This is a genomic window from Seonamhaeicola aphaedonensis (genome assembly GCF_003386195.1).
GTDB classification, from domain to species: domain Bacteria; phylum Bacteroidota; class Bacteroidia; order Flavobacteriales; family Flavobacteriaceae; genus Seonamhaeicola; species Seonamhaeicola aphaedonensis.
The window spans coordinates 807400-864023 of the sequence record NZ_QRDX01000001.1 but is presented as its reverse complement, the minus strand read 5'-3'; the positions used below and the strand labels follow the sequence as shown (position 1 = coordinate 864023).

General features: G+C 34.2%; 49 protein-coding genes and 1 tRNA gene (1 of these 50 running past the window's edge). 24 read left to right on the top strand and 26 right to left on the bottom strand.

Annotation, left to right across the window (positions count from 1 at the left end; translation table 11 throughout):
- Positions 1-302 precede the first annotated feature (302 nt).
- From DFQ02_RS03790 to DFQ02_RS03770, 5 genes are all read right to left on the bottom strand, one after another.
- Positions 303-809 carry a hypothetical protein gene (locus DFQ02_RS03790; RefSeq protein WP_147297727.1) on the bottom strand — a complete coding sequence of 169 codons (507 nt, stop codon included), beginning with the start codon at positions 807-809 and terminating at the stop codon, positions 303-305.
- Between the two features lie 209 nt (positions 810-1018).
- Entirely contained in the window at positions 1019-2194 is a 1176-nt protein-coding gene (locus DFQ02_RS03785; protein ID WP_116039634.1) for a tyrosine-type recombinase/integrase, read from the bottom strand.
- A 65-nt stretch (positions 2195-2259) separates the two neighbouring features.
- The gene (locus DFQ02_RS03780; RefSeq protein WP_116039633.1) at positions 2260-4116 is read right to left on the bottom strand and encodes a M1 family metallopeptidase; all 1857 of its coding nucleotides are present in this window, start codon (positions 4114-4116) and stop codon (positions 2260-2262) included.
- A gap of 172 nt (positions 4117-4288) precedes the next feature.
- Entirely contained in the window at positions 4289-5899 is a 1611-nt protein-coding gene (locus DFQ02_RS03775) for a S8 family peptidase (protein WP_116039632.1), read from the bottom strand.
- Positions 5900-5911: 12 nt separating this feature from the next.
- A complete protein-coding gene (locus tag DFQ02_RS03770) occupies positions 5912-6775 on the bottom strand; it encodes an MBL fold metallo-hydrolase (protein ID WP_116039631.1) in 864 nt (287 codons plus the stop codon).
- 390 nt (positions 6776-7165) lie between these two features.
- Here DFQ02_RS03770 and DFQ02_RS03765 point away from each other — a divergent pair, with 390 nt between their 5' ends.
- Positions 7166-8989: a cation:proton antiporter gene (locus DFQ02_RS03765; protein WP_116039630.1), complete on the top strand. Its 1824-nt coding sequence runs from the start codon at positions 7166-7168 to the stop codon at positions 8987-8989.
- Between the two features lie 16 nt (positions 8990-9005).
- Here DFQ02_RS03765 and DFQ02_RS03760 read toward each other — a convergent pair whose 3' ends face one another.
- From DFQ02_RS03760 to lepA, 7 genes are all read right to left on the bottom strand, one after another.
- A complete protein-coding gene (locus DFQ02_RS03760) occupies positions 9006-11405 on the bottom strand; it encodes a glycoside hydrolase family 31 protein (RefSeq protein ID WP_116039629.1) in 2400 nt (799 codons plus the stop codon).
- A 142-nt stretch (positions 11406-11547) separates the two neighbouring features.
- Positions 11548-13455, bottom strand: a complete 1908-nt coding sequence (glgB, locus tag DFQ02_RS03755) for a 1,4-alpha-glucan branching protein GlgB (RefSeq protein ID WP_116039628.1) — start codon at positions 13453-13455, stop codon at positions 11548-11550.
- 13 nt (positions 13456-13468) lie between these two features.
- Positions 13469-15097, bottom strand: a complete 1629-nt coding sequence (locus DFQ02_RS03750; protein WP_116039627.1) for a phosphotransferase — start codon at positions 15095-15097, stop codon at positions 13469-13471.
- 3 nt (positions 15098-15100) lie between these two features.
- Positions 15101-17038, bottom strand: coding sequence for an alpha-1,4-glucan--maltose-1-phosphate maltosyltransferase (locus tag DFQ02_RS03745; RefSeq protein WP_116039626.1), 1938 nt, complete (start codon positions 17036-17038; stop codon positions 15101-15103).
- Between the two features lie 115 nt (positions 17039-17153).
- Positions 17154-18416, bottom strand: coding sequence for a glucose-1-phosphate adenylyltransferase (locus DFQ02_RS03740; protein ID WP_116039625.1), 1263 nt, complete (start codon positions 18414-18416; stop codon positions 17154-17156).
- 40 nt (positions 18417-18456) lie between these two features.
- The gene (glgA, locus tag DFQ02_RS03735; RefSeq protein WP_116039624.1) at positions 18457-19659 is read right to left on the bottom strand and encodes a glycogen synthase; all 1203 of its coding nucleotides are present in this window, start codon (positions 19657-19659) and stop codon (positions 18457-18459) included.
- Positions 19660-20200: 541 nt separating this feature from the next.
- Positions 20201-21997, bottom strand: a complete 1797-nt coding sequence (gene lepA, locus DFQ02_RS03730) for a translation elongation factor 4 (RefSeq protein WP_116039623.1) — start codon at positions 21995-21997, stop codon at positions 20201-20203.
- A 121-nt stretch (positions 21998-22118) separates the two neighbouring features.
- On the opposite strand from lepA, the gene DFQ02_RS03725 reads away from it, so the two are divergent.
- Complete coding sequence (locus DFQ02_RS03725; RefSeq protein WP_116039622.1) at positions 22119-22499, top strand: DUF4345 domain-containing protein; 381 nt, start codon at positions 22119-22121, stop codon at positions 22497-22499.
- A gap of 22 nt (positions 22500-22521) precedes the next feature.
- On the top strand, positions 22522-23517 hold the full coding sequence (gene dusB / locus DFQ02_RS03720) for a tRNA dihydrouridine synthase DusB (protein WP_116039683.1): 996 nt from the start codon (positions 22522-22524) through the stop codon (positions 23515-23517).
- Positions 23518-23705: 188 nt separating this feature from the next.
- Here the strand turns inward: dusB and DFQ02_RS03715 are convergent, their stop codons facing one another.
- Both DFQ02_RS03715 and rbfA read right to left on the bottom strand, forming a co-directional pair.
- Complete coding sequence (locus tag DFQ02_RS03715; RefSeq protein ID WP_116039621.1) at positions 23706-24920, bottom strand: ABC transporter permease; 1215 nt, start codon at positions 24918-24920, stop codon at positions 23706-23708.
- Positions 24921-25316 (bottom strand): 30S ribosome-binding factor RbfA, encoded by a 396-nt coding sequence (gene rbfA, locus DFQ02_RS03710; protein ID WP_116039620.1) that lies wholly within the window; start codon positions 25314-25316, stop codon positions 24921-24923.
- 194 nt (positions 25317-25510) lie between these two features.
- On the opposite strand from rbfA, the gene mce reads away from it, so the two are divergent.
- Together mce and DFQ02_RS03700 are read left to right on the top strand one after the other, a co-directional pair.
- Complete coding sequence (gene mce, locus DFQ02_RS03705; RefSeq protein ID WP_116039619.1) at positions 25511-25915, top strand: methylmalonyl-CoA epimerase; 405 nt, start codon at positions 25511-25513, stop codon at positions 25913-25915.
- 76 nt (positions 25916-25991) lie between these two features.
- Positions 25992-26065, top strand: a tRNA-Ile gene (locus DFQ02_RS03700).
- A 51-nt stretch (positions 26066-26116) separates the two neighbouring features.
- Here DFQ02_RS03700 and DFQ02_RS03695 read toward each other — a convergent pair.
- Complete coding sequence (locus DFQ02_RS03695; protein ID WP_147297726.1) at positions 26117-26425, bottom strand: hypothetical protein; 309 nt, start codon at positions 26423-26425, stop codon at positions 26117-26119.
- 214 nt (positions 26426-26639) lie between these two features.
- Between DFQ02_RS03695 and DFQ02_RS03690 the strand changes: the two genes are divergently transcribed.
- Together DFQ02_RS03690 and DFQ02_RS03685 are read left to right on the top strand one after the other, a co-directional pair.
- The gene (locus DFQ02_RS03690) at positions 26640-29582 is read left to right on the top strand and encodes an FAD-binding and (Fe-S)-binding domain-containing protein (protein WP_116039617.1); all 2943 of its coding nucleotides are present in this window, start codon (positions 26640-26642) and stop codon (positions 29580-29582) included.
- Positions 29583-29943: 361 nt separating this feature from the next.
- Entirely contained in the window at positions 29944-30159 is a 216-nt protein-coding gene (locus DFQ02_RS03685) for a hypothetical protein (RefSeq protein ID WP_116039616.1), read from the top strand.
- On the opposite strand, the gene DFQ02_RS03680 is transcribed toward DFQ02_RS03685, so the two are convergent.
- Positions 30156-30746, bottom strand: a complete 591-nt coding sequence (locus tag DFQ02_RS03680; protein ID WP_116039615.1) for a riboflavin synthase — start codon at positions 30744-30746, stop codon at positions 30156-30158. The two genes, DFQ02_RS03685 and DFQ02_RS03680, sit on opposite strands and share 4 nt — an antisense overlap.
- A gap of 196 nt (positions 30747-30942) precedes the next feature.
- Here DFQ02_RS03680 and pdxA point away from each other — a divergent pair, with 196 nt between their 5' ends.
- From pdxA to DFQ02_RS03640, 8 genes are all read left to right on the top strand, one after another.
- Complete coding sequence (gene pdxA / locus DFQ02_RS03675) at positions 30943-31983, top strand: 4-hydroxythreonine-4-phosphate dehydrogenase PdxA (protein WP_116039614.1); 1041 nt, start codon at positions 30943-30945, stop codon at positions 31981-31983.
- A gap of 80 nt (positions 31984-32063) precedes the next feature.
- On the top strand, positions 32064-32606 hold the full coding sequence (locus DFQ02_RS03670; RefSeq protein WP_116039613.1) for a YceD family protein: 543 nt from the start codon (positions 32064-32066) through the stop codon (positions 32604-32606).
- A gap of 8 nt (positions 32607-32614) precedes the next feature.
- Positions 32615-32815 carry a 50S ribosomal protein L32 gene (gene rpmF, locus DFQ02_RS03665; RefSeq protein ID WP_116039612.1) on the top strand — a complete coding sequence of 67 codons (201 nt, stop codon included), beginning with the start codon at positions 32615-32617 and terminating at the stop codon, positions 32813-32815.
- Positions 32816-32995: 180 nt separating this feature from the next.
- The gene (locus tag DFQ02_RS03660; RefSeq protein ID WP_116039611.1) at positions 32996-33997 is read left to right on the top strand and encodes a beta-ketoacyl-ACP synthase III; all 1002 of its coding nucleotides are present in this window, start codon (positions 32996-32998) and stop codon (positions 33995-33997) included.
- A gap of 21 nt (positions 33998-34018) precedes the next feature.
- On the top strand, positions 34019-34507 hold the full coding sequence (gene accB / locus DFQ02_RS03655; RefSeq protein ID WP_116039610.1) for an acetyl-CoA carboxylase biotin carboxyl carrier protein: 489 nt from the start codon (positions 34019-34021) through the stop codon (positions 34505-34507).
- 76 nt (positions 34508-34583) lie between these two features.
- Positions 34584-35939, top strand: a complete 1356-nt coding sequence (accC, locus tag DFQ02_RS03650; RefSeq protein WP_116039609.1) for an acetyl-CoA carboxylase biotin carboxylase subunit — start codon at positions 34584-34586, stop codon at positions 35937-35939.
- Positions 35940-36107: 168 nt separating this feature from the next.
- Positions 36108-37217 carry an NAD(P)/FAD-dependent oxidoreductase gene (locus DFQ02_RS03645; protein ID WP_116039608.1) on the top strand — a complete coding sequence of 370 codons (1110 nt, stop codon included), beginning with the start codon at positions 36108-36110 and terminating at the stop codon, positions 37215-37217.
- A 39-nt stretch (positions 37218-37256) separates the two neighbouring features.
- Positions 37257-37706 (top strand): GreA/GreB family elongation factor, encoded by a 450-nt coding sequence (locus DFQ02_RS03640; protein WP_116039607.1) that lies wholly within the window; start codon positions 37257-37259, stop codon positions 37704-37706.
- Here the strand turns inward: DFQ02_RS03640 and DFQ02_RS03635 are convergent, their stop codons facing one another.
- From DFQ02_RS03635 to DFQ02_RS03610, 6 genes are all read right to left on the bottom strand, one after another.
- Entirely contained in the window at positions 37707-38621 is a 915-nt protein-coding gene (locus tag DFQ02_RS03635) for an ABC transporter ATP-binding protein (protein ID WP_116039606.1), read from the bottom strand.
- A gap of 63 nt (positions 38622-38684) precedes the next feature.
- On the bottom strand, positions 38685-40841 hold the full coding sequence (locus DFQ02_RS03630) for a prolyl oligopeptidase family serine peptidase (RefSeq protein ID WP_116039682.1): 2157 nt from the start codon (positions 40839-40841) through the stop codon (positions 38685-38687).
- Between the two features lie 72 nt (positions 40842-40913).
- Complete coding sequence (locus DFQ02_RS03625) at positions 40914-41903, bottom strand: aspartate-semialdehyde dehydrogenase (RefSeq protein ID WP_116039605.1); 990 nt, start codon at positions 41901-41903, stop codon at positions 40914-40916.
- A 134-nt stretch (positions 41904-42037) separates the two neighbouring features.
- Entirely contained in the window at positions 42038-42445 is a 408-nt protein-coding gene (gene mscL / locus DFQ02_RS03620; protein WP_116039604.1) for a large-conductance mechanosensitive channel protein MscL, read from the bottom strand.
- Between the two features lie 64 nt (positions 42446-42509).
- Positions 42510-43616 carry an alanine racemase gene (alr, locus tag DFQ02_RS03615; RefSeq protein ID WP_116039603.1) on the bottom strand — a complete coding sequence of 369 codons (1107 nt, stop codon included), beginning with the start codon at positions 43614-43616 and terminating at the stop codon, positions 42510-42512.
- Positions 43609-44256 carry a thymidine kinase gene (locus DFQ02_RS03610; RefSeq protein ID WP_116039602.1) on the bottom strand — a complete coding sequence of 216 codons (648 nt, stop codon included), beginning with the start codon at positions 44254-44256 and terminating at the stop codon, positions 43609-43611. The genes alr and DFQ02_RS03610 overlap by 8 nt, the downstream gene beginning before the upstream one ends.
- A 110-nt stretch (positions 44257-44366) precedes the next feature.
- Here DFQ02_RS03610 and DFQ02_RS03605 point away from each other — a divergent pair, with 110 nt between their 5' ends.
- The 8 genes from DFQ02_RS03605 (at position 44367) to DFQ02_RS03570 (ending at position 50018) form a co-directional block, all read left to right on the top strand.
- Positions 44367-45110 (top strand): hypothetical protein, encoded by a 744-nt coding sequence (locus DFQ02_RS03605; protein ID WP_116039681.1) that lies wholly within the window; start codon positions 44367-44369, stop codon positions 45108-45110.
- Between the two features lie 100 nt (positions 45111-45210).
- Positions 45211-45885, top strand: a complete 675-nt coding sequence (gene rsmI, locus DFQ02_RS03600) for a 16S rRNA (cytidine(1402)-2'-O)-methyltransferase (protein WP_116039601.1) — start codon at positions 45211-45213, stop codon at positions 45883-45885.
- Position 45886: 1 nt separating this feature from the next.
- On the top strand, positions 45887-46231 hold the full coding sequence (locus tag DFQ02_RS03595; RefSeq protein WP_116039600.1) for a HopJ type III effector protein: 345 nt from the start codon (positions 45887-45889) through the stop codon (positions 46229-46231).
- A gap of 65 nt (positions 46232-46296) precedes the next feature.
- Entirely contained in the window at positions 46297-47232 is a 936-nt protein-coding gene (locus tag DFQ02_RS03590) for a 2-hydroxyacid dehydrogenase (protein WP_116039599.1), read from the top strand.
- A 55-nt stretch (positions 47233-47287) separates the two neighbouring features.
- Positions 47288-47746 (top strand): DUF1801 domain-containing protein, encoded by a 459-nt coding sequence (locus DFQ02_RS03585; protein ID WP_116039598.1) that lies wholly within the window; start codon positions 47288-47290, stop codon positions 47744-47746.
- A gap of 99 nt (positions 47747-47845) precedes the next feature.
- The gene (locus DFQ02_RS03580) at positions 47846-48610 is read left to right on the top strand and encodes a sulfite exporter TauE/SafE family protein (RefSeq protein ID WP_116039597.1); all 765 of its coding nucleotides are present in this window, start codon (positions 47846-47848) and stop codon (positions 48608-48610) included.
- Positions 48611-48699: 89 nt separating this feature from the next.
- The gene (locus DFQ02_RS03575; RefSeq protein WP_116039596.1) at positions 48700-49119 is read left to right on the top strand and encodes an NINE protein; all 420 of its coding nucleotides are present in this window, start codon (positions 48700-48702) and stop codon (positions 49117-49119) included.
- Positions 49120-49394: 275 nt separating this feature from the next.
- Entirely contained in the window at positions 49395-50018 is a 624-nt protein-coding gene (locus DFQ02_RS03570) for an arsenate-mycothiol transferase ArsC (RefSeq protein ID WP_116039595.1), read from the top strand.
- A 5-nt stretch (positions 50019-50023) separates the two neighbouring features.
- Here the strand turns inward: DFQ02_RS03570 and DFQ02_RS03565 are convergent, their stop codons facing one another.
- The 3 genes from DFQ02_RS03565 to DFQ02_RS03555 all read right to left on the bottom strand — a co-directional run bounded on the left by DFQ02_RS03565 (position 50024) and on the right by DFQ02_RS03555 (position 53744).
- On the bottom strand, positions 50024-51862 hold the full coding sequence (locus DFQ02_RS03565; protein WP_116039594.1) for a GNAT family N-acyltransferase: 1839 nt from the start codon (positions 51860-51862) through the stop codon (positions 50024-50026).
- Between the two features lie 135 nt (positions 51863-51997).
- Entirely contained in the window at positions 51998-53263 is a 1266-nt protein-coding gene (locus DFQ02_RS03560) for an aspartate kinase (RefSeq protein WP_116039593.1), read from the bottom strand.
- Positions 53250-53744: a GNAT family N-acetyltransferase gene (locus DFQ02_RS03555; protein WP_116039592.1), complete on the bottom strand. Its 495-nt coding sequence runs from the start codon at positions 53742-53744 to the stop codon at positions 53250-53252. The genes DFQ02_RS03560 and DFQ02_RS03555 overlap by 14 nt, the downstream gene beginning before the upstream one ends.
- 125 nt (positions 53745-53869) lie before the next feature.
- Here DFQ02_RS03555 and fbp point away from each other — a divergent pair, with 125 nt between their 5' ends.
- Complete coding sequence (fbp, locus tag DFQ02_RS03550; protein ID WP_116039591.1) at positions 53870-54880, top strand: class 1 fructose-bisphosphatase; 1011 nt, start codon at positions 53870-53872, stop codon at positions 54878-54880.
- A 13-nt stretch (positions 54881-54893) separates the two neighbouring features.
- Here fbp and DFQ02_RS03545 read toward each other — a convergent pair whose 3' ends face one another.
- Positions 54894-56624 carry the 3' end of a T9SS type A sorting domain-containing protein gene (locus DFQ02_RS03545; protein ID WP_116039590.1) on the bottom strand. The gene runs 1758 nt beyond the window's last position, so only the last 1731 of its 3489 coding nucleotides appear in the window; its start codon lies beyond the right edge, outside the window — the gene reads right to left on this strand; the stop codon is at positions 54894-54896.

Sequence of the window (56624 nt, the reverse complement as noted above, 5' to 3'; positions counted from 1 at the left end):
ACTTTTAACCAACGATGGCTCACGTTAGGGCTCGATGCCTGTCGATGGTGATTACTTAGTTAAGGGATTGTTAGTAATTTGGTTTAACCCTGAGATGGAACACATTTACTTTAAGATGCATTGTCTGCGAAGCAGCGTAGATTAAAGTTCGCCATCGGCGAATGTGTTCCATCGGTTTTGTATAAGATTAGTTGCGTGTTTTAAGCAACTAATTTAGCAAATACAAGCCGAATAGAAAATCCGTGAGGATTTTCGTAAGTATGCTTGCACTAGCAATTAATTTTATACGGTGTTGGCAATAGTTATTTTATTTTTTTTCCGTTTCGATATTCTTTTTTTGTTTCAATTCCTTTTTCGTTTAGGCAATATTCTGTTCCGTTTTTCTTTCCGTTTATAAATTCACAACGATAAGTCAATTTCTCGCCTTTTTCTCCATATCCCAATTCAAGTCCGTGTTTCTTTTTTCCTAAATATTGACAACTGTAAGTCAGTTTTCCATTTTTAAATTGTTCGACAAGGATTTTTACTCCGTCATCATTATAAGTCGTTGTTTCAAAAATTTCGCTTTCCAGATTGTATTTATATTCTTTTGAGAGAACTAATGGTTTATTCGGATTGTAAATTGTCTTATTAGAAATTCTCTTTTCTTTTCCATTATAATATAAATTACTCGAGAGTATAATTCCGTTTTTATATTCCTCTTCATAAACTAAATGTCCATTTTTACGTTTACTTTGAGCAATTCCAGTAAAGAGTTCATCCGTTGTGTTTTTATAAACCAAATTATTCTCAATATATACTTCTTTCATTTCGATTATTTCTTGTGAAATCAATTCGTTGAAAGTCAATAATATTAGTAAAATCAATAAGTTTCTAAATTTGGTCATAATTATTGCCAACGTGTTATATCCAAACTAAAGTTTTGTTTATTGAGTGCTAAGTTCCGGTATAAACAAACTTTCATATTGGTTTTATAAGTTAAAAGTATAAATTTATTTTCGCTTTTGTCGTAAAAAGTTTACAGATTTCTACTTTTCAACAAAGGAGAACTATTATTACTAAGTTTTAAGCTTTTAACAGCAATATCTAAAGGGCTTTTAATATCTAATAAATCTTTTTTGGTTACATGCGTATATACCATGGTGGTTTCTGGTCTTGAATGACCTAGAAGCACCTGAATATACCTAATATCTATACCATTTTCTAATAAGTGTGTGGCATAACTATGCCTTAAGGTATGCGGTGTAACACGTTTTTTTATGCGGGCCACTTTGCAACTACGCTTTAAAAACGAGCGAATACTTTCAGCGCTGTATTTATTTTTTCCTTGACCTTCAAATAAATAAAAAGATGGCGCGTAAGTGTTTAAATAATTACTTAATAAAGGCAAAAAAGAATCGGCAAGAATTACATAACGGTCTTTTCGGCCCTTTGCTTTTTTAATAAATAACTGCTTTCTATCAATATCAATATGGTTGAGCTCTAAGTTAATCAATTCGCCTATACGCAGTCCGCAGGCGTAAAGCAAAGCAATAATACAACGGTGTTTTAGGTTGGCCGTAGTTCTAATTAAATCTATAACCTCTTCTTTTGAGAGTACCGTAGGCAATAACTTGTCTTTTTTAGGAAGCTCCAATTTTAACTCATCAATCTGGCATTCGGGGTAGAAAGCTTTAAAGTGCCTTAGTGAACTTATAAATTGCCTATGTGTGCTAATGGCATACTGCTTAGGTACCATAACCTGTTCTATAAATACCTCTACACTGCGGTTGTTTATATCTTTTATATCAACTTCATTATAAAACTCAATAAGATCTGCTGTTAACGTTAAATAGGTTTTTACAGTACTATCACTGTAGCGTTTGCCTTTTAAATATTGCCTGTATCCTAATAAAATTTTTCTAGAGGCCGCATTAAGAACACGCTTGCGTTTTTGGTGTCTACTACTATTTAGCTGTGTAAAAACAACACAGTCTTTTACCAAAGCTACAGGCTGCAAAGCAGTTTTTAAATTATTGAGATTTTTTGTTGAAAGTGGGATATACCAACTTTTTAACTGGGTGCTCCACAAGGCACCAGGTATGCTTTTAACAATGGCTTTAATTGATTCATTATAAGCAAACTTAATTAATATTTGCTCAGCATTTCTATGAAACTTGTTTTCAAGAACTACAATAGGCTTGTTATTATACATACTTTAAATATAGGTAAAATAACACAAAAAACAAGGGTTGAGCTTTTAAGTTTTACAAAATATGCCTACTTTTTATTATTGCTTTTGTTTACATCGGCCATCATGCCTTTGGGGTCAATGGTAATACTTTGAACCGCTTTTGATGTTTTAAAGGAATACGTTGGGTAAGCCCAAGCCCAATCAGGAATAATGGTGGCTTTAGTTGGCTTTTCACCACGCATCATTTGTAACGGAATATAAAAATCTTGGGTACTCCCATCGGTATAAGTAACAGTTAAATCAATAGGCATGGGCATAAGGCCAATACGCTCTAGGGTAATGGTATTCCCTTCCACCAATTTTACACCATAATCTATGGTGTTTATGGTTCGGGTCCAATCATTTAAATACCAATCTAGTTCTAAACCAGAAACTTTCTCTGCTATTCTAATAAAATCGTTTGGAGTTGGGTGTTTAAAAGCCCATTCATTGAAGTAAGATTTTATAGTTTTTTCAAAATTTTCATGACCAATCACGTAATCTAACTGATTTAAAAACACATAGCCCTTATAATAGGCCGAAATAGCCGAAGATTGATTGAAATTAAACCTATCGGCATGGGTGGTTTGCGGTTGTTCGTTTCCAGAACTTACGTAGTAGTAATAAATATCATAAACCCGTTGGGTAGGTTTTTCAAACGGTTTATTAAAAATGTGGCATTCGGCCAGTTCTCCAAAATACTCGGTAAACCCTTCGTCCATCCAGTAGTTTGTAAGTTCATTGGTAGCCAATAAAAACTGAAACCACGAATGCGCCATTTCATGGGCGGTAACACCAAATAAGCCACTAAATTCGCCTTCACCAGCAATGAGTGTACACATACCATATTCCATACCGCCATCACCTCCTTGAATTACAGAATACTGCTTATAAGGATAAGGGCCAATATGCTTGCTGTAAAATTGCATGAGTTCTACCGCTTTGGGTTGTAGCTTTTTCCAGTTGTTCAATTTTGCTGATGGCATTGTTTTTTTATAGAAAAAATGCAGCAATGGCCCACCGGGAACCTGTTTGGTGTCATGAATATAATCTGGGTCTGCCGCCCAAGTAAAATCGTGTACGTTGGGTGCTACAAAGTGCCATGTTAATTTGTTCTTGTTGCTGAGTTTAACCGTAGTTGTTTCATAACCATGACCAACCTCATTAGGGTTTTGTAAATACCCCGTACCACCAACCACATAGTTTTTGTCGATAGAGAGTTTTACATCAAAATTACCCCAAACACTATGAAACTCGCGCCCAATGTAAGGGTCGGCATGCCAGCCTTCAAAATCATATTCGGCTAATTTGGGATACCATTGCGCCATAGATAAAGCCACTCCTTCACTGTTATTACGCCCAGAACGACGAATTTGAACGGGTACCTGCGCTTCAAAAACCATATTAAAAGTGACTTTTTCTCCTGGTTGAATTGGTTTTGCTAAATCAACTTCTAAAATAGTGCCTACTGTTTCATAGGTTAAATCAGTACCGTTTTGATTTAATGAAAGCACGTTTATATAACCAATTTCATCTGGGTTTAACTTGCTAATGCGGTCTTTAACCCTACCATCAGGATCTGCAATGGTACGCGAACGCACATCCATTTCGCTCCCTGGTTGAAAGGCATTAAAGTACAAATGATAAAATACTTTATTTAAAACATCGGGTGAATTATTGGTGTACACCAAAGTTTGTGTGCCTTTATATTGATAGGTGTTTACATCCATATCAATAATCATTGTATAATCAACATGTTGTTGCCAATAGGTATTAGCCAATTTAGATGTTGAAGGGGTTTGAGGCGGGGTAGGTATTATTGGAGCAGTTCCAGCCATTTCTTTAGAACTACTACAAGACCACATTAAAAAAACAACAAACAAGGCAAAAAGAAAACGATACATTTGTAAATACTTTTTTATATGTCATACTGAACTTGATTCAGCATCTCACTCATAAATTATGAGACCCAGAAACAACACTTTAACGAGTTTCACTAGCTACTTTCAAACAAAATATATGTTGTTTTCAGTAATACCTAGTGTAACAGTTTAGTTTAGGGAGACTAAATTAATTTTAATTAGCTTGTGAAACCTTTGATGCCATAATTAAGGCATTGTAAGCATTGGCAATTTTACCAGACTTTACAACCTCTGAAAAAGGTCTGATGTCATCGCTATTACCACCAACAATAACCCTAGTATTTATAGTTAAGCCAGAATCCATAATAATTTGTTTCACCTGAGCAGCACTTAAATTAGGATAATACGAACGAATTAAAGCCGCAATACCTGCTACTGCAGGAGCCGCCATAGAGGTACCACCTTTAGTCATATATTCGTTTTCTGGAGTGGTAGAATAAACCGAAGCTCCTGGGGCAAATATATCAACATTCTGCTTACCGTAGTTTGAGAAACTTGCCAACATATTAGAACCGTATTTGGGCGCTAAAGCACCTACTCTAATATAGGTGTTTGAAACTTCAACATAATCTACATTGTCATCAGGAAAATTAGGCTCGGTATCAACATCTTTACTATCATTTCCCGCAGCATGTACAAATACCACATCATTATCACTAGCATAGGCAATGGCTTCTCTCACGTATGCACTGTGAGGCGAAAAACTTTTACCAAAACTTCCGTTAATTACTTTGGCACCATTATCTACAGCATAACGTATGGATAAAGCTACATCTTTATCGTACTCGTCACCGTTGGGAACCGTTCTAACACACATAATTTCTACATTGTTGGCAACTCCATTGGCTCCTAAACCATTGTTGCGTTCTGCAGCAATAATACCCGCTACGTGGGTACCATGACTTTCATCTTTTTTTACGGGTTTTACATTGCCATTACCGTAGTATTTGGTTGTAAAATCATTAGGGTTGTCACCATTTACGCGTCCGTTAAATTCTTTGTTTAAATTATAATTTAGGCGGTCATTAATACCTACCAAACCATCTTCTAGCTCTTTAACAGCTTCTTCTAATGATTCTAAATCATTGCTATACATATATTTTGCTAATTGTACCGACTGTTGTAAGCCTTTGTCTTCGGTTTCAATAGCATTCACTTCTTCTTTGGTGTAGTCTTTTTTTCCAAAATGATTGGTAAGCGTTTCATGGGCACTTTTAACTTGGGTAAGTATTTGCTCGTAGCGCATTTTACGTTCTGTCCACTTGGGGTATTCTTTATTGTATTCTGCTTGAGCTCTGTCATAATCTGGGTGACTGGTATCACCACTAGCCAAAATTCTAACAAATTCTAATTGTTCATCATAGCCATCGCCTAAAAAATTCCAACCATGAATATCATCAATGTATCCGTTTTTGTCATCATCAATACCGTTACCAGGTTTTTCATCTTTGTTAACCCAAATAACATCGTCTAAATCTTCATGGTCTATATCAATACCAGAATCTATGACCGCTACAATAACTTTTTTTCCTTTTCTTTTTTTGATTATTTCGGCGTAAGCCTTATCAACACTCATACCGGGTATAGTGTCTTTTATTAAATCTAAATGACCCCAATTTTCTTTTTCGGCTTTGGTTAATTCCGAAACTTTTAATGGGTTTTTATCAACGTTCTCAATAGGTGTTGAAATAATATCGGCCGAACCACAGCTTAAAATAATACTGGCAAATAACGCCGAAATGCTTAACACTTTTAATGTTCTCATAGTGTGCTTTGTTTAATTTTGAAATAGATCTAGGGTACTAAAAACTTCGTTAAGTCTTACTCCTTTTTCTGTTTGTTTTACGGTTATAATTTGGTGGTGTGCATCATGTTCTAAAAACAGGTAATACTCCCTGTTTGCCGCTTCATTTAAGAATTTTTCTTTTTCGTTTAACGTTAATAGAGGTCTGGTGTCATAGCTCATTACGTAAGGCAGCGGTAAGTGCCCCACTGTTGGTAATAAATCTGCCATAAATACAATAGTTTTTCCTTGGTATTGAATCATGGGCAACATTTGCTTATCGGTATGCCCATCAACAAAAAGAATATCAAACCCTAATGTAGAGTTTTTTAGTGTATCTCCATCAGGAATTGCTGTGAATTTAAGCTGACCACTAGCTTCCATTGGCAGAATGTTTTCCTTTAAAAACGAGGCTTTTTCTCTTCGGTTTGGTTGGGTAGCCCATTGCCAATGGTCTTTATTACTCCAGAAATGAGCGTTTTTAAAAGCGGGCTCATAGCCTGTTTGGTCTTTATTCCATTGTATACTGCCTCCGCAGTGATCAAAATGAAGGTGGGTCATAAATACATCGGTAACATCATCTCTATGGAAACCGTATTTCTTTAAAGACCCATCTAGAGAATCATTTCCCCATAGGTGGTAATACCCATAAAACTTTTCTGATTGTTTGTTACCCATGCCATTGTCAATTAAAATAAGCCTATCGCCGTCTTCAATTAGTAAACAACGTGCTGCAATATCAATCATGTTATTAGCATCTGCTGGATTTGTTTTGTGCCATAACGATTTAGGAACTACACCAAACATGGCACCACCATCTAGTTTAAAGTTTCCAGCATTGATTGGGTAAAGCGTCATAGTAATTTTTTTAAGTGAAAAGTAGTTCTAGATAATTGGCTAGTAGGTTGTTTTTAATATGGAAACAAACCACGAAGCATCAAACTTTCACTTAGCGAGTAAAATTAAGAAATCTTAAACAATTCCTAAGAAAAGTTAAGAATTTATTAAGAAATTTTAAAGTAAAATCAGGTGGTCTATAGTTAATGAGTGTGTTCATTTTATGGTTTATGAAAATCAATAACTTTTTATGTCACTGGGTATATTTATTATGGGTGTCAAAAGTTATTTTTCCTGAGATAAACAAATCAGTTCCTATGGATTCAAAATGAAAAAAAGGATTACTTTCAAAAAAGGGTTAAATTAATTGGTTTTACTTAAATTAGTGATTTTATAATAAGGAACAGTTATATGTTAGAACTTGCCGGAATCATCATTCTTGGAATTTTAGCGCAGTGGTTTGCATGGAAATTTAAAATACCTGCCATTCTACCTTTAATTTTAATAGGATTATTAGTTGGCCCCATTGCTGCAGAATTTTTAAGTGATGATGGACAAAAATGGATTGAACCTATTTGGAATGGAAAGAAAGGTTTATTTCCCGGTGAAGGTTTATATTACTTTGTTTCCTTGGCTATTAGCGTTATTCTTTTTGAAGGTGGTTTAACCCTAAAACGAGCAGAAATTAAAAGTTTAGGACCCGTAATCACCAAATTAATTACAGTGGGTTCTGCCATTACGTTTTTTGGTGCTGGTGTATTAGCACACTTTGTTTTCAACCTAAGTTGGGAGCTATCATTTCTTTTTTCAGCATTAGTTATTGTTACAGGGCCAACGGTTATTACACCTATTTTAAGAAATATTCCGCTTAAAAAAGATATTTCTACAGTACTAAAATGGGAAGGTATTTTAATTGACCCCATTGGGGCTTTGGTAGCCGTATTGGTATTTGAATTTATTAGTGTTGGTGGTGAAGCTGGTTTTACCAAAACGGCACTTATAGAGTTTGGTAAAATTTTGCTCTTTGGTACTACCTTTGGGTTTACCTTTGCCCATGCTCTTGCTTTTGTTGTAAACAAACAATTAATTCCGCATTACTTGTTAAATGTGGTGTCTTTATCTACCGTGCTGCTGGTTTTTGTTGAGTCTGAAATATTTGCTCATGAGTCTGGTTTATTGGCTGTTGTAGTTATGGGTATGGTTTTAGGTAATGGTAAACTAGAGAACATAAAGGAAATTCTTTATTTCAAAGAATCGCTTAGTGTTTTACTTATTTCCATCCTATTTATTTTATTGGCAGCTAATATTAACATAGAAGATTTACTGCTGCTTTACAACTGGAACACCGCCATACTTTTTGCAGCAGTTGTATTTATAATTAGACCCTTGGCAGTTTTTATCTGTACTATACAATCTACATTAAAAATAAACGATAAGTTGTTCATTAGTTGGGTAGGGCCTCGGGGTATTGTTGCTGCAGGTATAGCCTCCTTGTTTGGAGGTAAACTTGTAAAGCAAGGCGTTCCCGGAGCAGAATATATTACACCACTTGTTTTTATGGTAGTGTTAGGAACGGTGCTCTTAAACGCTACCACGGCGCGCTACTTTGCTAAATGGATTGGGGTATTTTTAAAGCATTCCTATGGGGTTTTAATTGTGGGAGCTTCGCCAGTAGCTAGACTTATTGCAAAATATTTAGTTGATAACAATAGGCATGTAGTACTTATTGATAGTAACCAATACAATGTAAAAGAAGCTAAAGATATGGGGCTGGAAGCTATTAATACCGATATCTATTCTGTAAAACTTGAAGATAATATTGAGTTGAATGATGTTGGATTTTTAATGGCGCTTACTGGAAGTGCCGATATAAATAATTATGCTATTAATAAATTTAGCGATCAGTTTGGAGAAAATGGGTCATTTAGATTGTTAACAGCCGATGAAATGAGTAAACCAGAGAGTACCCCTAAAGAAGGACTCTTTTCTCACACCGATGATTTTAATTCATTAACTGAGGTGGCGCTTAAGTACCCTACAATACATGAAATAGAACTTAAAGATAGAAAACATTACGAAGAATTGATTGAGATTACCAATAATGATGATGATATGATTCCTTTATTAGTAAAAGATAACAGGGGTGTTCTTGAAATTATATCCTCATATAGCAAATCAATGAAAATAGAAAAAGGCTTTCAACTAGTATACCTAGGAAAGCCTTTTGATAAGTAAAATGATGTTTTTATTACTAGTCTGCTTTCAACTGTAAATTTGTAAACAGTTTTGTAACCACTAACGAGTTATTTTTAAACTTAACCTCTTTTAAATCTACATATTCGTTATCTACTTTAATAGATTTTACCTTAAATGGTAAGCCGTGAATATTTATTTTAAAGGTATCATAAGAGGTATTGAATAGGCCGCGTTTATGAATTCTAATAATCATTTTATCGCCGTTACCAGCAAAATTAAATTTCTTTAAGCTATAGCGCCCTTTAGTGTAATCGTAACCATCATTGGCATCTTCATATAATTCAGAATCTTCTTTACCATCTTTATAATACACGTCTAGTGTTAACTGGGTAATTTCCTTTTCCCCAACATACTGTTGTACCGGGAATTTAGGAATGATAGCCCCAGCCTTAACAAATAAAGGCATAGTGTCTAAATCAGCATCTACCCACGTTTCTTTACCTCCGGTAATTACTTCCTTAGTCCAGTAATTGTACCACTCGCCTCTTGGAATATACATGCGTCTTCCCTTGGAGTTAGGTTCATTAATTGGGCATACTAAAATTTGGTTACCACATATAAACTCGTCAGTTCTGTAATGGGTTTGAGTATCTTCTTGATCAAATAACACCAATGATTTTAGCATAGGTACATTATCATGGTAGTATTGATAGAAGGTGGTATATAAATACGGCAATAATTCATATCTAATTTCAATGAATTTTCTAACAATATCGGTAATCTCATCATCAAAAGCCCAAGGTTCTTGGTCGCCATGGTCACCTGAAGAATGTGTTCTACAAAAAGGATGGAAGACACCCAATTGAATCCATCTGGCATACAACTCACCATTAGGCTGCTCTGCAAATCCGCCAATATCAGATCCAGCAAATGAGAATCCTGATAATGCTAAACGTTGTGCCTGGATATTAGCTATTTGTAAGTGTTCCCAAGTAGCTACGTTATCTCCCATCCAAGTTGAGGTATAGCGCTGCGTACCAGAATAAGCAGAACGTGTAATTACAAACGGACGCTTAGGATAGTTAAATCGTTTTAAACCATGGTAGGTAGCTCTGGCCATTTGCATACCATAAATGTTATGCGCCTTTTGATGTGAACATGGGTTGCCATCATAATCATGACGCACATCTGGAGGGAATGATTTGCCGGGAACATCCATAACGGCGGGCTCGTTCATGTCATTCCAAACCCCTTTAACACCAATGTCTTCAATTAATTCTTTAAATAAACCTGCCCACCATTCGCGTACTTTAGGTCTTGTAAAATCAGGAAAATAACATTCCCCTGGCCATACTTTACCTTTCATGTAAGGGCCATCAGCGCGCTTACAGAAATAATCTTTTTCTAAACCTTCGCGGAATACATCGTATTCCATATCAATTTTTATACCTGGGTCTATAATTACTACGGTTTTAAACCCATCATCGGCTAATTCTTTAACCATACGTTTGGGCTCTGGAAAATATTCTTTACTCCAAGTAAAGCATCGAAACCCTTCCATATAATCAATATCTAAATAGATAGCATCACATGGAATTTTTAAATCTCTAAATTTTTTGGTTATTTCTTTTACCTTAGATTCTGGATAGTAACTCCATTTACACTGGTGGTAGCCTAGAGCCCACAAGGGTGGTAGCTCGGGTGTCCCCGTTAAATCGGTATAACTCACCACAACATCTTCCATTTTTGGCCCATAGAAGAAATAGTAATTCATTTCACCACCAGCAGCCCAAAAACTGGTTACATTACGACGTTCTTGACAGAAATCAAAATAAGTTCTGAAGCTATTATCAAAGAAAATACCATAAGATTTTCCGTTGTGAAGCCCCGTATAAAAAGGAATGGCTTTGTAAATAGGGTCGGTGTTTTTACCATAGGCATAAGAATCTGTTGCCCAATTTTCAAAACGACGCCCTTTTAAGTTGATATGCTCTGGCTTATCGCCTAAACCATAATAACTTTCTCCATTTTGAGCCACTTTACTCATTTTTACAATGTCGCCACCTAATTCATAGCTTTCTTCCCAATGAAAACCTAGTTCATCTTGACAAATAATGGTTTTATCTATAGCATCAAGTATAGATATTCTTAAATCTACTTTATAAATATGACAAATTAACTTAGCTGTAGTAACAATATATTTTTCCTCATCATCCGAGATTTCTAAATGGTTGTATCCTCTGCTGGCGTTTTTATCAATGGCATAAGAAAAGTCTTTATTAAACTTACCTACTGTTGAGTATCTAAATCTTAAAACACTGTCTCTTAATACTGTAAGTTGCAGTTTTACATTATTTGCAGTCGTAAAATGTAATACATCAACATCTTTTTTGTATTCAATTATGCTAGAAGGGAATAAATCGCCTTTGTACTCTAATTCCGTGTTTAAAATCATAATTCTGAGAGTCAATTATTTAAGCGACCAAAATACTAAAATTGAAAAATAATTTAGGCGACTATTTATTAAAAATAATGCCCGTTCATTGAGTAAAATGCAATGTGCGGGCACTAATTGTTTTAAATTTATAAAAAGAATATTATTTAATCTGGTAAACTGTAACCGATAATGGCGGGAGTGTTATTTCTGCTGAATAATCTTTACCATTCCAAGGGTCTTTGTTGGCTGTTATTTGCCTTGGATTTCCAACACCGCTGCCTCCAAATTTTTTAGCATCGCTATTAAATATTTCTTTAATTTTTGATTTTGTTGGAACACCAATCTTATAATTTTCTCTAATGGTTGGTGTTAAATTACAAACCACAATAACGTTGTTTTCTTCTTGGTAGCCTTTTCTTATGTATGAAATCACACAATTTTCATGATCATCAAAACTAATCCACTCAAAGCCTTCACTACTAAAGCCTTTTTCGTATAATGCTGGCGTGTTTTTATAAAGCGTATTGAGTTCTTTAAAGTAGGTTTGTGTGTCTTTGTGAGGTTTGAATTCTAACAAATTCCAATCTAAACTTTCTTGAAAATTCCATTCGTTATACTGTCCAAATTCACCACCCATAAACAACAATTTGGTTCCCGGGTGTGTGAACATATAACCATATAACAACCTTAGGTTAGCAAAACGTTGCCATTCATCACCAGGCATTCTTCCTAGTATGGAGTTTTTACCATACACCACTTCATCATGAGATAATGGCAGCATAAAGTTTTCGGTAAAGGCATAAGCTAAACTAAATGTGATATCATTCTGGTGATATTTTCTATAGATAGGATCTTTACTAAAATATTCTAAGGTATCATGCATCCAGCCCATCATCCATTTCATTCCAAAGCCTAAACCACCAAGGAAAGTTGGCTTAGAGACCATAGGAAAAGCTGTAGACTCTTCGGCAATGGTTTGAACATCAGGGAATGATTTATAGACTTCTTCATTTAGTTCTTTCAAGAAACTAATAACTGATAAATTCTCTCTGCCACCATAGATGTTCGGTTCCCATTCGCCATCTTCACGAGAGTAATCTAAGAATAACATAGAGGCCACGGCATCAACACGTAATCCATCGGCATGATACTGTTCTAACCAAAACAAGGCGTTGCTTATAAGAAACGATCGCACCTCATTTCTTTCATAATTAAAGATTAAACTTTTCCAATCTGGATGATAGCCCTTGCGTCTATCGGGGTGTTCATATAAATTTGAGCCATCAAAAAAACCTAAACCATGGGCATCTTCAGGAAAATGTGATGGCACCCAATCTAGAATAATACCAATATCGTTTTGGTGTAATTTATCTACTAAATACTTAAATTCTTCGGGGTATCCAAAACGTGATGTAGGAGCAAAATAACCGGTTAATTGATAGCCCCAAGAAGGGTCAAAAGGATATTCCATGATAGGCATCAACTCAACATGGGTAAAGTTCATGTCTTTAACATAGTTTACTAAATCATCAGCCAACTCATAATATGACATGAACCGGTCTTCTTCAACATGCTTTTTCCAAGATCCTAAATGCACTTCATAAACCGAATAAGGCGCATCAATCGCATTGTTTTTTTTGCGCTTTTTCATCCAGTCTTTATCTTTCCACTTATAGTTATCATCCCAAACAATGGAAGCGGTACTTGGTGGATGCTCACAGCGTCTAGCATATGGATCTGCCTTTTCAGTTTTTACATCGTTATTATGGCTCTGAATTTTGTATTTATAAAGATTTCCTTTTCCAACCATGGGAATAAAGCCTTCCCAAATACCACTGGAATCCCATCGTACATTTAATTGGTGTTCACCTTCAATCCAGTAGTTAAAATCGCCTACCACAGAAACAGCTTTGGCACTTGGTGCCCAAACGGCAAAATAGGTGCCATCTATACCGTCAACGGTAACAATATGCGACCCAAACTTTTCGTATAGGCGATAGTGTTTCCCGCTTTTAAATAAGTCAATATCGAAATCTGTAAATAAACTATAAGGTTTTACGTGTGCCATAGTTAGTTGTCAGTTAATGGTTTATAATGTTTGAAATGCCCTTTAAAGGGATAACAGCCCATTGTGGGCGCGAATTGAGTTCATAACCCAATTCATAAACTGCTTTTTCTAGTAAGCAGTATTTTAAAATAAATATGCGTTCTTGGTTATATCCTAAGTTTAAATTAGCCTCTTGTATTTCTGTGATATAAGTGTCTAAAAATAAACTTGTTAAATAGCGATAAAATAGCTCTCCAGCGTTGAATAAATCGTTTTGAGAGATATTATACGCCTTAAAATTATTAAAAATAGTTCCGTAAATAGCATAATGAAATGACCTAAATAAACCTGCAACATCTTTTAGAGCAGGTTGTTTTACTTTACGGTCTCTAATGGTGCTTTCGGGTTCGCCTTCAAAATCAAGAATATAGAAATCATCATTGTGTACCAAAATTTGTCCTAAATGATAATCGCCATGAATCCTGATACGTTCACTTTTAAGCTTGGTCCAATCAAAAGATAAAAAACGTTTTCTTATTTGATTTTTTTTATCTAGAAATTCTTCGGCAAGTTCTAATGAAAGCCCCTCTAACTTATCAAGATTATTTTCTATAATATTTAGTCTGTTTTGAAATTGGTATAACATACGGTTCTTTAACCAAACCGTATAATCCCCATTAAAATGGGCGGGTGTAAAGGCGGTTTCTTCAAACTCAGAGCCTAAAGCAATGTGCATTTCGGCTGTACGTTTTGCTATTTTTTGAATTTTTAAAAACAATCCCAATCCTACCCAATCTATTATTTGAGCAGGTATATCATTAACAGTAAGTCGCTGATATAACACGGTATTGGGCAGTGCGTTAATGTCAATGTTCTTTTGCCCAATGTTTTGAAATACTTTATGAAATTCTTTCAACATGTATTCCCAAGCATCTCCTTCATTTGGAATCATTTGTTGCATGAGTGCAATGGTAATATTGTTTTCTTCAGAATCAACAATATTTATACTACCTAAATAAGGTGGGGTATTTTTAAACTCTTTTTTTTCTGATAAGAAACGAGACATTTCATAGTCTGGGTTTTTATCGGCATAAATGCGCCTGAAGAATTTCAGAACATAGTTTTCATTGTAAACAATGGAGGTGTTGCTCTGTTCAAGTCCCATGAATCGAGACGTTTCATAAACCACATTGTTTAGTAAATGACTTTTATGATATTGAACTTTAGTGGTGTCTTTTGGTAGCGCTGTTAGAATGCGTTCAAACACTAATTTTCTGAAAGACTCTAGGTTAACCGCATCAATAATATATCCTTTTTGATTATTGATGCTAATGGGAAGAATCCTGTCTTTTTTTGCAAAATTATCGTCGGTTACAAATGCTATGGGTAAAAAGTAATGCTGGTAAAACGCTTCAACAAAATTAACTTCCAGAATCAATCCGAAATATACTTCACCATCTTGCTGAATTTTAAAATATTCGGCAAGTTCAATGTATTTAATATTACTAGCCTTACCACCGTACCAACGTTGCTTTAGCATATAATTACCTAAAACATCAGACAGGAATGCTTTTACAAACGCTCTATTATCCAATAATGCTTCCCAATTGGTGTCAAAATTGAAGGTTTGTTCAACAGTTATTTCTCCTGTCAATTCGGTCATAGGCTATTTCTTTATTTCAAAAATATGGAATGGTAAGGTTGGGTGTAGTTCTACAAAGTTCCATTCTCCTCTCCAGTTGTAGCTGCTATTAGTAATTAAATCTTTAACTTGAAATGAATGATTATGGTCTATTCCCAAATCATTTAGAGGTACTTGTATAGTGCCTTGTTGCATGCCATGGTCATCTAAACTTATAACAATTAAAAGTTCGTTGGTTTTAGCATCGTTCCATTTGTAAAAAGCCATTAACTTATCATTTTCAACATAACAGAATTTGATGTTGTTTGTTTGTTGAAGCGCCTCGTTTTGATGTCTTAAATGATTGATTTTTGAGATAACGGTAGTTAACTTATTTTCAATAGACCAATTGTAGTGAGTAAATTGAAACTTTTCAGAGTTGTTATATTCTTCTCTCCCCAACAAAGCATCACTAAGCATGTATTCGTATACCGGACCGTAAATACCAATACTAGAACTTAAGGTTGCAGCTAGCACATAACGCTGAATGTGCTTAGACTCATTAGCGCCTTGTAAATGAAAGGGGTTTATATCTGGTGTATTAGGCCAAAAATTTGGCTGCATATATTCGCGCGAATTACTTTTGGTTAACTCTTCAACGTATTCTATAAGCTCATGTTTAGAGTTTCGCCATGTAAAGTAGGTGTAAGATTGCGTATAGCCTTGTTTAGCCAATTGCTGCATAACTTTTGGTGCTGTAAAGGCCTCTGCTAAAAAGATAACATCGGGATGTTTTGCTTTTACATTTTCAATAATCCAATGCCAGAAATAGAAAGGTTTGGTATGTGGATTATCAACTCTAAATACATTTATACCACAATCAATCCAATACAATAAAATGTCTAAACACTCTTGCCATAAGGCTTTATAGTCTTTACTTTCCCAATAAATTGGTAATATATCCTGATATTTTTTTGGTGGATTTTCGGCATATTGCACAGTGCCGTCTGGTCGCCATTTAAACCACTGCGGATGCTCTTTTACCCAAGGATGGTCTGGAGCTGCTTGTAACGCATAGTCCATAGCTATTTCAATACCGTGTTCTTTGGCTTTATGTATTAAAGATTTGAAATCATCTAAAGTTCCTAATTGAGGGTGAATATCTTTGTGTCCGCCATACTGCGACCCAATACCCCAAGTAGAACCTACATCACCTTCAAAAGCTTCGGTAGTATTGTTTTTACCTTTTCTATTTACCTCTCCTATAGGATGAATGGGTGGTAAGTACAAGGTGTCAAAACCCATTTTTTGAACACGAGGTAATAAACGCTCGCAGTCTTTAAGCGTGCCATGTACACCCTCATGTTCTGAAGCAGAACGCGGAAAGAATTCATACCATGTGCTAAATCTCGCTTTTTTTCTATCTACGTAAACCTGATATTCAGTTGAGGTATTTGCTAATATTTTTGTGGGGTTGTTGAAAAATATAGAATGTAACCTATTACTTTGTGCTTCAGTAATGGCTTCATCATAATGATGCTCATTACCAAATATATTGATGAGGTGGTCAAAGTAAAACGAATCGTTTTGTTCTAAACCATCTTTGATAGCTTTAAGGTATTCAATGCCTTCCAGTAGTTCTGATTTTACATACTGATTATCTTCTATCTTTCGTTCAATACCATGTTGCCAATTAAGAGCATAATCAACCCAAGCCTCTACTTTGTAGGTGTAGAACCCCTGTTTACCAACGGTAAAAGCTCCTTTCCACTCGTTATTTACATCTAAATGCATACGAGTTTCACTCCAATTCTTATCTGTTTCGTGTTTGTATAGAAGTGATGCTCCTAATACGTCATGTCCGTCTGCAAGAATATGAGCTTCAACATTTACTATTTCGTTGACTACTCTTTTTATAAAAAATTGACCACCATTAACTTTTGGGGCTACATAATCTATTACAACTCTTTTTTGATTTTGCATGTTATCTTGTTGGTTTTGAAGTACGCAAAATTAATAAATAAAGTGATTTTCAAAATGTTGAAAACAACTTAAACCTCGCGAAAACGATTGATTGTTAAGAATTAAATGTTATTAGTTAAATGACCATGCCGTTAGGTATGACAGCATTCTTTTTAATAACTACAATACCGTCTTTAACCGTATACAAATCATTATCTGTATCTTCTAAATGAGGTCCACCATTAATTCTTACATCATCGCCAATACAACTATTTTTATCTATGATGGCGTTTTTAATAAAACAACGTTTACCAATACCCATAGAAATTATGTTTGTATCGAGGACTTCGTCTAGTTTTTGATAATAATCACATCCCATCATATACGTATTAATAACGGTTGATTCATCACCTATTCTAGAACGGATTCCAATGACTGATTTTTCAATTTTAGCTGCACTTATTATACATCCTTCAGCAATTACCGTTTTTTCTAGAGCCGTTCCAGATACCTTGGTGGTTGGCAGCATTCTAGCATGTGTGTAAATACGTTTTGATCTATCGTATAAATCAAATTTTGGAATATCATCAGTTAACCCTAGGTTAGCTTCAAAGAAAGAGTCAATATTCCCGATGTCTGTCCAATAGCCTTCATATTGGTAGCTTAATGTTTTAAATTCTCCAATACTTTGCGGAATGATTTCTTTACCAAAGTCGTTTGTTTCTGGGTTGTTCATTAAATCAACTAGCAACTTTCTATCAAAAATATAAATCCCCATAGAGGCCAAATAATTTCTACCTTGGCTTTTCATCTCATCACTTACATCAGATGTCCAATCTGGTAATAAGCTAGCGTCTGGTTTTTCAATAAATGAGGTGATCACATTATTCTCATCAGACTTTAAAATACCAAACTCTGTAGCTTCTTTAGCCGTAACAGGAATGGTAGCAATAGATATTTTAGCTTTATTTTTAATATGGGCCTTCACCATTTTATCATAATCCATTTGATATAGTTGATCCCCTGAAAGAATTAAAGCATAGTCCCATTCATGTCTTAAAAAATGGTGCATACTTTGTCTTACGGCATCGGCAGTTCCTTGAAACCACCCTTTATTACTAGGGGTTTGTTCTGCAGCTAATACATCTACAAATGCACTGCTAAAAAAACTAAAATGATAGGTATTTTTGATATGACGGTTTAAAGAAGCTGAATTAAACTGCGTTAAAACAAACATGCGTTTTATATCAGAATTAATACAGTTAGAAATAGGAATATCCACCAATCGATATTTTCCGGCAATGGGTACAGCAGGTTTTGAACGTTCTTGTGTTAATGGATATAATCTTGAACCTTGACCTCCTCCCAAAATAATCGATAAAACTTTGTTATTTATCATAATAGTTACTTTTATATGTAGTGATTAGTTGTTGTAAATTTTATAGTAATGATTTGTAAAGTTCTTCGGTTTGTTTCGCAATAGCAATCCAATCAAAATAATCTTCTACGCGCTTTCTTCCTTTCTTAGCCATAGAATCCCTAAGGTCTTTATCGGCAATAACTGTATTGATACCCTCGGCTAAATCTCTTGAGAATTTATCAGGGTTCACAGGTTCAAAAGGCGCTACATTTTGTTGTTCTAGCGGAATTAATAATCCTGTTTCTCCATGCACCACAACTTCTTTAATACCACCTACAGCACTAGCTACAACAGCCGTATTACAAGCCATGGCTTCAATATTTATAATCCCGAATGGTTCATAAATTGAGGGGCAACAAAAAACATCGGCATGTGAATACAATTGAATGATTTCTTCTTTGGTTACCATTTTATCAATCCAAATTACATTAGCTCGGGTTTTTTTAACCTCGTTAACAGCGTCCTCCATTTCTTTACCAATTTCTGGAGTATCAGGAGCACCTGCACATAGTACAATCTGTGTATCTGGATTTATATATTTTATGGCATTCACCAAGTGAATGATTCCTTTTTGACGTGTTATTCTACCAACAAAAAGTACATATGGTTTTGATTTATCAACACCGTAGGTATCTAGAGTATCTGTTGCAGCGGTGACTTGATATTGTTGTAAATCTATGCCGTTATAGATTACATGGATTTTGCTTTCATCAACATTGAAATGTTTGATAACGTCTTCTTTGGTTTCTTCGGAAACCGCAATAAGCGCATCGGCCATTTCAATAGCGGTTTTTTCAACCCAAGAAGAAGCATCATAGCCTCTTCCTAATTGCTCTCTTTTCCATGGCCTTAAAGGTTCTAAAGAGTGCGTGGTAATTACTAGAGGAATACCGTAACACAATTTGGCTACAATACCAGCAAAATGAGCATACCAAGTATGGCAATGAACCACATCGGCATCAATCTCTTCGGCATTCATGTGTATGCCTGTACTTAAAGTTTGAAAAACAGACTTAAGCTTACCATTGGAATTATTGAAAAGTACGTTGTCATACGGAAAGCCTTTTATTGTAAGATTATTGTTTTCTTCATTTTGATCTCCAAAACATCTCACATCTATCTTCATTAATTTTGCTAATTCTGAAGCTAAATATTCAACATGAACTCCAGCACCACCATAAACATAAGGCGGAAATTCTCTAGTAAAAAAAAGAGCTTTCATAAACGATTTTTCAAAAAGTTTGGTAGTTAATAATTTTCAGTAATTGATTAGACCTCGAAACCTAAAAAGGAAAGAGAGGTTGGTTTATAAACATACAAAAATATTGTTAATAACTTTGTTGAAATCTCATTTTTGAGAAAAAAAAAAGATTATTGAGGATTATTGAAATTTTAGTTAAAGAAATTCAACAAATACTGAATTTTGGTGGTAATATTCCATAAAAATTAAGACAGACTTCTGGTAGGAACTAGTAGGTTTTTATAAGTTGCCCAATAATTGCGTCACCTTACCCTTAAGGTACTTAGTGGGCGAAACAAAAACCCACATGTTTTTCAATGAGGGTTTTCAAATTTAATACAAATATTGGGCTATTGATTTTTAACATTTGATATGGCCCAGACTAAGGAAATTCTAAAAATGTTCAATTTGTTGATAAGTGCTATAAGTCATGTTATTATATACTTAGAACCTTTAAAATTTTGATTTGAACTCTAATAGGCAAATAAGCTATTTTTGAAGTAAAATTGAAAGAACTTATTTGCTAATCATTCAGTTTTAAAACGGCCATGAATGCTTGTTGTGGAATCTCTACATTCCCCACTTGGCGCATACGTTTTTTACCTTTTTTCTGCTTTTCTAACAGTTTACGCTTACGCGAAATATCACCGCCATAACATTTGGCAGTTACATCTTTTCTGAGGGCTTTTATGGTTTCTCTAGAAATAATTTTGGCTCCAATAGCGGCTTGAATAGGAATGTCAAATTGTTGACGCGGGATCAATTCTTTTAACTTCTCGCACATCTTTTTGCCAATATTTTGTGCGTTATCGGCATGTACTAAGGCCGAAAGTGCATCAACGGGTTGCGCATTTAATAAAATATCTACTCTAACCAGTTTTGAAGTTTTCATGCCAATAGGATGGTAGTCAAAGGATGCATACCCTTTTGAAACGGTTTTAAGTCTATCATAGAAATCAAAAACAATTTCAGCAAGAGGCATATCAAAATTAAGCTCTACGCGTTCTGGCGTTAAATAGGTTTGATTGGTTATCATACCTCGTTTATCAATACAAAGACTCATAACATTACCTACGAAATCGGCTTTTGTGATGATAGTGGCTTTTATGTAGGGTTCTTCAACGTGGTCTAAGGTAGAAGGGTCTGGTAAATCACTTGGGTTATTTACAACAATGACATCATCAGGATTCTTTTTGTTATAAGCGTGGTAGGATACGTTGGGTACAGTGGTAATCACCGTCATATCAAATTCGCGTTCTAAACGCTCTTGAATGATTTCCATGTGTAACATCCCTAGAAATCCACAACGGAAACCAAAACCTAAAGCCGCTGAACTTTCTGGAGTAAATATTAAGGAGGCATCATTAAGCTGCAATTTCTCCATAGAAGCACGTAACTCTTCGTAGTCTTCGGTATCTACAGGGTAGATACCGGCAAAAACCATAGGTTTTACATCCTCAAAGCCAGAAATGGCATTCCTAGTTGGGTTTTTGGCATCGGTAATTGTATCACCAACCTTCACCTCTCGTGCATCTTTAATACCCGTAATTAAGTATCCAACATCACCCGCTTTAATTTCGTTTTTTGGTAACTGTTTTAGTTTAAGCGTACCCACTTCATCGGCGTCATAAGTCTTCCCTGTGGCAATAAATTTTATAAGTTGTCCCTTTTTTATAGAGCCATTAATTACTCTAAAATAAGTTTCAACTCCTCTAAACGGATTATAAACCGAATCAAAAATCAAAGCTTGTAAAGGTTCGTTAGGGCTTCCTTTGGGGGCAGGAATACGCTCAATAACTGCGGCCAAAACATTGTCAATACCTAAACCTGTTTTACCACTAGCATGTATTACTTCATCAGGGTCACAGCCTAAAAGGTCTACAATATCATCGGTTACTTCTTCAGGATTGGCGCTTGGTAAATCTATTTTATTAAGCACCGGAATAATTTCTAAGTCATTCTCAAGAGCTAAATATAAGTTTGAAATGGTTTGCGCCTGAATACTTTGTGCTGCATCTACAATGAGTAATGCACCTTCACAGGCGGCAATGGAGCGAGATACCTCATAACTAAAATCTACGTGACCAGGGGTGTCAATTAAATTTAGAACATATTTTTCGCCGTTGTATTCATAGTCCATTTGTATGGCATGACTTTTAATGGTAATACCACGTTCACGCTCCAAATCCATGCTATCCAATAACTGATCCTGTTTCTCTCTCTCGGTCACAGAACCCGTGTAATCTAATAAACGGTCTGCCAAGGTACTTTTACCATGATCAATATGGGCAATGATACAAAAGTTTCTAATGTTCTTCATAAATCAAACATCCAAATATTTAGGCTGCAAATATAGCTGTTTTTTAACTGAGAGTAGTATCATATTAAAAGCAATAATTTCTTCTGTATTTTTGATTAGAAAAAGTTGTATGTAGTTATTTATGTTAAGAACTCAATTCATCACCAAAATCCATCTCGTAATTTCAATTTGTATCGTTGTACCAGTTGCCATTATTTATGGTTTTATCCCACAGATTTTGTTCGACATTAATTTAAACACCGTAGATGAGCATAATGTATATAAAGCCATTATGGGCTTGTATTTGGGGTTTGCTGTACTGTGGATATTAGGAATTTGTAACATCAAATTTCTCAGGGTAGCATTGATAAGCAATACGATTTTTATGTTGGGTTTAGGTTTTGGTAGACTTATAAGTTTGGTTCTAGATGGTACCCCTACGCTTTTTTACGTTTTTGGTACTATTGGAGAATTAGTACTTGGGTTTTATGGTTTTTGGGTACTTCAGAGAAAAAAACAGTAATTTTGCAAACCAAATTAACGACGTGGTAAAAATAGACAACATAGAACTTGGTGAGTTTCCATTGCTTTTGGCACCTATGGAAGATGTGAGCGACCCACCGTTTCGTGCGTTGTGTAAAGAGCAAGGCGCTGATGTGGTGTATACCGAGTTTGTGTCTAGCGAAGGCTTAATTCGTAACGCAGCAAAAAGTGTTATGAAGCTAGATATTTATGAAAAGGAACGCCCTGTTGGGATTCAAATTTTTGGAGCTAATTTAGACAGTATGCTCCAAACCATTGATATTGTTGAAAAATCGAATCCTGATATTATCGATATTAATTTTGGGTGTCCTGTAAAAAAAGTTGTGAGTAAAGGTGCTGGGGCTGGAATCTTGAAGGATGTTTGCCTTATGGAAAAGCTAACGGCAGAAATGGTTAAACGCACCAAATTGCCAATAACTGTGAAAACCCGATTGGGTTGGGATCATGAGTCTATAAAAATTGTAGAGGTAGCCGAAAGGTTGCAAGATGTGGGGTGTAAAGCAATTGCTATTCATGGGCGTACACGTGCCCAAATGTATAAAGGTCAAGCCGATTGGAAACCTATAGCTGCCGTAAAAAACAACCCAAGAATGCACATTCCTGTTTTTGGTAATGGCGATGTAGACTCTCCAGAAAAGGCTGTTGAAATGCGCGATAATTACGGATTGGATGGCGCTATGATTGGTCGTGCCAGTATTGGAAATCCTTGGTTTTTTAAACAGGTGAAACATTTTTTTGAAACTGGGGAGTATTTACCACCTATATCCTTAGAAGAACGTGTGGAGGCGGCTCGCCGTCATTTACAAATGTCTATTGATTGGAAAGGCCCAGTTTTAGGAGTTTTTGAAACCCGTCGTCATTATACCAACTACTTTAAAGGGATTCCACACTTCAAAGAATACCGCACTAAAATGGTAACTAGTGATAAGCCCGAAGATGTGTTTGCTACGTTTGATGAGGTGTTGGAGAAATTTGCAGATTTCCAGTTTTCACATTAATTTTTAGCAAATGGCAAGCCACCGCGCTATGCGTTTAAGTTTTCTAAAATCATAGATTAAAATTTTACAAAAGCTAACACTGCTATCGCTTTTGCAAGAAGGATTGAGGTATTGTTGGAGCTCTCACAATGTATTGTGAAGCGACTACCGAAAGCCTGTTTGCCATTTAAAAAAGGCAACTTGCCCAACTAATGATTCTGCACTAAAGCCCTAGTAATTCTTGCCGATGCTATTTTTGAAGCTACAATACCTAAAACGGATATGGTAATAAATACCAAAAAAAGATTTACTATTTTAATTTTTGTGGGGTACGCTAAGGTTGGTGTGATGTAAACCTTTAAAAAATCGGGTCCGTAAAGTTGGTTAGCAATAAGGATTAAACCAATTACAATACCAATAAAACCACCAATAATACTCATTAAACTACCTTGAAAGAAGAAAATTTTTCTAATATCCTTTACATGTACTCCTAAATTAAAGAGTGTATTTAAACTTTGTTTTTTATCTAGCATCATCATTATTAAAGAGCCAATAATGTTAAAAAAGGCAATGATTAAAACTAAGGTAAAAATGAGGTAAACCGCAAGGTATTCGGTGTTTAACATTTTGTAAAGCGCATCATTTAACTGAGCTCTGTTTTTTATAATCACCTTGTTACCCAAAATGTGTTGTAGTTTTTGTTTGGCTACTTCCTCATCAATATTTTCATTTAACTTAAACTCTAAAGCTGAGACTTGGTTAGACTCATAGTTTAATAGTTTTTGCGCCAAATCAATAGAGGTGTAAACATAATTATCGTTTAGTTTTTCGTTTATGTAAAATACGCCAACGTTAATAGCTCTTACATTATTAAAAGCATTTTTCGTTGAGGTTATTTTGTTTTTACCAGGCTTAGGGACATAAATATTTAATGATTTGGTGAAATCTAAAACCCCAATAGATAAATTGTTTGCAATACCCCAACCAGCAACAATTTGATTCGATTTTTGGTCTAACCAACTGCCGTGGTCTATTTTAGACTCTATATTTACAACCTTTTGGTATTGGGCATCAACGCCTTTTATAGTGGCTAAACTTGTTTTTTCATCCGAAGTAATTAAAACGCGCTCTTCAATAATCTTAGAAAAGAGGGCTACTTCTTCTAAATTATTAAGTTTTAAGAGGTCATCATCAGTGAGATGATAAGATTTTCCAGTGGCTGCTTTTGCGGTTAAATCTGGGTCTACAATATTTGAAAATTCTAAAGTAAAATCTTTTAAACCAGCAAAACCAGACAGTACAATAAATAAAGAAGCAGACCCAACAATAACACCAAAAAGTGCAAAATAGGTAATGAAATTTATAGCGTTGTTAGTGCTCTTAGAGCGCAGATAACGTTTGGCTATATATAAGGCAACATTCAATTAAGACTTCTTTCTTTTATCTAATAAATCGGGGTTGTCAATAGGATTGTCTAGTCCTTTTAAAGAACGCTCAATATTATCAATATACTCTAAAGAATCATCAATAAAAAACTCAAGAGAAGGCATGCGTCTGAGTTGATTTTTAGTACGTTGAGCCAACTCATGACGTACAGACGTTGTGTTTGCCTTAATACCTTCAAGAAGTTCTTTGGCTTTGTTATTTGGAAAAATACTTAAGTAAACTTTGGCAACAGACAAGTCTACGGTTACTTTTACTTTAGTAACAGAAATGAGGATGCCTTTAAGTCCGCCATCAGTGGCAGCTCTTTGGAGTACATCAACCAAATCACGCTGTAATACCGATGCTATTTTTTTCTGTCTTTGAGTTTCTTCCATAGTGCAAAAATAAAGGATATTTTAAAGAATATCGATTTTTTTTGCGTATTAAAACTGTTTATAAAAATAAGTCTGTATTGAGTTCCTTTATCACTTAATTAAATAATAGAATAAAACCAATTGTAACTTAATTTCCAAAGCTTTTAGTACTTTGTTAATTTACAAATTTCGTATCTTTCAATGAAAGAAATATCATGAATAAAATTGAACATATAGGAATAGCTGTTAAAGATATAGCGGTTTCCAATGAGCTGTTTTCAAAACTATTTGGAGAACCAAGTTATAAAACCGAAACGGTTGAAAGTGAGGGCGTAAAAACCTCGTTTTTTAAGGTGGGTGCAAATAAAATTGAATTGTTAGAGGCAACCAAAATTGACAGTCCAATCGCTAGATTTATTGATAAAAAAGGTGAGGGCATACATCATATAGCCTTTGATGTAGATGATATTGAAGCAGAGATTAACCGGTTAAAGGACCAAGATTTTGAGGTACTCAATGAGGTTTCTAAAAAAGGAGCCGATAATAAGCTAGTGGCTTTTTTACACCCTAAAAGTACTAATGGTGTATTAATAGAGTTATGCCAAGAGATAAAGCCATAAATATCTTGTAGGATTTTAAAATATGTAGTAATATTGCACACTCTTATTTAAAGAGAAATGCAACTTGTTTGCAATGGGTCCTATAACTCAGTTGGTTAGAGTATCTGACTCATAATCAGAAAGTCCCTGGTTCGAGCCCAGGTGGGACCACTTAAAAGCCTTGTAAACATGATGTTTATAAGGCTTTTTCCTATATTTATTTTAAGAGGGGCATATATAACAATGCTTATTACAATCCATAATAGTAAGGTAGTTATTTGAAGTAGTTATCACAAAACCTTCAAAACTTTTCCCAGAATTATCTGTGCCATTAACTTGAATGCATACCTCGTTGTTCGATTCAATAATATTCTTTATTCTATTACCTTCCTGTAAGGACAATATCTTAAATGATGAAAAAATACCGTCTTTACAATCTTTAAATAAATATAGTAAGTAAGTATCCTCGCATTTTTTTCTTAAATTATCTAAATCGCTGGAACAAGAAGTGTTCAAAAGAATTACGGACATTATAATAAATAATTTGTTGAAATTAATTTTCATGTATAGTTTTAATTAGATTAAATGGTTATTAAAACCTAAATTATAAAATTAAAACATTACAGAAGTCCTATAATTTCTATAAACATAATATAGGACAACAAAATAAAATCGCAGCAGCCTAAATTACAAATGTAGTTTAGGCTTTTTTTGTTTAAAGAATTATATTCGCTTAAAACATTAAATGCAAAAATCAAATATCAATAGAAGGTTAAAAAAACTTTCAGATGAATTGAAAGGGGAGTTCTTTTTTGATGATTTGTATAAAAGCATCTATGCAACTGATGCTTCAGTGTATCGTAAACTACCTATGGCGGTAGCATTTCCAAAGGACAAAGACGATATAAGAAAACTTATTGCGTTTGCCCATAAAAATCATACAACTTTAATTCCAAGAACAGCAGGCACTTCTTTGGCTGGTCAATGCGTAGGTGATGGTATTGTAGTTGATGTCTCTAAGCATTTTACAAAAATTTTAAAACTAAATGAGAAGGACAAAACCATTACTGTAGAACCTGGAATTATAAGGGATGATCTTAATTTGTTCCTTAAGCCCTACGGATTGTTTTTTTCACCAAACACATCTACCAGTAACCGTTGTATGATTGGTGGTATGGTAGGGAATAATTCTTCTGGTTCAACATCTATAAAATATGGTGTTACCAGAGATAAGGTTTTAGAACTCAAAACTGTATTATCTGATGGTTCTGAAGTTGTTTTCAATACCATAAAAAAAGAAACTATTGTTAAGAAAGCTGAGGGAGAAAGTTTAGAAAGTAAAATCTATAGATCACTTTTTGATAAACTTTCAGACCCTGACATTCAGGCCGAAATTCATAATGAATTTCCAAATAAAACTATTCACAGAAGAAATACAGGTTATGCAGTTGATGCATTTTTAGATACTAATTCAGAAGACGGACTATCTGAAGAGATTAATATTACTAAATTGCTTTGCGGAAGCGAAGGAACCTTGGCATTTACAACTTCAATTACTTTACAATTGGACAAATTGCCTCCTAAAGAAGAAGTGCTGATTGTGCCACATTTTACAAGTGTTCAAGAAAGTTTAGAAGCCACAGTGATTGCCATGAAACATAATTTATATGCATGTGAGTTATTGGATAAAACGATTCTTGATTGTACAAAAAATAACCGCGAACAGTTAAAGAATAGATTCTTTATTCAAGGAGACCCTGAAGCTATATTAATGTTAGAAGTAAGGGCTGACTCAAAGCAAGTTTTAAAGGAACAATCCCAGAAATTAATTCAAGATTTGCAGGCGGCCAATTATGGTTATGCATATGCCAAACTATATGGTGAGGATATAAAAAAAGCCATGGAATTAAGAAAGGCTGGTTTAGGATTGTTAGGAAATATAGTTGGCGATGCTAAAGCAGTTGCCTGTATTGAAGATACTGCTGTAGATTTAAAGGATTTGCCAAATTATATTGCAGAGTTTACCAAAATGATGGATGACTATAATCAAAAGGCGGTTTATTATGCTCATGCGGGTGCTGGCGAAATTCATTTACGACCTATTCTAAATTTAAAAGCCTCTAAGGATGTGAAACTCTTTAGAGAAATAACAACTAATACAGCTAAACTAGTCAAAAAGTATAAAGGCTCTTTTAGTGGTGAACATGGTGATGGTATTGTGCGTGCGGAATTTTTACCACTAATGATCGGTAAAAAAAATTACCAATTAATAAAGCATATTAAACAAACGTTTGACCCCAATAACGTATTCAATAAAGGAAAAATTGTGGATGCTTTTCCTATGGATGAATCATTACGCTATGAGGTTGGTAGAAAAGAACCAATTATTGAAACTTTATTAAATTTTTCTGATTCCAAGGGGCTTTTAAGAGCTGTCGAAAAATGTAATGGTTCAGGAGATTGCAGAAAACCAGTCTCAGCAGGAGGCACCATGTGTCCTAGTTATAGAGCTACAAAGAATGAAAAAGATACCACCAGAGCTAGGGCCAATGCATTGAGAGAGTTTTTAACCAATTCGGAAAAAGCTAATCGTTTTAACCATCAGGAATTAAAGCAGGTTTTTGATTTGTGTTTGAGTTGTAAAGCCTGTGCTAGTGAATGCCCTAGTAATGTAGACATAGCTAGTTTTAAGGCTGAGTTTTTATATCAATATAATAAGGATAATCCACCCTCATTAGGAACACGAATTATGGCGCACAATGTTAAGTATAGTAAGATAGGCAGTACTTTTCCTAGTCTGACGAACGCCATTTTAAATACGTTGTTGTTGAAAAAGGCTCTTGGAATTGCTATCGAAAGAAGTATTCCTAAATTGGCATCAATGACTTTTAGAAAGTGGTATGTCAAGAATAAATTCAAATATGATAATACTATCTATGATAAGGGAGAGCTCTATTTGTTTATTGATGAATTTACTAATTACTACGATATTGAGGTAGGTAAAGATGCGTTAGAATTGCTCTCAAAACTGGGTTATAAAGTCCATGTTATTGAGCACGAAGAAAGTGGGCGAAGTTTAATTTCAAAAGGTTTTTTAGATGAAGCAAAAGAAATAGTAGATAAAAACGTATTTATATTTGCAAGTTTGGTTTCTGAAAAAATTCCGTTGGTTGGTTTGGAGCCTTCAGCAATTTTATCGTTTAGAGATGAATACATAAGGTTGGCCGAAAATAAAAAGGCTGTTAAAAAGATTTCTAAGAACACTTTCACGATAGAAGAGTTTATCAATAAAGAACGATTGAAGGGAAATATCTCTGAGAACCACTTTTCCAATGAAAAAAGAAATGTAAAGATTCATGGACATTGTCATCAGAAAGCCTTGAGTGGGACCGAACCAACTTTTTCAATGCTTAATCTTCCTAAGAATTATTCAGTAAGTATCATTAATTCTGGTTGTTGTGGTATGGCAGGTTCTTTTGGTTACGAAAAAGAACATTATAATGTTAGTATACAAGTTGGTGAAGACACCTTATTCCCTAAAATCAGGAATTATTCAGACGATGTTATAATTGCGGCATCTGGTACAAGTTGTCGCCATCAAATTAAAGATGCTGTTAACAGAAGCTCATGGCATCCTATTAGCATTTTAAAAGCTGCTTTAAAAGAAGATAATCATAATTCTAAATAGTTTATGCAGTATAAATAAAATCTAAAATCATTGATTTGTTTTGTAATTAAACAAAGAGCATTGATTTTTTCTGTTTCATGAGTACTTTTTTGATTAAACATACTTTAAGTGTGTATGTAAAAGAGATTAATAAATTTGTTAACAAGTATCGTTAAAATTATCTTTTTAAATTATATATATTTGTTTTTCAGGTAATAAGAGGGACTATTATTAAACTTAATATCAGGATAGCACAATTTGGCTCATTTAGCCAAAAAAAATGTATTTCGTCGATGAATTGTGTTTTTTGAAGATGTTTTTTAAAGATAAATACTTCTCTTTATTTTGACAAAAAGTGTTTTTTTTTACTTTTGCCAAACCCATGACTACTAGAAAAAGAAGAATATTAACCTTAGTTTTAATCGCGTTTGTAGGAGTATTGTCTTTTGCTCAAAAAGATGGGCAACCGCCGCCGCCGCCTACAGCAGGTCCCTCCCCTCCTGGTCTAACAATTGGAGTCAGTACTTTTTTTCTATTAGGATTAGCTTTATTACTTGGTATTAAAAAGCTATTAAAAAATGCTAAAGCAAAACTCTAGCTGTTCATTGCTACTAGTTTAGTTACGTATTTTCCTAAAACATCAAATTCTAAATTTACTATAGTACCTATTTTAAAGGTGTTAAAGTTAGTATGTTGATACGTATATGGTATAATGGCTACACTAAAGGAATCTTTTTTGGAGTTTACTACCGTTAAACTTGTTCCGTTTACTGTAATAGAACCTTTTTCTATAGTCAAGTTGTTTAAGGAAGCATCGTATTGAAAGGTAAAAAACCAACTACCGTTTTCTTCTTTAATATTTGTACAAATACCAGTTTGATCAACATGACCTTGAACAATATGACCGTCTAGCCTGTCTCCTAACTTCATGGCACGCTCCAAATTTACCTTATCATTTAGTTGAAGAGTACCAAGGTTAGTTTTGTTTAAAGTTTCCTTTATAGCAGTAACCGTATATTCATCATTATTTACATCAACAACCGTTAGGCAAACACCATTGTGGGCAACGCTTTGATCTATTTTTAATTCTGAAATAATTGAGCTTTTTACAGTAATGTGAAGGTTGGTGTTTTCTTCTCTTAAATTAGTGATAATACCAAGATCTTCAATAATTCCAGTAAACATATTATTATCTGTTTATTTGGTTAAATTTGCAAAATCAAAAGTACATGATTTTTTTCATTTAAATATTCAGAGAAACTAAGTGATAAAAATTAATGAATTAATAGACAGATTGCATAAGTAAGATGAATTTTTAGAGTTTTTAAATCAAAATATCATGCTTACTGAAGCATATTAAGAACAAAAGTTATCTTTATTAATGAATAACGAAGAAAATATAATAGTTGGAATATCAATTGGTGACTTAAACGGTATTGGTGGAGAAATAATATTGAAAGCATTTGATGATGCCATGTTTTTAGAATTATGTACACCTGTAATTTTTGCTTCGGCAAAGACTATGAATTTTTACAAAAGTCATTTTCAGTCTACCATCAATTTTCACAATATTTATAACATCAGTCAATTGGCGCACGGTAAGGTTAATGTTTTTAATTGTTGGAACGAACCAGTTAAAATTGAATTTGGAAAAGAAGACAATAAAGTAGGATTATATGCAATAAAGTCATTAAGAGCTGCCACTGAGGCCTTAAAAAATGAAGAAATTAATGTTTTGGTGACAGCACCCATAAACAAATTCAATATTCAATCTGAGGAATTTAAATTTCCTGGACATACAGACTTTTTAGCGCAGGAATTAGAAGGTGAAAGCCTTATGTTTATGGTTACTGACAATTTAAGAATTGGTTTATTAACAGATCACGTCCCTGTTAAAGATGTGGTTGAACAAATTTCAGAGGAACTCATTATAAAAAAAATTAGTACAATTTATGACTCTCTAAAGAGAGATTTTAGAATATCAAAACCCAAAATAGCAGTTTTAGGCATCAATCCTCATACGGGTGATAATGGTGTTATTGGAAAGGAAGATGATGAGGTATTGCGTCCCACACTTAAAAAAATTAAAGATAAAGGTAAATTGGTTTTTGGACCATATGCTGCCGACAGCTTTTTTGGTTCTAATAATTACAAAAATTTTGATGCTGTGGTGGCTAGCTACCATGACCAAGGATTAATTCCTTTTAAAACATTGTCGTTTGGTCAAGGCGTTAATTTTACTGCAGGGTTAAATAGAATTAGAACCTCTCCAGACCACGGAACAGCTTATGAAATTGCAGGCAAGGGAGTAGCAGATGCTGGCTCATTTAAAGAAGCTATTTATACAGCTATTCAAATTTATAGAAATAGATTTGATTATGAGCGCCTTACCGCTAATCCTTTAAAAAAGGTGCGTAAATAGATATAAACAAAAAAATGTTTATAAGTCATGTTGCTTAAGGCAAAAATTTATATATTTGCAGGCTCAAAATAGATGTGATAATGAAGCCATTGAAAGAATTTGTAATCCAGTTTGTAGGATTAAAATTAGGAAAGCATCATTTTGATTATAAAATTGAACAAACGTTCTTTGATTTTTTTGAGTATAAAGAGTTTAATAATACAAGTGTCAATGTTGATGTTGAGCTAGAAAAAAAGTCAACATTATTAGAATTACACTTTAAAACCTCTGGATTTGTAAACATTAATTGTGATTTAACAAATGAACCTTACAATCAAACTATTGAAAATGAGTTTGATTTGGTTGTGAAATTTGGTGATGAATACAATGATGAATATGAAGATATTTTAATAGTACCGCATGGAACTTATGAAATCAATATTCAACAATATGTTTATGAATTAATTGTATTAGCTGTACCAATTAAAAGAGTACACCCTGGTGTAAAAGACGGAACGTTAAATTCAGAAATACTTGATAAATTAGAAGAACTAAGCCCAAAGCTTAGTAAAAATAAAGACAAAAAAGAGGATATCGATCCTCGTTGGAATACATTAAAAAAACTATTAACGGATAATAAATAATATAGAAAATGGCACATCCTAAGAGAAAAATCTCTAAAACTAGAAGAGATAAGAGAAGAACTCATTATAAAGCATCTGTGCCACAGATTGCTACTTGCCCTACAACAGGTGAAGCGCACCTATACCATAGAGCGCATTGGCACGAAGGAAAATTATATTACAGAGGTCAGGTATTAGTTGACAACTCTGAAGAAGAGAACGTGGCATAACCTAATTTGCGCACACAATATAAAACGCTCACTTGTGAGCGTTTTTTTATGACAGACTTTTTGTAAGAGCAAAAACAAGCATATTTGTGTGTTATTACGCTAAAATTTAGTAGTTTTCACCTAATTTTACATTGTTTTGTTAAATTTTAGTGATTTTTTAGTCAATTTAACGGTTAGTTTATGAGTAAAATTTCAGCGGCCATTACAGCTGTGGGGGGCTATGTACCTGAATATGTGTTAACCAATCAAATTCTTGAGACCATGGTTGACACAAATGATGAATGGATTACCACAAGAACAGGAATTAAAGAACGTAGAATTCTAAAAGAAGACGGTAAAGGCACTTCTTTCCTTGCTATTAAAGCAGCACAAGACCTAATAAATAAAAAAGGATTAGATCCTGAAGACATAGAACTGGTTATTGTTGCTACTGCAACACCAGACATGAAAGCGGCATCTACGGCTGCCTTTACGGCCTCTGAGATAGGAGCTACCAACGCTTTTACTTTTGATATGGACGCTGCATGTTCTAGTTTTTTGTACGGAATGTCAGTGGCTGCTAGTTATATAGAGTCCGGTAAATACAAAAAAGTACTCTTAATTGGAGCTGATAAAATGTCTTCCTTAATTAACTATAAAGACAGAGCTACTTGTATTATTTTTGGAGATGGCGGCGGTGCGGTTTTATTTGAACCTAATCAAGAAGGTTTAGGATTACAAGATGAATATTTAAGAAGTGATGGTACTGGTAGAGAATTTCTACAAGCTACTTACGGAGGTTCTGTACACCCTATAACACATGAGGCCATAGACCAAGGCGGACAATATGCTTTCCAAGAAGGTAGAACCGTGTTTAAAAACGCAGTATTTAATATGGCCGACGCCACTATGAAAGTGATGGAGCGTAATAATTTAACAAAAGAAGACGTAGCATGGTTAACGGCTCACCAAGCTAATAAACGTATTATTGATGCTACGGCAGATAGAATGGGACTTGAGCATGAAAAAGTAATGATGAATATTCACAAGTATGGAAATACTACATCAGCTACCTTACCGTTATTATTACACGACTACGAATCACAACTTAAAAAAGGAGATAATATTATATTTGCTGCTTTTGGTGGCGGATTTAATTGGGGAGCCATTTATTTAAAATGGGCATATAATTCAGATAACTAACCATTAACTAATTAGAAAATTATGGATATTAAAGAGATTCAAAACCTAATCAGGTTTGTTGCCAAGTCTGGCGCAAGCGAGGTTAAATTGGAAATGGATGATGTAAAAATCACCATCAAAACAGGATCGGATACAGAAACAACAATAGTTCAACAAGTTCCAGCTCCACAAATGGCACAACCCGTAGCTACTGTACCTGCGCCTCCTGTAGAAGCAAGTGCTCCAGCAGCACCAGCCACTCAAGAACCAGCAGCAACTGATGACTCAAAATATATCACAATTAAATCACCAATTATTGGTACCTTCTATAGAAAGCCATCGCCAGATAAACCTTTATTTGTTGAGGTAGGTCAGACCATTGCTGAAGGTGATGTACTTTGTATTATTGAAGCCATGAAACTTTTCAATGAAATTGAATCTGAAGTTTCTGGAAAAGTAGTGAAAATTTTGGTTGATGATGCTTCTCCAGTAGAGTTTGATCAACCGTTATTCTTAGTAGACCCTTCATAACCAAATTTAAAATTCCAAAAAAACAAGTCCCAATTTGAAGGAATTTGGAATTTGAAATTTTAAATATCTATAAGTTATGTTTAAAAAAATATTAGTAGCCAATAGGGGAGAAATAGCACTACGTGTTATTAGAACCTGTAAAGAAATGGGCATTAAAACTGTTGCGGTTTATTCTAAGGTAGATGAAGAAAGTTTGCACGTTAAGTTTGCCGATGAAGCAGTTTGTATAGGACCAGCACCAAGTAGTGAATCTTATCTTAAAATGTCTAATATTATAGCTGCTGCCGAAATTACCAATGCAGATGCTATTCATCCCGGATACGGATTCTTATCCGAAAACGCTAAGTTTTCAAAAATTTGTTCAGAGCACGGTATTAAATTTATTGGAGCTTCACCAGAAATGATTGATAAAATGGGAGACAAGGCTAACGCTAAAGCAACTATGAAAGCTGCGGGTGTACCCTGTGTTCCTGGAAGTGATGGTGTTATTAAATCTTATGAAGAATGCGAGAAACTAGCTGAGGAAGTAGGATATCCAGTAATGCTCAAAGCTTCAGCTGGTGGTGGTGGAAAAGGGATGCGTGGTGTTTTCAAAAAAGAAAACCTTAAAGCCGCTTGGGATTCTGCAAGACAAGAAAGTAAAGCCGCTTTTGGAAATGATGATATGTACATGGAAAAACTTATTGAGGAGCCAAGGCATATCGAGATTCAAATTGTTGGAGATTCTACAGGGAAAGCGTGTCATTTATCTGAAAGAGATTGTTCGATACAACGTCGTCATCAAAAATTAACTGAAGAAGTACCATCTCCATTTATGACCGATGAACTTCGTAAAAAAATGGGTGAAGCCGCAGTTCGAGCTGCAGAATATATTAAGTATGAAGGTGCAGGAACAGTAGAGTTTTTAGTTGATAAGCACCGTAACTTCTACTTCATGGAAATGAATACACGTATTCAAGTAGAGCATCCAATTACAGAACAGGTCATTGATTTTGATTTAATACGTGAGCAAATATTGGTGGCAGCAGGTGTGCCAATTTCAGGAAAGAATTATATGCCAAATTTACACTCTATTGAATGTAGAATTAATGCCGAAGACCCGTTTAATGATTTTAGACCTTCACCAGGAAAGATTACCACACTTCATGCACCTGGAGGCCATGGTGTTAGATTAGATACGCATGTATATGCAGGATATTCTATTCCACCAAATTATGACTCAATGATTGCAAAGTTAATCACAACAGCACAAACCAGAGAGGAAGCCATCAACAAGATGAAACGTGCTTTGGATGAGTTTGTTATAGAAGGTATAAAAACAACTATTCCATTCCACAGGCAACTCATGGAGCATCCAGATTATTTAGCTGGTAATTACACCACTAAATTTATGGAAGACTTCAAAATAAAACATATTTCTGAAGATGAATAAATTAAAACTCCGAAAGCAATTTCGGAGTTTTTTTATGGTATTTCTTTGCATTATAAAAATTAGAGTTAGTAGTTTATCCTGAGCGAAGTGGAAGGGCTGTATCTTTTAATTGTACCTCACAAAAGCATGCCATTTCTATCCTTAACGCAAAAGCACTAACTTAGTATCATGAACTTATCCTATTGGGAAATAAAAAGTTGGTTAACTAATATTGACTATACTATTGTTGGTAGTGGTATTGTTGGTCTTAGTTGTGCTTTACAATTAAAGGAAAGATTTCCTAAATCAAATATTTTAATATTAGAAAAAGGGGTATTACCACAAGGGGCTAGTACAAAAAATGCTGGATTTGCTTGTTTTGGGAGTCTTAGTGAAATTCTAGACGATTTAAAAAATCATTCTGAAGATGAGGTTGTTAAGCTTGTGCAAAAGCGTCTAGATGGTTTGAAACTATTACGAGATACATTGAGTGACTCCAATATCGACTATCAACAAAACGGTGGTTATGAATTATTTTTTAAAAATGATAGTTTATTTGATACTTGCCGGTCTAAAGTCAAATATGTCAATGAGCTTTTAAAGCCTATTTTCAAAGAGGATGTTTTTACAATAAAAACTAGCAAGCTCGGTTTTAAGACTATTGAGGAGCAGTATATTTTCAATTCTTTTGAGGGACAAATAGATACTGGTAAAATGATGGTATCACTTTTAAATTTAGTACTTAGTAGAGGTGTCAAAATACTTAATAGCATTTCGGTTGAATCTTTTTCAGAAGATAATTATTCAGTCAAATTACAAACCAATCGGTTTGAGTTTTTCTCATCTAAATTATTTATAGCAACCAATGGTTTTGCATCTGAAATACTAAATGAACAAGTTACACCTTCAAGAGCTCAGGTTTTAATAACAAAACCTATAAGAGATTTACATATTAAAGGAACCTTTCATTTAGACAGAGGGTACTACTATTTTAGAAATTTTGAAAATAGAATCTTACTAGGAGGAGGAAGACATTTAGATTTTAAAGGAGAATCTACAACTGAATTTGGTCAAACACAACACATTCAAGAAACCTTAGAAAACCTTTTAAAAGCAGTTATTTTACCAAACATCAATTTTGAAATTGACCATAGATGGAGTGGTATTATGGGGGTTGGTAATAAAAAAGAAGCCATAGTAAAACAGTTGAGTAACAACGTATATTGTGGTGTTCGTTTAGGTGGTATGGGCGTAGCTATTGGCAGTTTAATTGGAAAAGAATTAGCAGAATTAATTTAATTTCATTCCTCCAGAGGCAGGAATCTACATAGTTTTAATATGAATATTAAAGAAGAATTATATAAACAATGCGAAGCATTTATTGAAATAAGATTAAAAGCTATCCAAAAATCTATTGATGAAATTCAAAATTCCTTAACCACTGAAACCAAAAGTAGTGCAGGAGACAAACATGAAACGGGTCGGGCTATGTTGCAATTGGAACGAGAAAAAGCTGGAAAGCAATTATCCGAAACTGAAAAAATTAAACATATATTAAATAGAATAAATATTGAATCTTCGCAAAAGAGTATTGGCTTAGGTAGTGTAGTTTATACGTCTAAATCAAATTATTTTATTACCATTAGTGCTGGTGAATTAAAGGTAGAAGAAAAACCATTTTTTGCGATTTCTGTTCATACACCAATAGGGCAATTATTACTAGGTAAAACAGTTGGAGATTCAATAAAGTTTAGAAATCAGGAATTTATAATCGAGAAAATAGAGTAACTAGTTATAAATTTTTAAAGATACTTCCAGACCTTTTTTAAGTTCTTTATAATGTTCGAATAACAGGTTTTGTCCATCTAAATTAGCTTCAATTAAATAGTGGATGCCGTTATAATAAGATTGTTTAACCACGGCTTTTAAATTAGATTTTTCAACCATTTTTATTTGATGAGCGTAAACGATGCCGTAAGGTTCAATAACACTGAATTCACCAAAGAATGATGCAATTAATGGTGTTTTAGGGTTATTGAAAAGGTCTTGTGGAGTACCTCTGTCCATGATTTTATTGTTGTCTAAAACAATCATGTTATCTGAATATGAAATAACATCATTTTTATCGTGAGTAGCAACAATACAGGTGATATTTTTATTCTTTAGATACTTAAATAAACTTCGTCTTAAAGATTGCTTTTTAAAGTTATCGATATGACTAAAAGGCTCATCAAGCAAAATAATTTCAGGTTGTTTTGCAATAGCTCTTGCTAGCGCTACCCGTTGTTTTTGTCCGCCGCTTAAAAGTTTTACTTTGGTATTTGCTAAAGCTGATAATTCAACAACTTCCAATAATTCTTCAACTCGTTTTTGTTTTTCCTCGGGATAGAAATTTGATAAAAATTCGCCAATATTTTCGGCTACAGTGGTGAATGGCATTAAATCAAACTCCTGAGAGACGTATTTCATAAAATCATAACCAACAATCAAATTGAATGCAGGACCAAGAATTTTAGTTTTGTTCCAAAATATTTCGCCCTCGTTTAAATCAAATTCTCCGTAGAGTAGTTTTAACAAGGTACTTTTACCAGAACCACTTTCGCCAATAATAGATAAATGTTCACCTTTATTGACTGTAAAGTCTATATTCTTTAGAACTTTTTCTTTGTTGTAACCAAACGATATGTTTTTTACTTGAAGCATAAAGTTGTAAAAATAGTATAAAAAAATCTGCACAAAACTTAAGCAGATTTAATTTTTCAATGATTAGCGGTTATCCTTTTTCTTTTTTTTATACGGTAGCACATCATAGCCCATATTGAATAAGGCGAAACTAAAAATATCGGCATATTGTTCAATGATTTTGCTTACAGGAGTTCCTGCACCATGACCAGCGTCGGTTTCAATTCTTATTAATGTTGGGTTATTCCCAGCTTGTTTACTTTGTAATTCAGCAGCAAATTTAAAACTGTGCGCGGGTACCACACGGTCATCATGATCACCAGTAGTTACTAAGGTTGCTGGATATTCAGTACCCTCTTTTATATTGTGTAAGGGGGAATAACCTTTTAGGTATTCAAACATTTCCTTGCTGTCTTCAGCGGTTCCATAATCATAGGCCCAACCTGCCCCAGCAGTAAACGTGTGGTAGCGTAACATATCTAGTACACCTACAGCTGGTAATACTACTTTTGCTAAATCAGGCTTTTGTGTCATAACGGCACCTACCAAAAGACCTCCGTTAGAACCACCACGAATAGCTAAATATTCTGAAGAGGTATATTGATTTTTAAACAAATATTCTGCTGCAGCAATAAAATCATCAAATACATTTTGTTTTTTAGTTTTAATACCAGCATCGTGCCACTTTTTACCGTATTCTCCACCACCACGAATATTAGGAACCGCATATACACCACCTTGTTCCATCCAAACAGCCATTCCAATACTAAATGTAGGATTTAAACTAATATTAAAACCTCCATAGCCATAAAGTATGGTTGGGTTTTTACCATTGAGCTCTAAGCCTTTTTTGTGCGTAATAATCATGGGGATTTTAGTGCCGTCTTTAGAGAGGTAAAAAACTTGATTGCTTTCGTAGGCATTACTATTAAACTCTATAGAAGGTTTCCAGTATAATTCGGTTTTACCAGTTTCTAAGTTAAGTTTGTAAATACTTGAAGGTGTGACATAGTTTGTAAAACTAAAGTAATCAACGGTTTCTTCTTTTTTACTGCCAAATCCATTCGTATTTCCAACACCAGGAAGTTTAATGTCTCTTATTAAATTACCGTTGTAATCGTATTGCATTACTTTAGAAATAGCATCAACCATATATTTCGCAATAATATATTTACCAGAAGATGAAGGTTGAAGAACAAAGTTGGTTTCTGGGATTATATCTACCCAATTTTCAGGTGTTGGATTAGAAACATAAACCTTAACAATGCGCTTGTTGGGAGCATCTAAATTAGTAACTAAATAGAGTGTGCTTCCATCATTGTCTAAAACAGCAGTATTACTTTCATTATGATCTAAAATAGTTATCCAAGAACTGTCCTTTTTGGATAGGTCTTTTATATAAAGCTTGTTTCCTGTAGTAGAAATTCTGGGTGAAATAATTAAATAGTTGTCGTCTTGGGTTACACCAGCATAAATATAACGGTGTTTCTCCTCTGGCGTTCCACCAAAAACTAATTTATCTTCTTTTTGGGGCGTTCCTAGTTTATGATAGTAGACTTTATGCTGATCTGTTTTAGTAGACAATTCACTGCCTTTAGGTTTATCATAACTTGAATAGTAAAATCCTTCATTTTTATACCATGAAATTTGAGTGAATTTAACGTCAAAAATTGTATCTCCAACATGCTCTTTGGTTTCCGTATCCATGACGATAATTTTCCTCCAATCACTTCCATCTTCAGATATAGAATATGCAAGTAGACTTCCATTTTTAGAGAAACTAACGGCATCCAAAGAAGTTGAGCCATCCTTGGAAAAAGAATTTGGATCTAAAAATACGTCTTCCTCTCCATTTTCTTTTTTTCTGTAGAGTACATAATGGTTTTGTAAACCATTATTTTTGTAATAGTAAGTATTATTTCCTTCTTTAAATGGAGCGCTTACTTTTTCATAATTCCAAAGTTTAGAAAGCCTTTCTTTAAGGTCATTTTTAAATGGAATTTTATTTAAATAGTTATGGGTAACTAAATTTTGAGATTCAATCCATTTAGCGGTTTCCTCACTCATATCATTTTCAAGCCAACGATATGGGTCTTTTACTTCAACTCCAAAATAGGTGTCTACAGTATCAACAGTGTTAGTTTTAGGATAAGTCACTTCAAAATTGTTTTTGTTTGATGGGTCATTTTCGCAAGCCAGAATCATAAAAATTGACAATATAGCAAGTATAACAATTTTCATTAGTTTTTTTACAAAAATAAAAAGGCCCCTGCGGTCAACAGGAGCCTTTAACAATCTTTTAATGAAAAGTGTTTAAACTAAATTGTTTTCAACCAAGTACTCAGCTATTTGAATGGTATTGGTAGCAGCTCCTTTACGTAAGTTGTCTGCAACAATCCACATGTTTAAGGTATTAGCTTGGGATTCGTCTCTACGAATACGTCCAACAAAAACGTCATCTTTATCATGTGCGTAAATTGGCATAGGATAGGAGTTATTTGCCAAATCGTCTTGTACTACAATACCAGGTGTTGCACTTAATAGTTCACGTACCTCAGCCAAGTCAAAATCATTTTCAAACTCAACGTTTACAGACTCTGAATGCCCACCAGCGGTTGGAATCCTCACAGCTGTTGCTGATACAGAGAATGTTCTATCGTCCATAATTTTTTGAGGTTCTCTGGCTAATTTCATTTCTTCTTTGGTATAACCATTTTCTAAAAACACGTCGCAATGTGGCAATGCATTTCTACCAATAGGGTAAGGATAGGCCATTTCGCCTTCAATACCAGCGATTTCGTTTTCTAATTGACGAACCGCCTTAACACCAGTACCTGATACGGATTGATAAGTAGAAACTACAACACGTTTCATGTTGTATTTTTTATGAAGCGGATTTAAAGCCATTACCAATTGAATAGTTGAACAGTTTGGATTGGCAATAATTTTATCTTCTTTAGTTAGGACATTAGCGTTGATTTCAGGAACAACTAATTTTTTAGAAGGGTCCATTCTCCAAGCCGATGAGTTATCAACCACTGTAGTACCAGCTTCAGCAAATTTAGGTGCCCATTCTAATGATGTATCACCTCCTGCTGAAAACAAGGCAATGTCTGGTTTCATAGAAACGGCTGTTTCTAAACCAACAACGGTGTAATCATTTCCTTTGTATGTAATAGTTTTACCCACAGAGCGTTCTGAGGCAACAGGAATTAATTCAGTGATTGGAAAATTACGTTCTGCAAGAACTTTTAGCATGACTTCGCCTACCATTCCAGTGGCTCCAACTACAGCTACTTTCATTTCTATCTGTTTTAAAAATTATGGCGCAAAACTAAGTATTAATTGTTGTTTTAAACTAAAAAAAAGACCTTGAATTTTTTAAAACAAGGTCTTTTTAACAACAAATAACAGTGTGTTATTTATTTAACAATTAGTTATTTTTTAAGTAAATCTCGAATCTCAGCAAGTAATTCTTCTTGACTAGGTCCTGCAGGCGCTGGTTCTGGAGCCGGCTCTTCTTTCTTTTTCATTTTATTGATGCCTTTAATCATCATAAACATTACAAAAGCCACAATGATAAAATCTATAACATGAGTCAAGAACGTACCGTATTCTAGATATACAGCCTGCGTTGTAACTTCACCCGCTGCATCGGTAATTGCTTCTTTTAATTCTAATTTTAAATCTTTGAAATCTGCTTTGAAAATTAATCCAATTAAAGGAGATACAATACCTCCAGTAAATGATGTTACTACTTGTTTAAAAGCAGCACCCATAACAAAACCAACTGCAATGTCTACAAGGTTTCCCTTCATTGCAAATTCTTTAAACTCTTTAAGCATAATTTTAAATTATTATAGTTAGTGAAATACTAAAATAAGAAAAAGTCACTTTGTATTTCGATTTCTAACGTAAAAAAATACGTTTAACTCGTTGTGAAATGCTTGTAATGAGTTCATATGAAATAGTACCAGCTGTTTGGGCTAAATTTTCAGCTGTTGATATTGTATCAAAAACAATAACTTCATCACCCTCTTTACAATCAATATCGGTTACGTTTACCATAATCATGTCCATACACACATTACCTATTATGGGGGCTTGTTTTCCGTTAATAATGACATAACCCTTTTCATTGCCGTATTGTCTTCCAATACCATCAGCATGACCAATGGGTAAGGTAGCCGTTTTTACAAAACCAGCACTTTTATAAGCCCTGTTATAACCAACCGATTCTCCTCTATCAATTTTGTGAATTTGAGAAATAACGGTTTTTAAACTAGCAATGGGTTTTAAATTCTTGTTCTCTTTTTCAGAATTTCCAAAGCCATAAAGTCCAATCCCAGATCTAACCATATCAAAATGTGCCTCGGGGTAGTTTAAAATCCCAGAGGTATTACAAGTGTGAAGTATTGGTTTATAACCAATAGCTTCAATAAAATTTTGTGCAATAGTTTTAAACGTTTCAATTTGGTTCAAGGTAAATGCTTTTTCATCTAAATCTTCGCTGGCGGCTAAGTGAGAAAAAATGGATTTTACTTTTACCGATGAAGTATTTTTTAATTTGGTAACTATTTGGTCTAAATCATTTTTATTAAACCCCAGCCTATTTAAACCCGTATTAAATTTTATATGAACCGGATAGTTTGTTTGGTTTTCTTTTGCGGCAACTTCAATAAATTCATTTAATACTTTAATGTTATATAGACTTGGCTCTAAGCAATATTCTATAATAGCTTTGAAGTTTGAAGTTAAGGGATGCAACACTAAAATGGGCTTAGAAATGCCTGCTTTACGTAAATCTACTCCTTCATTGGCATAAGCAACTGCAAAATAATCAACATTTAAATTTTGTAGGTACTTGGCAATTTCGATAGCGTCACTACCATATCCAAAAGCCTTAACAACGGCTAGAAATTTGGTGTTATTATTTAGTTTTGATTTTAAATGCTTAAAATTGTGTTTAAGCGCGTTTAAATCTATCTCAAGTACAGTTTCTTGCGCTTTAAGCATTGGAGTTTTTTGATTTTGCTATCACTTCTTCAGCGTCGTTCACTTTCATATTTCTTACTTTGTCTCGCATCATAGCTTTGTAAAAAGCTGCTCTGCTTAAAGGTTCGTATTCATCAATTTCTCCAAGCATAACTAAGTTGTCGTTTTGCGCTTTACGGTAGCTATATTGAGCTAAATTTCCAGTTCTGGTACAAACGGCATGCACCTTTGTAACATATTCTGCCGTTGCCATGAGGTTAGGCATAGGGCCAAAAGGATTGCCCTTAAAATCCATGTCTAAACCGGCAACAATAACTCTAACACCCTTATTGGCTAAATCATTGCAAACTCTCACAATTTCATCGTCAAAAAATTGAGCTTCATCAATACCCACAACGTCACAACCATCGGCTAAAATAGGAATATTTGCTGCTGCTGGCACTGGTGTGGAGCGTATTTGATTCTCGTCATGAGAAACTACCATGTCTTCATCATAACGCACATCAATGGCCGGCTTAAAAATCTCAACTTTTTGTCTTGCAAATTGGGCGCGTTTAAGCCTACGAATCAATTCTTCGGTTTTACCAGAAAACATCGATCCGCAAATAACCTCAATCCAGCCAAATTGTTCTTTATGATTTACCGTATTTTCAAGAAACATTTCGTAATTTTAACACTAATAACAAGCAATTTTTCGTTTGTATAAAGGTGGCTCTATTTTTTTTAAAATCAAAAGCCAAAAGTAGATTAAATTTTAAAAATTTTGAATTGATGAAGAAGAAGTTGGAATCAGAATTAGTAAGTATTGCTCATAGAATTATTAAACTAAAAGGAAAAGAAGACATCATAAAAATGCATACTGAGGTTATGGCACTGTATGAGAAACTTACTGTTTTAAAATTTGCTCATGAAAATTTTGATGAAGATATACCAACCATAGGTAGTGATTCTTCTTTTTTTGGAATGTTAGATACGGCTTTTAACAATAAGATAAGTGATAATATAGAGATTGAAGATAAAATTTATATCAACCTAGATGATAATGAAAAAGAGGCCATTTCAGAGCCACTCATGGAGACCATAAAAGATATGGTAGCACAGATGCCTCAGGAAACTGAGCAGGTTGATGCCATTTTTGAAGAGTCCATGTCAGAAAGAATTAGCAAGAAACATGATTTAGACGAAATCACCGCTGGTTTTGAAGAAATGCCTGTTTTTGAACCTGTGTCTAAGATAAATGATCGTGAAAACAGTGCAAAAAAAACATTGAATGACAAGCTCAAAGGTGGTGGACTTAACATTGGATTGAATGATAAGCTGGCTTTTATAAAGCATTTGTTTGATGGGAAGCCAGAAGATTATGACCGCGTAATTTCACAAATAAATACTACAGCTACTTTTCACGAAGCCCATCAATTTATCAATGATATAGTAAAGCCAGACTATCAGGACTGGTTTGGAAAAGAAGAATTTGAGGAACGTTTTTTACAAATCATAGAAGCTAAATTTCAATAATGTCTGGGTGTTCTTGCGCCTTAGCGCAGTCGTGCTTTTCGTTCATAGTTTTGGCTCAATGCCCACCTCGCCAAAAGCTAACCACTGCAATCACTAACACATGAGTAAACTATATATAGTTCCTACCCCTATAGGAAATTTAAAAGATATCACGTTAAGAGCCATTGAGGTTTTAAAAGAAGCCGATTTAATTCTTGCCGAAGACACCCGAACCTCAGGTAAACTCTTAAAACATTTTGAAATAAATACACCAATGCAATCGCATCATATGCACAATGAGCATAAAACGGTTGATAGTATTATTCAAAAGTTAAAGGCAGGGACTAAAATAGCTCTAGTAAGTGATGCAGGGACACCTGCTATTTCAGATCCTGGATTTTTGTTATCAAGAGCGTGTGTAGAGAATAATATTGATATTGAATGTTTACCAGGAGCAACGGCCTTTGTACCAGCACTAGTAAATTCTGGTTTTCCAAATGATAAGTTTGTGTTTGAAGGGTTTTTACCTGTAAAGAAAGGGCGTCAAACTAGGCTTTTACTATTAGCAGAAGAAACCCGAACCATGATTTTTTACGAAAGTCCGCATAAATTGATTAAAACCTTAGGGCATTTTTGTGAGTATTTTGGAGAGGACAGACCCGTTTCGGTTTCCAGAGAGCTAACCAAACTGTTTGAAGAAACCATTCGCGGAACCGCAAAAGAAGTTTTAGAATATTACACTAATAAACCACCCAAAGGAGAAATAGTTATAATTGTGGGTGGTAGAACTGACTAAAATGGACATAGACGAATTTAAAAATAAACTAAGAAGTAATCCAGAAAAGATTGCCTTTTCTGAAACAATGGATGTCATAGAATTAAACTACGATTTTATACCAACAGCTTTTAAAAATGGACCTTTAGAAAATGCCAAAGGACAAAACTCAGGCTCTTGCAAGTTATTTGCTTTTGCTAAAATGCAAAACCTAACTAAAGAAGAAACCTTGACATGTTTTGGGGAGCATTATTTTACAGATGTTTTAAAAGACCCCAATGGAACTGGGCATCAAAATATTAGAAACTTCATGAAAACAGGTTTTGAGGGTTTGTTTTTTGATAAAGATCCTTTAAAGACAAAGTAACGTATTTTCCTGAATTTGTTTCAGCAACCCATTATTTTTACTTTTGAACCCTTATTTTGTTGTAAATGAAAATCCTCCATCTCGACACCAATCATGAGTTACTAATAAATCAGCTAAATGATTTAGGCTATACAAATCATGAGGATTACTCATCTTCAAAAGAAACCATAGAAGAAAAAATTTCAGTATATGATGGGATTGTTATTCGCAGCAGATTTAGCATCGATAAGCAATTTTTAGATGCCGCTACTAACCTAAAATTCATTGGCAGAGTTGGCGCTGGTCTAGAAAATATAGATTGTAATTATGCAGAAACCAAAGGCGTGTACTTAATATCGGCGCCTGAAGGCAATAGAAATGCTGTTGGAGAACATGCTTTGGGTATGTTATTGTCCTTATTTAACAAACTCAATAAAGCGGATGCTGAAGTTAGAAACGGAAAATGGTTAAGAGAGGAAAACCGTGGAGTTGAGCTAGATGAAAAAACGGTTGGGTTGATTGGTTACGGTAATATGGGAAAGGCTTTTGCAAAAAAGCTAAGAGGATTTGATGTTGATGTATTGTGTTATGATATTAAGGATAATGTGGGTAATCAAAATGCCAAACAAGTAAGTTTACAAGAATTTCAGGAAAGGGTAGATGTGGTTAGTTTACATATCCCACAAACACCTTTAACATTAAAAATGATCAATGCTGATTTTATAAAGGCGTTTAAAAAACCATTTTGGTTAATTAATACCGCAAGAGGTAAAAGTGTAGTAACTGCAGATTTGGTGTCAGCATTAAGAACAGGTAAAATTCTTGGTGCAGGATTAGATGTGTTGGAGTATGAAAATGCATCTTTTGAAGGCCTATTCTCTTCAGATATGCCAGAAGCCTTTCAGTATTTAATTCAAGCCGATAATGTTATGTTGTCACCTCATATAGCAGGTTGGACGATTGAGAGTAAGGCAAAATTGGCGCAAACTGTTGTAGATAAAATTAAGGCCAGATTTCACTAAATATAATTAATACAATCGTTTTAAGGTTTGATGTACTTCAGAAAGAATAAATAGTATGCAATCAAAAGCAATAACACCACAAGAGTACATAGACGAATTACCTGCAGACAGAAAAGAACCTTTTTTGAAATTAAGACAACAAATTTTAGCCAACTTACCTAAAGGCTTTGAAGAATGCATGAGTTATGGTATGTTAGGCTATGTAATTCCTCATTCGGTGTATCCAGATGGGTATCATTGTAATCCTAAATTACCATTACCATTTATGAATTTATCATCACAGAAAAACTTTATTGGGGTTTATAGTATGGGTATTTATGCTAAAAAAGAGTTATGTGATTGGTTTACTTCAGAATATACAAAACGCTGCAAGTATAAACTGGATATGGGAAAAAGCTGCATAAGATTGAAACGAATGGACGATATTCCTTATGATCTTATAGGCAAGCTTGCCGCTAAGGTTAGTGCAGAGGAGTGGATTCAGATTTATAAAGATTCGTTAAATAAAAAATAAATAATAACATTGTAGTTAAAAATTTCTCAGGTAAATTCATAACGATGGGAATAAATAGCATTAAGGGAACCATTAAAAACTACATTTAAACAAATTATTTTGGGACTAACTGAGCTTTTTCAATCATACAATCTTTCATTATTTAATTGGTTAGCTATTGGGTTTGCAGCATTTGTTTTGGGTATTTCTAAATCGGGAATCAAAGGCATTGGCATTCTTATAGTTTTAATCTTGGCCTTTGTTTTTGGTGAAAAAGCGTCTACAGGAATTCTCTTGCCCATGCTAATAAGCGCCGATATTTTGGCAGTAAGTTATTACAATAGGCACACCCAATGGAAATTTATTAAAATGCTTTTGCCTTGGATGATTATTGGTGTTTTGGTAGGTGTTTGGGTGGGTGATGCTATTTCAGAAGTTTTATTTAAACGTGTTATGGCAGTCATCATTATTGGCTCTATTCTTGTTATGTGGTTCTTTGAAAACAGAAAGTCTACAACCGTTCCTGGCAATAAGTTATTTTCCTATTCTACAGGTTTTTTAGCAGGGTTTACAACTATGATTGGCAATTTAGCAGGCCCTATTTCAAACGTATATTTCTTAGCAATGCGATTACCCAAGAACGAATTCATAGGTACAGCAGCGTGGTTATTTTTTATTATTAATGTGTTTAAGTTACCTTTTCATTTTTTTGTTTGGAAAACTGTATCAAAAGATACATTAATACTTAATATAGCATTATTTCCATTGGTGGCTATTGGTTTTTTTGCAGGTGCCAAGGTGGTAAAGCTTATTTCTAATTCCAATTATAGACGTTTCATAATTATCATAACGGCTATAGGAGGTATCGTTATGCTATTTAGATAAAATTGTAACAGAATCAAAATTTAATATACTTATAATATAAACTGAGTTTAAATTTATAATTTTATAATCTAACTGTAAAACAATAAAGAATGTCTGACGAGAAAAGTTTAAGCGATGACCTCAATGAGATGCTAGGTGACGCCAAAGAAGGTGCCAAAAAAGCAGCCGATAAAGCCAGTGAAATGGCTGGAGAAGCTAAGGAAAAGGCTAAAGAATTTGCTAGTGAAGCCAAAGAATCTGCTACAGAGTTTGCAGAAAGTGCCAAGGAGTCACTAGGAGGAGAGAATAAAAAGGTTTTAGCTGGAGTACTAGCTATACTTATTGGATCTTTGGGAATCCATAAGTTTATTTTAGGCTATAATAAAGAAGGCATCATTCAACTAATAGCCACATTTATAACTTGTGGTATAGCCGGAATAATACCATTTATAGAAGGTATTGTTTATTTAACTAAGTCTGATGAAGAGTTTTATAACACGTATCAAGTGGGCAAAAGACCTTGGTTCTAGAATAATAAAATACCAAATCCTTACATTTGGTATTTTTTAACAATCTATCCATTGTTATATTACGATGAACTAATGTTTTTACTTAATTGGGCCACTTTAATTTTACTAGTAAACAAATTACATGGAGTCTTTGTTTTTTAAATTTGAAGTTATGTTTAAATTCAACCGTTGTTTGTTAACGATTTTGAAATATAGAATAAAAATCTAATACTTAAATTTGCTGCTTGAAAAATACGGTTAAGCTATAAAGGAAATGCTTTGAATTAGCAGAAAACATGAAAAACACTTTATTTGAGACTATTTCTAAAACCATAAAGTCTTTAGATATCAATACAATTTCAGAGGAGAGAAAAGACATTCTAAAACCTTTAATCGATTATTTAAATGAGAAGATTGAGAGAGAAGAACCTATTCGATTAAACTTTATTTGCACCCATAATTCCAGAAGAAGTCATTTATCTCAAATTTGGGCACAAACCATGGCAGCTTATTTTAATATTCCAAACGTGTCATGTTATTCTGGTGGTACCGAAGCTACGGCCATGTTTCCAAAAGTAGGAGAGACTTTAATGAATCAAGGGTTTAAAATTACTAAACTTTCTGAAGGCAATAATCCGGTTTATAGTGTTAAGTATTCACAAAACGAACCTGCGGTGATAGCTTTTTCAAAAACTTACGGAGACACTTTCAATCCTACTTCAGAATATGCAGCTATCATGACCTGTTCGTCGGCTGATGAAGGTTGCCCTATGGTTTTTGGCTGCGATAAACGTATGGCTATTACCTATGAAGATCCTAAAAAATCTGATGGAACTTCACACCAAACAGAAACTTATTTAAACCGAAGTTTACAAATAGCTACGGAAATGAAGTTTGTGTTTTCTAAACTTATTTGTTAAAGAAATCACGTTGCTGTATTACTATTTTGACTAGTATACTTTCTTTCTAATTCGGCTTGGAACTCTTCCATTACAGGTCGTACAGTGCTTTCGGGTAGATCGGCAATTCTTATATACATTAACCCATCAACAGCATTATTAAAAAGCGGATCAACATTAAAGGCCACTAATTTGGCGTTTTGTTTTATGTATTTTTTTAAGAGTACCGGTAAACGTAGAGCCCCTGGTTCTATTTCATCAATAATTTTATCAAATTTGTTTAAGTCTGCTTCGGTTTCATCAAAAACAAAATCTTTGTCGGCATCTTTCAATTTTACTTTAAACTCTTTTTTAGGGCGTACAAACTGTGCCAAGTAAGGGTCATAATAATGCGATTTCATAAACTCAATCATCAATGATTTAGAGAAATTTGAAAACTGATTGCTTATACTTACACCACCAATTAAAAAGTTATGTTCTGGATAACGTAAGGTTGTATGAACAATACCTTTCCAAAGCAAAAATAAAGGCATGGGTTTTTGTTGGTAAGCCTTAACAATAAAGGCGCGACCCATCTCAATAGATTCACTCATCATTTTGTAAAGTTCTGGCTCAAACCTAAACAGATCTTGCAAATAGAAACCATTAATACCATAGCGTTCAAATATTCTGGAGCCCAAGCCCATACGGTAAGCACCGGCAATAAGTTTGCTCTCATTATCCCACAAAAACATATGGTGGTAATAGGTATCAAAAGTATCTAAATCTATGGCTTCATTGGTGCCCTCACCTACTTCTCTAAAGGTAATTTCACGCAAACGACCAATTTCTCTTAGTATGTTAGGTATTTTATCAGCTTCAGCTAAAAACACCTCATAGTTTTTGCTCTCCAGTAACCTGGAATTGTTTTGCCTTAGTGCCTCAACTTCATTTTCCATAACACTGGTTTCAATGGGTGTTACGATGCGTTTTGGTGGTTTAGGCGTTTTTAAAGTTGAAGAAATATTATCCAGTATTTTAGATTTTTTTTCAAAAGAATTTGAAAGCATGTAGGTTTTCTTTCTCAGGAATTCTGTGAAATCTTCAAGAGTTTTGTGCTCCTTTTGATCATTTACAGGAATAGGTCTTCCAATTCTAACTTTTATAGTTCTACGTTTTTGAGTGAGTAATTCAGAGGGTAGTTTTGCAGTTCTAAACGTATCACTAATTTTAGAGAGCTTGTAAAAAAGTTTACTGTTTTTAGCATGAAAATATATAGGAACTACAGGAACTTCTGCTTTCTTAACCAATTTCATGGCTGCTTCCTCCCAAGGTCTATCAACCACCAACTTGCCATCCTTATAGGTTGATACCTCTCCGGCAGGAAAAATACCCAAAGGGTGTCCCTCACGAAGATGTAAGATTGAATTTTTAAAACCAGCAATACTAGAGGCCGCATCTTTCCTGTCTTCAAAAGGATTTACGGGCATGATGTATGGCTTCATAGGCTCAATACGATGCAGCAAAAAATTAGCGATAATTTTAAAATCTTCGCGTTGCTCTAGCATCAGCTTTAAAAGTAAGATACCATCAATACCTCCAAGAGGGTGATTAGAAATGGTAATATATGCCCCATCTTTTGGTAAACGGTTTAAGTCTTCCTCAGGGATTTCAAACTTAATTTGAAAATCTCCTAGAATACCGTTCAAAAAATCTAAATGGCTTAAATGCTTGTTACGTCTGTAAATTTTATTAAGCGTAGATATTTTAAGAACCTTCATCAAAATCCAACCTACGAAAGTGCCAATAAGGCCATATTTATCCAGCTGAATGGCTTTGGCTACTTCTTTGGCGGTTACCAAACCTAAATCCTGATGTTTGTTCATGAGCGTAAAAGTACATGAATTTTTCCATTTTTAATTTCAAAAAAAGTGAAATCAAAAAATGTATTTCGACTAAATTAAAGGTTGTTAATTAAACAATAAATAGTGTATCTAAATATAAGAAATGGTATGCTTAAACTATTTGGTTACTATTTGAACAGTTTCTTGAGTTAATTGTTTTAATAAAATAGTTTTGCCTTGTTCTAATTGCTTTATAACTTCTTGGTTATAATGTCTTATAGTGTATAAAGATACGTTCTCATAACAGGTTACGCTAAATTTAGCTCGTAACTGTTGCAACAATGTTTTAAGATTATCATAAATATTCTCCACACATACCGAAAAACTAATAGCAGAATTCTGTATGACATCTACTTTCATTTTATAGGTATGGAGTAAGCTGAAAATGTCACTAATGTTATCTTCTACAATGTATGAGAAATCTAAGGATGACAATGAAATTAATACCTGATTTTTCTTTACAATAAAACAAGGAATTAGAGGTTTTATGGCAACACCTTTTCCAACAGTTGTACCTAGTTCTTTTGGATTTAAGAATGATTTTACCTGTAAGGGAATTTCCTTTCTTTGAAGCGGTTGTAATGTTTTTGGATGTATAACCGAAGCACCATAAAATGCCAACTCAATAGCTTCTCTGTATGATATTTGATGTAGTAATTGTGCGTTTTCAAAATATCTAGGGTCTGCATTTAATACACCAGGAACATCTTTCCAGATTGTGACATTTTGAGCATTTAAGCAATAAGCAAAAATAGCGGCTGTATAATCACTTCCTTCTCTACCTAGTGTAGTAGTAAAGTTGTTAACATCACTACCCAAAAACCCCTGTGTTATATTTAAAATACTCGTATTTAGTTGAGTGCTTATTAGGTTTTGAGTGGTTTCCCAATTTACATTAGCACGCCTGTAATAGGCGTCAGTTTTAACTAATTCTCTGGAGTCAACCCATTGGTTTTTAATGTTTATAGAGTTTAAATATTCACTAATAATAGTGGTAGAAACCAGTTCACCAAAACAAACCACTTGGTCATATACAAAATTATAGTCTGGAGATTTATTTGTTCTAAGAAAGATGTTAAGCTCATCAAAAAAAGATTTTATTTTTTTGAAAACAGCATGATTTTCGCCCCCATAGCCATCAGTATCGAAAAGATCGAATAAAATATCATTGTGGTATTTAATGACTTCCTGAATTGAACTTTGAAGTTCTTTTTTATTACTGAAATAATTTGAAACAACTACTTCTAAAGCGTTTGTGGTTTTACCCATGGCAGATACTACTACCAGAGTGTTTTTATAGCCTATGGTTTTTAGAACCGAAGCAAGATTTTTAACGCCGCTAGCATCCTTAACAGAAGCTCCACCAAACTTATATATTTGCATTATTAAGTTTTGCTATGTATTTTTTGATACTGTCTTCACTCATTTGAACCACATCCCAATCACGCATAACTTTGGCGCCTTTACTTTCATAAAAGTTGATAGCGGGTGTATTCCAGTCTAACACTTCCCAATTAATACGCTTAACCCCAAGTTGGTATCCATGCTTTACAAATGCATCAAATAGAGCCGAACCTATACCAGAACCCCTCAAATTTTGGTTTACAATGAGATCTTCAAGATGAATAGCTCTTCCCTTCCAGGTAGAGTAACGGTGATACCCAAGGGCAATACCTTCCACGTTGTTGTTCAATTCGGCAACATAACAAAAAAAGGCTGGGTTTTCACCAAAACCGTCTTTTTCCAAATCGGCAACAGTTACTTCAACAGCATCAGGTTCTTTCTCATATTCTGCCAATTGTTTGATTAATTTTAATACTGCTGCCATATCGTTTTTGGTGGCTTTCCTGATTGTGAACTTCATGGTATGTCTTAAATAATTCCAAATATAAGCTAAAGTAAAAAGAAAACAATTCTTTATTCTAATATGAAAACGTTGTAGGTCTGTTAAAATTAATAGATATTTGTAGCAAATTAAACTACATAACTATGTCTCACAAAAAACAAACTCTAGGCGAGTTTATTATTGAGAATCAAGCCTCATTTAAATATTCATCAGGAGAATTATCTAGTTTGTTAAACTCCATTAGGTTAGCCGCAAAAGTTGTTAATCACGAAGTTAATAAGGCGGGTTTGGTTGATATTATAGGCGCTGCAGGAGACACCAATATTCAAGGTGAAGATCAGCAAAAATTAGATGTGTATGCCAATGATAAATTTATTCAGACACTTACTAAAAGAAATATTGTTTGTGGAATAGCCAGTGAGGAAGAAGATGATTTTATCACCATTAATAGTCAAGATGAAAATCATCAAAATAAATATGTGGTTTTAATCGATCCGCTGGATGGTTCCTCAAATATTGATGTCAATGTTTCAGTGGGAACTATCTTTTCAATTTACCGAAGAGTAACACCTGTTGGAACTCCAGTTCAGTTAGAAGACTTTTTACAAAAAGGAAGTGAGCAAGTTGCTGCTGGTTATGTAGTTTATGGCACCTCTACTATGTTAGTTTACACCACAGGTGATGGTGTTAATGGGTTTACATTAAATCCAGCCATTGGTTCATTTTACTTATCTCACCCTAAAATGGAATTCCCAGTAGATGGGAATATATATTCTGTAAATGAAGGTAATTATATTCATTTCCCGCAGGGTGTAAAAAATTATATAAAATACTGTCAAGAAGAAGTTGATGATAGACCATACACTTCTAGATATATAGGTTCTTTAGTTTCAGATTTTCACCGAAATATGATTAAGGGAGGCATTTATTTATATCCGCAAAGTTCTAAAAATCCTAATGGGAAATTACGTTTGTTATATGAGTGTAATCCCATGGCTTTTTTAGCAGAACAAGCTAATGGCAAATCCAGTGACGGATTTACAAGAACTATGGATGTACAACCTACCGAATTGCATCAGCGTGTTCCATTTATTTGCGGTAGCAAAAACATGGTTGAAAAGGCTGAAGAATTTATGAGGAAGGCTCAAAAATAAACTAACATTAATACTATTTCAATAGTAATTTCTTTGTAGCAGTACCTATTTCTGAATTAATATTTAAGAAATAAATACCAGATGCATAACCACTCATGTCTAACTTATATGAACCATTTGTGTTTTTAACATGGTACTTTTGCATGATAGTTTTCCCAGTAATGTCTGTGACGTTTAAGTTAAACGAGTTGATCTGTTTAACACTGATGCTAAACAGATTATGAGAAGGGTTAGGATACACATAGACAACAGATTGTAAAGGAGTTTCGGTACTACTTAAAGTGCCTTCTATACTAAAATCGTCAATAATTACCCCTTCGTTAGTTGTAAATTCGTCTGAATGAAATACAAATCTGAAAATGATATTGGTTTCATTGTTTAGTGCCGAAAGATTATAACTATACTCTTTCATGGTGGAATCTGTGCCTGTCCATTGAGCTCCAGGACAATTGTAGCAATTAGACCCTGGTAATGTACTACTGTTATACCAATTAACATCATTGGCGGCTCCTAAAATCTGCCAGTTTAAACCATTATTTATGCTGTATTCTACATACATAATGTCATAGTTAAGCTCTAAATCAAAGGCCATGTAAAATTTAAGCAAGGGATTTGTGAGTATTGACAAATCATAACATTTAGAAACCAAGTAACTTTTTAAGTTATTCCCGTGCGCTCCCGATAAGTTGGTTCCGTATACATTAGTACCCGATTGTGTCATGTTTAGAAGCGTTCCAGTGGGCTCACCTCTTTCCCAATAGCCTGTACAAGTACTATTATCATCAAAAGTTACTAATTCATCAGAGGTAGATTCAAATTCATTAACGACGTTTAATAAACCAGATTCATTAGAGTAAAAGGAAGTAATTAGTTCATTGTTACTGGGGAATGTGTCTCCTGAAGTTGTAGCATTGACCTTTAACTCCTGTAAACCTCTACCAGATAACACCATAGATGGAATATCAATAAAGATAGAAGAATTAGGAGGTAAACTCCCATTCCAAATGGTGTTGTTAGAGTTTCCATTTAAGGAATAGTTTATTGTAATAGAACTTACAGTATTAGTGCCTCTATTTTTTACCAAAGCTTTAGCACTACTTGGAGAACCGCAAGCAACCACTTCATGAACATCACTCAATGCTTCCAAGCTTATTTCATCAGAAATGGTTTCAGTTGGAATAGTTGTTTGCCAAACCCCTCTGCCATAGGTTGCCGCTGTTATATTGCCATCGTTAATATTTATCTCTAAATCTGTTACAGAAACGTTAGGTAGGTTATTTTCAAAGGTTTCCCAATCTCCAACGGAATCATCATATCTGTAAACACCAAGGCTGGTTCCTAAAAATAAAGGGTTTTGGCTGTGTAAGTTTTGATGTTTAATAATGTTTTTGGTGATGTTAGGAAGCGAACCCGTTATGTTGCTAAAAGTTAATCCGCCATCAATGGATTTATAAACGCCTCCTGTTGGTCCTGAAGTGGTTACATACACAATATTGTTAGTGTTATTATTAACTTCAATAGATGTAATATTAGATGGGAATGTTTCAACATTGGTAAAAGAACTTCCTTTATCAGAACTTTTATGTAGGTTATTATTAAGAGCAATGAAAATATTGTCAGGGTTTACTTCATCTATTTCTAAAACGTCAATATTGTTATTACTTCCAAAGTTAGATGAAATTCCAGACCAATAACCTCCACAAAGTTCATATAAACTTGAATAAGCTGCATACAAGTTCCCATC

Coding starts and splice junctions, on each gene's coding strand:
- glgB (WP_116039628.1), bottom strand. CDS start 13,455: ATGGCACACGTAAAACCTTATAGTTTATTTACAGATTTCGATATTGAC.
- DFQ02_RS03690 (WP_116039617.1), top strand. CDS start 26,640: ATGCAAAAATCAAATATCAATAGAAGGTTAAAAAAACTTTCAGATGAA.
- pdxA (WP_116039614.1), top strand. CDS start 30,943: ATGAATAACGAAGAAAATATAATAGTTGGAATATCAATTGGTGACTTA.
- DFQ02_RS03685 (WP_116039616.1), top strand. CDS start 29,944: ATGACTACTAGAAAAAGAAGAATATTAACCTTAGTTTTAATCGCGTTT.
- fbp (WP_116039591.1), top strand. CDS start 53,870: ATGTCTCACAAAAAACAAACTCTAGGCGAGTTTATTATTGAGAATCAA.
- DFQ02_RS03670 (WP_116039613.1), top strand. CDS start 32,064: ATGAAGCCATTGAAAGAATTTGTAATCCAGTTTGTAGGATTAAAATTA.
- DFQ02_RS03775 (WP_116039632.1), bottom strand. CDS start 5,899: ATGAGAACATTAAAAGTGTTAAGCATTTCGGCGTTATTTGCCAGTATT.
- DFQ02_RS03785 (WP_116039634.1), bottom strand. CDS start 2,194: ATGTATAATAACAAGCCTATTGTAGTTCTTGAAAACAAGTTTCATAGA.
- DFQ02_RS03590 (WP_116039599.1), top strand. CDS start 46,297: ATGAAAATCCTCCATCTCGACACCAATCATGAGTTACTAATAAATCAG.
- mscL (WP_116039604.1), bottom strand. CDS start 42,445: ATGCTTAAAGAGTTTAAAGAATTTGCAATGAAGGGAAACCTTGTAGAC.
- DFQ02_RS03565 (WP_116039594.1), bottom strand. CDS start 51,862: ATGAACAAACATCAGGATTTAGGTTTGGTAACCGCCAAAGAAGTAGCC.
- DFQ02_RS03745 (WP_116039626.1), bottom strand. CDS start 17,038: ATGCAAAATCAAAAAAGAGTTGTAATAGATTATGTAGCCCCAAAAGTT.
- DFQ02_RS03780 (WP_116039633.1), bottom strand. CDS start 4,116: ATGTATCGTTTTCTTTTTGCCTTGTTTGTTGTTTTTTTAATGTGGTCT.
- DFQ02_RS03680 (WP_116039615.1), bottom strand. CDS start 30,746: ATGTTTACTGGAATTATTGAAGATCTTGGTATTATCACTAATTTAAGA.
- DFQ02_RS03610 (WP_116039602.1), bottom strand. CDS start 44,256: ATGTTTCTTGAAAATACGGTAAATCATAAAGAACAATTTGGCTGGATT.
- lepA (WP_116039623.1), bottom strand. CDS start 21,997: ATGAAGAACATTAGAAACTTTTGTATCATTGCCCATATTGATCATGGT.
- DFQ02_RS03605 (WP_116039681.1), top strand. CDS start 44,367: ATGAAGAAGAAGTTGGAATCAGAATTAGTAAGTATTGCTCATAGAATT.
- DFQ02_RS03585 (WP_116039598.1), top strand. CDS start 47,288: ATGCAATCAAAAGCAATAACACCACAAGAGTACATAGACGAATTACCT.
- rpmF (WP_116039612.1), top strand. CDS start 32,615: ATGGCACATCCTAAGAGAAAAATCTCTAAAACTAGAAGAGATAAGAGA.
- DFQ02_RS03725 (WP_116039622.1), top strand. CDS start 22,119: ATGTTAAGAACTCAATTCATCACCAAAATCCATCTCGTAATTTCAATT.
- DFQ02_RS03635 (WP_116039606.1), bottom strand. CDS start 38,621: ATGCTTCAAGTAAAAAACATATCGTTTGGTTACAACAAAGAAAAAGTT.
- rsmI (WP_116039601.1), top strand. CDS start 45,211: ATGAGTAAACTATATATAGTTCCTACCCCTATAGGAAATTTAAAAGAT.
- DFQ02_RS03555 (WP_116039592.1), bottom strand. CDS start 53,744: ATGAAGTTCACAATCAGGAAAGCCACCAAAAACGATATGGCAGCAGTA.
- DFQ02_RS03645 (WP_116039608.1), top strand. CDS start 36,108: ATGAACTTATCCTATTGGGAAATAAAAAGTTGGTTAACTAATATTGAC.
- DFQ02_RS03660 (WP_116039611.1), top strand. CDS start 32,996: ATGAGTAAAATTTCAGCGGCCATTACAGCTGTGGGGGGCTATGTACCT.
- DFQ02_RS03740 (WP_116039625.1), bottom strand. CDS start 18,416: ATGATAAATAACAAAGTTTTATCGATTATTTTGGGAGGAGGTCAAGGT.
- DFQ02_RS03640 (WP_116039607.1), top strand. CDS start 37,257: ATGAATATTAAAGAAGAATTATATAAACAATGCGAAGCATTTATTGAA.
- DFQ02_RS03630 (WP_116039682.1), bottom strand. CDS start 40,841: ATGAAAATTGTTATACTTGCTATATTGTCAATTTTTATGATTCTGGCT.
- accC (WP_116039609.1), top strand. CDS start 34,584: ATGTTTAAAAAAATATTAGTAGCCAATAGGGGAGAAATAGCACTACGT.
- DFQ02_RS03790 (WP_147297727.1), bottom strand. CDS start 809: ATGAAAGAAGTATATATTGAGAATAATTTGGTTTATAAAAACACAACG.
- glgA (WP_116039624.1), bottom strand. CDS start 19,659: ATGAAAGCTCTTTTTTTTACTAGAGAATTTCCGCCTTATGTTTATGGT.
- DFQ02_RS03760 (WP_116039629.1), bottom strand. CDS start 11,405: ATGATTTTAAACACGGAATTAGAGTACAAAGGCGATTTATTCCCTTCT.
- DFQ02_RS03770 (WP_116039631.1), bottom strand. CDS start 6,775: ATGACGCTTTACCCAATCAATGCTGGAAACTTTAAACTAGATGGTGGT.
- DFQ02_RS03575 (WP_116039596.1), top strand. CDS start 48,700: ATGTCTGACGAGAAAAGTTTAAGCGATGACCTCAATGAGATGCTAGGT.
- DFQ02_RS03560 (WP_116039593.1), bottom strand. CDS start 53,263: ATGCAAATATATAAGTTTGGTGGAGCTTCTGTTAAGGATGCTAGCGGC.
- DFQ02_RS03765 (WP_116039630.1), top strand. CDS start 7,166: ATGTTAGAACTTGCCGGAATCATCATTCTTGGAATTTTAGCGCAGTGG.
- accB (WP_116039610.1), top strand. CDS start 34,019: ATGGATATTAAAGAGATTCAAAACCTAATCAGGTTTGTTGCCAAGTCT.
- alr (WP_116039603.1), bottom strand. CDS start 43,616: ATGCTTAAAGCGCAAGAAACTGTACTTGAGATAGATTTAAACGCGCTT.
- DFQ02_RS03595 (WP_116039600.1), top strand. CDS start 45,887: ATGGACATAGACGAATTTAAAAATAAACTAAGAAGTAATCCAGAAAAG.
- DFQ02_RS03625 (WP_116039605.1), bottom strand. CDS start 41,903: ATGAAAGTAGCTGTAGTTGGAGCCACTGGAATGGTAGGCGAAGTCATG.
- DFQ02_RS03570 (WP_116039595.1), top strand. CDS start 49,395: ATGAAAAACACTTTATTTGAGACTATTTCTAAAACCATAAAGTCTTTA.
- DFQ02_RS03750 (WP_116039627.1), bottom strand. CDS start 15,097: ATGACCGAATTGACAGGAGAAATAACTGTTGAACAAACCTTCAATTTT.
- rbfA (WP_116039620.1), bottom strand. CDS start 25,316: ATGGAAGAAACTCAAAGACAGAAAAAAATAGCATCGGTATTACAGCGT.
- DFQ02_RS03695 (WP_147297726.1), bottom strand. CDS start 26,425: ATGTCCGTAATTCTTTTGAACACTTCTTGTTCCAGCGATTTAGATAAT.
- mce (WP_116039619.1), top strand. CDS start 25,511: ATGAATAAAATTGAACATATAGGAATAGCTGTTAAAGATATAGCGGTT.